56 protein-coding genes, 1 tRNA gene and 1 pseudogene (1 of these 58 running past the window's edge) are annotated in these 57,671 nt (G+C 49.0%); 26 read left to right on the forward strand and 32 right to left on the reverse strand.

All coding sequences use genetic code 11. The annotated features are described in order from the left end of the window. The first annotated feature begins 133 nt into the window (after positions 1-133). The 5 genes from mgtL (at position 134) to AACS05_RS02185 (ending at position 6,282) form a co-directional block, all read left to right on the forward strand. Positions 134-187, forward strand: a complete 54-nt coding sequence (gene mgtL / locus AACS05_RS24910) for a mgtA regulatory leader peptide MgtL (protein WP_223307022.1) — start codon at positions 134-136, stop codon at positions 185-187. 142 nt (positions 188-329) lie between these two features. Beyond that, positions 330-3,038, forward strand: a complete 2,709-nt coding sequence (gene mgtA / locus AACS05_RS02170; protein WP_045439174.1) for a magnesium-translocating P-type ATPase — start codon at positions 330-332, stop codon at positions 3,036-3,038. A gap of 377 nt (positions 3,039-3,415) precedes the next feature. Next, positions 3,416-4,393: a TRAP transporter substrate-binding protein gene (locus AACS05_RS02175; protein ID WP_045439178.1), complete on the forward strand. Its 978-nt coding sequence runs from the start codon at positions 3,416-3,418 to the stop codon at positions 4,391-4,393. A gap of 62 nt (positions 4,394-4,455) precedes the next feature. Next, positions 4,456-4,965 carry a TRAP transporter small permease gene (locus AACS05_RS02180; protein ID WP_045439181.1) on the forward strand — a complete coding sequence of 170 codons (510 nt, stop codon included), beginning with the start codon at positions 4,456-4,458 and terminating at the stop codon, positions 4,963-4,965. Positions 4,966-4,995: 30 nt separating this feature from the next. Next, on the forward strand, positions 4,996-6,282 hold the full coding sequence (locus AACS05_RS02185; RefSeq protein ID WP_045439183.1) for a TRAP transporter large permease: 1,287 nt from the start codon (positions 4,996-4,998) through the stop codon (positions 6,280-6,282). Between the two features lie 52 nt (positions 6,283-6,334). Here the strand turns inward: AACS05_RS02185 and ridA are convergent, their stop codons facing one another. From ridA to pyrL, 4 genes and pseudogenes are all read right to left on the reverse strand, one after another. Further along, complete coding sequence (gene ridA / locus AACS05_RS02190; protein WP_042321681.1) at positions 6,335-6,721, reverse strand: 2-iminobutanoate/2-iminopropanoate deaminase; 387 nt, start codon at positions 6,719-6,721, stop codon at positions 6,335-6,337. 76 nt (positions 6,722-6,797) lie between these two features. After that, a complete protein-coding gene (pyrI, locus tag AACS05_RS02195) occupies positions 6,798-7,259 on the reverse strand; it encodes an aspartate carbamoyltransferase regulatory subunit (RefSeq protein WP_003025816.1) in 462 nt (153 codons plus the stop codon). Between the two features lie 12 nt (positions 7,260-7,271). Continuing rightward, on the reverse strand, positions 7,272-8,207 hold the full coding sequence (gene pyrB, locus AACS05_RS02200) for an aspartate carbamoyltransferase (protein ID WP_045439188.1): 936 nt from the start codon (positions 8,205-8,207) through the stop codon (positions 7,272-7,274). A gap of 2 nt (positions 8,208-8,209) precedes the next feature. After that, positions 8,210-8,345 (reverse strand): annotated as a pseudogene (gene pyrL, locus AACS05_RS02205) (pyr operon leader peptide). Here pyrL and AACS05_RS02210 point away from each other — a divergent pair. Further along, a complete protein-coding gene (locus tag AACS05_RS02210) occupies positions 8,325-8,447 on the forward strand; it encodes a hypothetical protein (protein WP_136345326.1) in 123 nt (40 codons plus the stop codon). The pseudogene pyrL and the gene AACS05_RS02210 sit on opposite strands and share 21 nt — an antisense overlap. Here AACS05_RS02210 and AACS05_RS02215 read toward each other — a convergent pair. From AACS05_RS02215 to arcA, 5 genes are all read right to left on the reverse strand, one after another. After that, complete coding sequence (locus AACS05_RS02215; protein ID WP_045439191.1) at positions 8,444-8,923, reverse strand: arginine repressor; 480 nt, start codon at positions 8,921-8,923, stop codon at positions 8,444-8,446. The genes AACS05_RS02210 and AACS05_RS02215 overlap by 4 nt on opposite strands. 143 nt (positions 8,924-9,066) lie before the next feature. Then, positions 9,067-10,470 carry a YfcC family protein gene (locus tag AACS05_RS02220; protein WP_045439193.1) on the reverse strand — a complete coding sequence of 468 codons (1,404 nt, stop codon included), beginning with the start codon at positions 10,468-10,470 and terminating at the stop codon, positions 9,067-9,069. 55 nt (positions 10,471-10,525) lie between these two features. Beyond that, positions 10,526-11,530, reverse strand: a complete 1,005-nt coding sequence (gene argF / locus AACS05_RS02225) for an ornithine carbamoyltransferase (protein ID WP_045439195.1) — start codon at positions 11,528-11,530, stop codon at positions 10,526-10,528. 83 nt (positions 11,531-11,613) lie between these two features. After that, entirely contained in the window at positions 11,614-12,540 is a 927-nt protein-coding gene (gene arcC / locus AACS05_RS02230) for a carbamate kinase (RefSeq protein ID WP_045439198.1), read from the reverse strand. A gap of 9 nt (positions 12,541-12,549) precedes the next feature. Then, positions 12,550-13,770, reverse strand: a complete 1,221-nt coding sequence (gene arcA / locus AACS05_RS02235; RefSeq protein WP_045439201.1) for an arginine deiminase — start codon at positions 13,768-13,770, stop codon at positions 12,550-12,552. 663 nt (positions 13,771-14,433) lie between these two features. Between arcA and AACS05_RS02240 the strand changes: the two genes are divergently transcribed. Beyond that, positions 14,434-14,886: a YhcH/YjgK/YiaL family protein gene (locus AACS05_RS02240; RefSeq protein WP_045439205.1), complete on the forward strand. Its 453-nt coding sequence runs from the start codon at positions 14,434-14,436 to the stop codon at positions 14,884-14,886. Positions 14,887-14,941: 55 nt separating this feature from the next. Here AACS05_RS02240 and argF (AACS05_RS02245) read toward each other — a convergent pair whose 3' ends face one another. Together argF (AACS05_RS02245) and argL are read right to left on the reverse strand one after the other, a co-directional pair. Beyond that, positions 14,942-15,946 (reverse strand): ornithine carbamoyltransferase, encoded by a 1,005-nt coding sequence (argF, locus tag AACS05_RS02245; protein ID WP_045439209.1) that lies wholly within the window; start codon positions 15,944-15,946, stop codon positions 14,942-14,944. Next, positions 15,916-16,017, reverse strand: coding sequence for a putative translational regulatory protein ArgL (gene argL / locus AACS05_RS24915; RefSeq protein ID WP_404842351.1), 102 nt, complete (start codon positions 16,015-16,017; stop codon positions 15,916-15,918). Before argL ends, argF (AACS05_RS02245) begins: the two co-directional genes overlap by 31 nt. Before the next feature lie 92 nt (positions 16,018-16,109). On the opposite strand from argL, the gene rraB reads away from it, so the two are divergent. The 3 genes from rraB to AACS05_RS02260 all read left to right on the forward strand — a co-directional run bounded on the left by rraB (position 16,110) and on the right by AACS05_RS02260 (position 18,262). Continuing rightward, entirely contained in the window at positions 16,110-16,535 is a 426-nt protein-coding gene (rraB, locus tag AACS05_RS02250) for a ribonuclease E inhibitor RraB (RefSeq protein ID WP_045439213.1), read from the forward strand. A gap of 51 nt (positions 16,536-16,586) precedes the next feature. Continuing rightward, a complete protein-coding gene (gene miaE / locus AACS05_RS02255) occupies positions 16,587-17,360 on the forward strand; it encodes a tRNA isopentenyl-2-thiomethyl-A-37 hydroxylase MiaE (RefSeq protein ID WP_045439216.1) in 774 nt (257 codons plus the stop codon). Positions 17,361-17,431: 71 nt separating this feature from the next. Beyond that, positions 17,432-18,262: a hypothetical protein gene (locus AACS05_RS02260; RefSeq protein WP_045439217.1), complete on the forward strand. Its 831-nt coding sequence runs from the start codon at positions 17,432-17,434 to the stop codon at positions 18,260-18,262. 3 nt (positions 18,263-18,265) lie between these two features. On the opposite strand, the gene AACS05_RS02265 is transcribed toward AACS05_RS02260, so the two are convergent. The 4 genes from AACS05_RS02265 to pepA form a co-directional block, all read right to left on the reverse strand. After that, the gene (locus AACS05_RS02265) at positions 18,266-18,769 is read right to left on the reverse strand and encodes a GNAT family N-acetyltransferase (protein WP_045439219.1); all 504 of its coding nucleotides are present in this window, start codon (positions 18,767-18,769) and stop codon (positions 18,266-18,268) included. A 175-nt stretch (positions 18,770-18,944) separates the two neighbouring features. After that, entirely contained in the window at positions 18,945-21,800 is a 2,856-nt protein-coding gene (locus AACS05_RS02270) for a valine--tRNA ligase (RefSeq protein ID WP_045439222.1), read from the reverse strand. Beyond that, complete coding sequence (gene holC, locus AACS05_RS02275) at positions 21,800-22,243, reverse strand: DNA polymerase III subunit chi (protein WP_045439226.1); 444 nt, start codon at positions 22,241-22,243, stop codon at positions 21,800-21,802. Before holC ends, AACS05_RS02270 begins: the two co-directional genes overlap by 1 nt. A 92-nt stretch (positions 22,244-22,335) precedes the next feature. Next, entirely contained in the window at positions 22,336-23,847 is a 1,512-nt protein-coding gene (pepA, locus tag AACS05_RS02280; protein WP_045439229.1) for a leucyl aminopeptidase, read from the reverse strand. 153 nt (positions 23,848-24,000) lie between these two features. On the opposite strand from pepA, the gene AACS05_RS02285 reads away from it, so the two are divergent. The 3 genes from AACS05_RS02285 (at position 24,001) to lptG (ending at position 26,296) form a co-directional block, all read left to right on the forward strand. Continuing rightward, positions 24,001-24,051 carry a hypothetical protein gene (locus tag AACS05_RS02285; protein ID WP_223307023.1) on the forward strand — a complete coding sequence of 17 codons (51 nt, stop codon included), beginning with the start codon at positions 24,001-24,003 and terminating at the stop codon, positions 24,049-24,051. A 62-nt stretch (positions 24,052-24,113) separates the two neighbouring features. Continuing rightward, positions 24,114-25,214, forward strand: coding sequence for an LPS export ABC transporter permease LptF (gene lptF, locus AACS05_RS02290; protein WP_045439231.1), 1,101 nt, complete (start codon positions 24,114-24,116; stop codon positions 25,212-25,214). After that, complete coding sequence (lptG, locus tag AACS05_RS02295) at positions 25,214-26,296, forward strand: LPS export ABC transporter permease LptG (protein ID WP_045439235.1); 1,083 nt, start codon at positions 25,214-25,216, stop codon at positions 26,294-26,296. Before lptF ends, lptG begins: the two co-directional genes overlap by 1 nt. A gap of 39 nt (positions 26,297-26,335) precedes the next feature. Here lptG and AACS05_RS02300 read toward each other — a convergent pair whose 3' ends face one another. From AACS05_RS02300 to idnD, 5 genes are all read right to left on the reverse strand, one after another. After that, a complete protein-coding gene (locus AACS05_RS02300) occupies positions 26,336-27,838 on the reverse strand; it encodes a helicase HerA-like C-terminal domain-containing protein (RefSeq protein WP_045449409.1) in 1,503 nt (500 codons plus the stop codon). Between the two features lie 79 nt (positions 27,839-27,917). Next, positions 27,918-28,916, reverse strand: a complete 999-nt coding sequence (idnR, locus tag AACS05_RS02305) for a DNA-binding transcriptional regulator IdnR (RefSeq protein ID WP_045439240.1) — start codon at positions 28,914-28,916, stop codon at positions 27,918-27,920. A gap of 52 nt (positions 28,917-28,968) precedes the next feature. After that, positions 28,969-30,288: a gnt-II system L-idonate transporter gene (gene idnT / locus AACS05_RS02310; protein ID WP_045439243.1), complete on the reverse strand. Its 1,320-nt coding sequence runs from the start codon at positions 30,286-30,288 to the stop codon at positions 28,969-28,971. 71 nt (positions 30,289-30,359) lie between these two features. After that, positions 30,360-31,124, reverse strand: coding sequence for a gluconate 5-dehydrogenase (gene idnO, locus AACS05_RS02315; protein ID WP_045439250.1), 765 nt, complete (start codon positions 31,122-31,124; stop codon positions 30,360-30,362). 11 nt (positions 31,125-31,135) lie between these two features. Further along, on the reverse strand, positions 31,136-32,179 hold the full coding sequence (idnD, locus tag AACS05_RS02320) for an L-idonate 5-dehydrogenase (protein WP_045439253.1): 1,044 nt from the start codon (positions 32,177-32,179) through the stop codon (positions 31,136-31,138). Positions 32,180-32,397: 218 nt separating this feature from the next. On the opposite strand from idnD, the gene idnK reads away from it, so the two are divergent. Next, a complete protein-coding gene (gene idnK, locus AACS05_RS02325; RefSeq protein WP_045439256.1) occupies positions 32,398-32,919 on the forward strand; it encodes a gluconokinase in 522 nt (173 codons plus the stop codon). A gap of 31 nt (positions 32,920-32,950) precedes the next feature. Here idnK and ahr read toward each other — a convergent pair whose 3' ends face one another. Then, positions 32,951-33,970 (reverse strand): NADPH-dependent aldehyde reductase Ahr, encoded by a 1,020-nt coding sequence (gene ahr, locus AACS05_RS02330; protein WP_045439259.1) that lies wholly within the window; start codon positions 33,968-33,970, stop codon positions 32,951-32,953. 229 nt (positions 33,971-34,199) lie between these two features. Between ahr and AACS05_RS02335 the strand changes: the two genes are divergently transcribed. The 9 genes from AACS05_RS02335 to AACS05_RS02375 all read left to right on the forward strand — a co-directional run bounded on the left by AACS05_RS02335 (position 34,200) and on the right by AACS05_RS02375 (position 41,602). Beyond that, positions 34,200-34,284 (forward strand) — tRNA-Leu (locus AACS05_RS02335). A gap of 222 nt (positions 34,285-34,506) precedes the next feature. Beyond that, a complete protein-coding gene (locus tag AACS05_RS02340; RefSeq protein WP_071828885.1) occupies positions 34,507-36,183 on the forward strand; it encodes a tyrosine-type recombinase/integrase in 1,677 nt (558 codons plus the stop codon). A gap of 183 nt (positions 36,184-36,366) precedes the next feature. Then, positions 36,367-37,380: a type IV toxin-antitoxin system AbiEi family antitoxin gene (locus AACS05_RS02345; protein WP_223306971.1), complete on the forward strand. Its 1,014-nt coding sequence runs from the start codon at positions 36,367-36,369 to the stop codon at positions 37,378-37,380. After that, the gene (locus AACS05_RS02350) at positions 37,334-38,143 is read left to right on the forward strand and encodes a nucleotidyl transferase AbiEii/AbiGii toxin family protein (protein ID WP_045439267.1); all 810 of its coding nucleotides are present in this window, start codon (positions 37,334-37,336) and stop codon (positions 38,141-38,143) included. Before AACS05_RS02345 ends, AACS05_RS02350 begins: the two co-directional genes overlap by 47 nt. A gap of 335 nt (positions 38,144-38,478) precedes the next feature. Then, positions 38,479-38,967, forward strand: a complete 489-nt coding sequence (locus AACS05_RS02355) for a helix-turn-helix domain-containing protein (protein WP_045439270.1) — start codon at positions 38,479-38,481, stop codon at positions 38,965-38,967. A 410-nt stretch (positions 38,968-39,377) separates the two neighbouring features. Beyond that, entirely contained in the window at positions 39,378-39,506 is a 129-nt protein-coding gene (locus AACS05_RS02360) for a helix-turn-helix domain-containing protein (protein WP_223306972.1), read from the forward strand. Positions 39,507-39,838: 332 nt separating this feature from the next. Further along, complete coding sequence (locus AACS05_RS02365; RefSeq protein ID WP_045439277.1) at positions 39,839-40,105, forward strand: hypothetical protein; 267 nt, start codon at positions 39,839-39,841, stop codon at positions 40,103-40,105. A gap of 112 nt (positions 40,106-40,217) precedes the next feature. Next, the gene (locus AACS05_RS02370) at positions 40,218-40,871 is read left to right on the forward strand and encodes an HNH endonuclease (RefSeq protein WP_045439280.1); all 654 of its coding nucleotides are present in this window, start codon (positions 40,218-40,220) and stop codon (positions 40,869-40,871) included. A 53-nt stretch (positions 40,872-40,924) separates the two neighbouring features. Beyond that, positions 40,925-41,602: an HNH endonuclease gene (locus AACS05_RS02375; protein ID WP_071828886.1), complete on the forward strand. Its 678-nt coding sequence runs from the start codon at positions 40,925-40,927 to the stop codon at positions 41,600-41,602. A 23-nt stretch (positions 41,603-41,625) separates the two neighbouring features. On the opposite strand, the gene mobH is transcribed toward AACS05_RS02375, so the two are convergent. The 10 genes from mobH to AACS05_RS02425 all read right to left on the reverse strand — a co-directional run bounded on the left by mobH (position 41,626) and on the right by AACS05_RS02425 (position 52,570). Then, the gene (gene mobH, locus AACS05_RS02380) at positions 41,626-43,215 is read right to left on the reverse strand and encodes a MobH family relaxase (RefSeq protein ID WP_045439284.1); all 1,590 of its coding nucleotides are present in this window, start codon (positions 43,213-43,215) and stop codon (positions 41,626-41,628) included. Between the two features lie 176 nt (positions 43,216-43,391). Next, positions 43,392-43,763, reverse strand: coding sequence for a hypothetical protein (locus tag AACS05_RS02385; RefSeq protein WP_045439287.1), 372 nt, complete (start codon positions 43,761-43,763; stop codon positions 43,392-43,394). A gap of 65 nt (positions 43,764-43,828) precedes the next feature. After that, a complete protein-coding gene (locus AACS05_RS02390; protein ID WP_045439289.1) occupies positions 43,829-44,734 on the reverse strand; it encodes an ArdC family protein in 906 nt (301 codons plus the stop codon). Between the two features lie 64 nt (positions 44,735-44,798). After that, a complete protein-coding gene (locus AACS05_RS02395; protein ID WP_045439291.1) occupies positions 44,799-45,089 on the reverse strand; it encodes a hypothetical protein in 291 nt (96 codons plus the stop codon). Between the two features lie 291 nt (positions 45,090-45,380). Then, positions 45,381-46,664 (reverse strand): macro domain-containing protein, encoded by a 1,284-nt coding sequence (locus tag AACS05_RS02400; RefSeq protein WP_052369261.1) that lies wholly within the window; start codon positions 46,662-46,664, stop codon positions 45,381-45,383. A gap of 11 nt (positions 46,665-46,675) precedes the next feature. Beyond that, positions 46,676-47,992, reverse strand: a complete 1,317-nt coding sequence (darT, locus tag AACS05_RS02405) for a type II toxin-antitoxin system toxin DNA ADP-ribosyl transferase DarT (RefSeq protein WP_052369262.1) — start codon at positions 47,990-47,992, stop codon at positions 46,676-46,678. Positions 47,993-48,576: 584 nt separating this feature from the next. Further along, positions 48,577-49,449, reverse strand: coding sequence for a phosphorothioated DNA-binding restriction endonuclease (locus AACS05_RS02410; RefSeq protein ID WP_045439294.1), 873 nt, complete (start codon positions 49,447-49,449; stop codon positions 48,577-48,579). A 96-nt stretch (positions 49,450-49,545) separates the two neighbouring features. Continuing rightward, positions 49,546-51,330, reverse strand: a complete 1,785-nt coding sequence (locus AACS05_RS02415) for a ParB family protein (RefSeq protein WP_052369263.1) — start codon at positions 51,328-51,330, stop codon at positions 49,546-49,548. Positions 51,331-51,346: 16 nt separating this feature from the next. Then, positions 51,347-51,541: a helix-turn-helix transcriptional regulator gene (locus tag AACS05_RS02420; protein WP_045439297.1), complete on the reverse strand. Its 195-nt coding sequence runs from the start codon at positions 51,539-51,541 to the stop codon at positions 51,347-51,349. A gap of 138 nt (positions 51,542-51,679) precedes the next feature. Further along, positions 51,680-52,570 (reverse strand): hypothetical protein, encoded by an 891-nt coding sequence (locus AACS05_RS02425; protein WP_071828887.1) that lies wholly within the window; start codon positions 52,568-52,570, stop codon positions 51,680-51,682. A 215-nt stretch (positions 52,571-52,785) separates the two neighbouring features. Between AACS05_RS02425 and AACS05_RS02430 the strand changes: the two genes are divergently transcribed. The 3 genes from AACS05_RS02430 to AACS05_RS02440 are packed head-to-tail and all read left to right on the forward strand — an operon-like array spanning position 52,786 to position 56,784. Further along, complete coding sequence (locus tag AACS05_RS02430) at positions 52,786-54,732, forward strand: DUF262 domain-containing protein (RefSeq protein ID WP_045439303.1); 1,947 nt, start codon at positions 52,786-52,788, stop codon at positions 54,730-54,732. After that, a complete protein-coding gene (locus AACS05_RS02435) occupies positions 54,732-55,880 on the forward strand; it encodes a DUF3696 domain-containing protein (protein WP_045439306.1) in 1,149 nt (382 codons plus the stop codon). The genes AACS05_RS02430 and AACS05_RS02435 overlap by 1 nt, the downstream gene beginning before the upstream one ends. A 19-nt stretch (positions 55,881-55,899) precedes the next feature. After that, positions 55,900-56,784 (forward strand): hypothetical protein, encoded by an 885-nt coding sequence (locus AACS05_RS02440; protein ID WP_052369264.1) that lies wholly within the window; start codon positions 55,900-55,902, stop codon positions 56,782-56,784. A gap of 63 nt (positions 56,785-56,847) precedes the next feature. On the opposite strand, the gene AACS05_RS02445 is transcribed toward AACS05_RS02440, so the two are convergent. Next, on the reverse strand, positions 56,848-57,671 hold the 3' portion of the coding sequence (locus tag AACS05_RS02445) for a hypothetical protein (protein ID WP_024196156.1). The gene runs 250 nt beyond the window's last position; the window shows 824 of its 1,074 coding nt (coding positions 251-1,074); its start codon lies beyond the right edge, outside the window; it ends in the stop codon at positions 56,848-56,850.

The following is a 57,671-nucleotide window of genomic DNA, read 5'->3' on the forward strand; positions in this document are numbered from 1 at the left end:
TACTTTGTTATTCAGGCAATGTGTATACGTTTGGTTTAGTTACTGTGGTTTATCATACCGCCATAATTGCCACGAACCTTATGGTTTTCTGCGTATAATGCGCCGCGCAACTCACTCACTTACCGGAGGCTGTATGGATCCCGATCCCACCCCTCTCCCGAAACGGAGAAATAAACCTTTCCGGTAAGCCTGCTTTCACTGTCTTACCGGATATGTAAGACAGTGACGTTCTGACGTCCCTGTTGTGATTTTAGATTGCCATCAGGCAAGGCTTTGCTGTGCCTGATGTATTCACTGCGCCTGTGTTTACTGGCGCAGGGGGACTGCCTATGTTTAAAAATATTACCCGCCAGCTGTTTGCCCGGCTCAATCGTCATTTGCCTCATCGTCTGGTGCATCGCGATCCATTGCCCAATGCCCAGGCCGTTGCCAGCGCGCCGATCCCACCTTCCCTGAGCGAACATTGCCTGAAAATGGCGCTGATGGAAGAGGAAGCGCTGTGGAAAACGTTTGATGCGCACCCTGAAGGCTTGAACGCCGCTGAAGTGGAAAGTGCCCGTGAGAAACACGGTGAAAACCAGTTGCCGGCACAGAAACCGTTGCCGTGGTGGGTGCATCTGTGGGTCTGTTACCGTAACCCATTTAATATTTTGCTCACCATTCTGGGCGGCATTTCCTATGCCACTGAGGATCTGTTTGCTGCAGGCGTAATTGCCCTGATGGTTGCTATCTCTACGTTACTGAATTTTGTGCAGGAGGCGCGTTCAACCAAAGCGGCAGATGCGCTGAAAGCGATGGTCAGCAACACCGCCACGGTACTGCGGGTGATCAACGAGAAAGGAGAAAACGGCTGGGTAGAGTTGCCGATCGACCAGCTTGTTCCTGGCGACATCATCAAACTGGCGGCAGGCGATATGATCCCGGCTGACTTACGCATCGTTCAGGCGCGTGACCTGTTTGTGGCGCAAGCCTCGCTTACCGGAGAATCACTGCCGGTTGAGAAAGTGGCGAACAGCCGAGACCCGCAGCAAAGCAACCCGCTGGAGTGCGATACCCTGTGCTTTATGGGCACCAACGTGGTGAGCGGTACGGCGCAGGCTATCGTCATTTCTACCGGGGCGAATACCTGGTTTGGACAACTGGCGGGTCGGGTTACTGAGCAGGAAAGCGAGCAGAATGCGTTCCAGAAAGGGATCAGCCGCGTCAGCATGCTGTTGATCCGTTTTATGCTGGTGATGGCACCTGTTGTGCTTATCATCAACGGTTATACCAAAGGCGACTGGTGGGAAGCGGCGCTGTTTGCTCTTTCTGTGGCGGTGGGACTGACGCCGGAAATGCTGCCCATGATCGTCACTTCCACGCTGGCGCGTGGTGCGGTGAAACTGTCGAAGCAAAAAGTTATCGTTAAGCACCTTGATGCCATCCAGAACTTTGGCGCGATGGATATTCTGTGCACCGATAAAACCGGTACGCTAACCCAGGACAAAATCGTGCTGGAGAATCATACCGATATCTCCGGTAAGCCCAGTGAGCATGTGCTGCATTCCGCGTGGCTGAACAGCCATTACCAGACCGGGCTGAAAAACCTGCTGGATACCGCGGTGCTGGAAGGTGTCGATGAAGAATCGGCCCGCCTGCTCTCTACCCGCTGGCAGAAAATCGATGAGATCCCGTTTGATTTCGAGCGCCGCCGGATGTCGGTGGTAGTGGCGGAAGAAACTGATGTGCATCAGCTGGTGTGTAAAGGGGCACTACAGGAGATCCTCAGTGTCTGTACCCAGGTGCGTCACAATGGCGAGATTGTTCCGCTGGATGACAATATGCTGCGTCGGGTTAAACGCGTTACCGATACGCTTAACCGCCAGGGATTGCGCGTGGTGGCTGTGGCGACCAAATACCTGCCTGCACGTGAGGGAGATTATCAGCGTATTGATGAGTCCGACCTGATCCTCGAAGGATACATTGCGTTCCTCGATCCGCCGAAAGAGACCACCGCTCCGGCTCTGAAGGCGCTGAAGGCCAGCGGTATTACGGTGAAAATCCTCACCGGAGACAGCGAACTGGTGGCGGCAAAAGTCTGTCATGAAGTAGGTCTGGATGCGGGCGATGTGGTTATTGGTAGCAGCATTGAAGGGCTAAGCGATGACGAGCTGGCACAACTGGCCCAGAGCACGACGCTGTTTGCCCGTCTTACGCCGATGCACAAAGAGCGCATTGTCACGTTGCTGAAACGCGAAGGTCATGTGGTTGGATTTATGGGCGATGGCATTAACGATGCCCCGGCACTGCGTGCGGCGGATATTGGCATTTCCGTTGATGGTGCGGTAGATATTGCCCGTGAAGCGGCAGATATCATCCTGCTGGAAAAGAGCCTGATGGTACTGGAAGAAGGGGTCATCGAGGGGCGTCGTACCTTCTCGAATATGCTTAAGTATATCAAAATGACCGCCAGCTCTAACTTTGGTAACGTTTTTAGCGTGCTGGTGGCGAGCGCATTTCTGCCTTTCCTGCCAATGTTGCCGCTGCACTTACTGATTCAGAACCTGCTGTATGATGTATCCCAGGTTGCTATTCCTTTTGATAACGTTGATGAAGAGCAGATCAAAAAACCGCAGCGCTGGAATCCTGCCGAACTGGGCCGCTTTATGTTGTTCTTTGGGCCAATCAGCTCCATCTTCGATATTCTGACATTTTGTCTGATGTGGTTCGTCTTCCATGCCAATACGCCAGAACATCAGACGTTGTTCCAGTCTGGCTGGTTTGTGGTGGGTCTGCTGTCGCAAACGCTGATTGTGCATATGATCCGTACCCGCCGTGTACCGTTTATCCAGAGCCGTGCTGCATGGCCGTTAATGCTGATGACGCTGGTGGTCATGGTGGTGGGGATTGCGCTGCCATTCTCACCGTTGGCCAGCTACTTACAATTACAGGCTCTGCCGCTGAGCTACTTCCCGTGGCTGATTGCGATTCTGGCTGGTTACATGACATTGACCCAATTAGTGAAAGGTTTTTATAGCCGTCGTTACGGCTGGCAATAATCTTTTAGTTCTCTGCCGGATAGTGCTTGGGTCACTATCCGGCATTTTTTTATTTCATTCGAAGATATTACTCGACGATATTTCTGTTTTATTTTTATTGAAATACTAACAGGGCAAATTGGTAACAATCCCTTCCTCTCTCTTTGTTTTCTTATCAATAAAACGATCTGCGTTGCAAAAATGAAACACTGTGCTAAAAATTATTAGCGTTGACGTTTTTTTGTGAAGGCAGTCAGTGAAATAAATTGTTACACCAGTTAGTCTGCACAGGTAACGTCGTAAAGAAAGTTTCTCGCTGCCCATTTCTAATTCCGGCAGTCATTTGCTCTGCAAGCTATTCCTGTTAATGGATATTATGAACTTCTGGAGAAGGACAAATGAAACTGACAAAAAACCTGTTAAGTCTGTGCATTGGTGTATCAGTATTACTGACCAGTCATTCAACGTTGGCCCAAACTTTTCGCGCCGCAGATGTTCACCCGGCTGATTACCCGAACGTTGTGGCAGTGAAGCACATGGGAGAGAAGCTGAGTGCTGCAACGGATGGTCGTCTGGAGATTAAAACATTTCCGGGTGGCGTGTTGGGCGACGAAAAACAGATGATTGAGCAGGCACAATTAGGCGCTATCGATATTATTCGTGTCTCGATGACGCCAGTAGCAGCAATACTCCCTGAGATTAACGTGTTTACACTGCCGTATATTTTTCGCGATGAAAACCATATGCATCAGGTGCTTGACGGTATGATTGGCCAGGAAATTGGCGATCGCCTGACGGCAAACAGTAAATCACGTCTGGTGTTTCTCGGCTGGATGGATGCCGGAACACGTAACCTGATTACCAAAAACCCGGTGGTTAAACCGGAAGATTTGCACGGTATGAAAATCCGCGTTCAGGCGAGCCCGATCGCGCTGGATACTTTAAAAGCAATGGGCGCTAACTCCATTGTAATGGGCGTCAGCGAAGTGTTTAGCGGAATGCAGACTGGCGTCATTGACGGAACGGAAAATAACCCGCCAACGTTTGTTGCGCACAACTATTTGCCTGTCGTTAAAAACTATACCTGGAGTAAACATTTTATTATCCCGGAGCTATTTCTTTTCTCGAAGGCTAAATGGGATAAATTGAAAAAAGAGGACCAGGATCTCATCATTAAACTCGCTAAAGAAGCGCAAGTAGAACAGCGCAAGCTCTGGGCTGCCTATAATGAGAAGTCTCTGGAAACCATGAAAGCTAATGGCGTTCAGTTCCATGATATTGATACCGATTATTTCTTTAAAGCCACGCAATCGGTAAGGGATAATTACGGTAAAGAACACCAGGATTTGATCAAACGTATTCAGGATGTGAAGTAATTTATTGGGCGGGTGGGATTAACCATCCGTCTGAATCTTTTGATTAATTCGAGGTGATGATGATGGGTGAATGCTATTCATCAGTAATGGATTTTCTTTACCGGATCTCAATGTGGATTGCCGGAGTCGCATTATTGGTTATGGTCGCCATTATTCCTGTCGGGATATTTGCACGTTATGTTCTGAATAATGCACTGTCATGGCCTGAGCCAGTCGCCATTCTCTGTATGGTGACATTCACCTTTATTGGCGCGGCGGTAAGCTATCGCGCAGGTTCCCATATCGCGGTGAGTATGGTCACTGATCGCCTGGGAGATTCCGCCCGTCGCTACTGCTCGATTGTCGCCGATCTCATGCTGATTGCGATAAGCCTGTTCATTCTCTGGTACGGAACCACGCTGTGTCTTGAATTGTGGGATCAAGCCGTCGCGGAATTCCCGCTTCTCAGTGCCGGGCAAAACTATCTCCCGCTGCCCATTGGTTCTGCCATCACGCTGCTTTTTATTGCTGAAAAGATTTGTCGTGGTCCGCAGTATCAGCGTCCTGTTGTCATGCTGGGATCGACCAGCTAGTTACCGCCCCCATTTCATAAAGGAAAGCAGATGGATGCATTTATTCTCGTCTTTACGCTCGGCATTATGCTGGCGATTGGGGTACCGGTAGCGTACGCGGTTGGTATTAGCGCCATCATTGGGGCCTGGTATATTGATATCCCGCTGGAAGCGGTGATGATCCAACTGACCAGCGGCGTGAACAAGTTTTCATTGCTGGCTATCCCGTTCTTTATTCTGGCCGGAGCGATTATGGCCGAAGGCGGGATTGCTCGTCGGCTGGTGAATTTTGCCTATATTTTCGTTGGCTTCATTCGCGGTGGGCTGTCGCTGGTTAACATTGTGGCTTCCACCTTTTTTGGCGCGATTTCCGGATCGTCCGTGGCAGACACCGCCTCCATCGGTTCGGTGATGATCCCGGAGATGGACAAAAAAGGTTACCCACGTGACTTTGCTGCGGCGGTGACCGCCAGTGGATCGGTACAGGCGATCCTTACGCCACCCAGCCATAACTCCGTTATTTACTCGCTGGCGACCGGCGGTACGGTTTCGATTGCTGCGCTGTTCATCGCCGGGATCCTGCCTGGTTTGTTGTTAAGCTTTAGCCTGATGGTGATGTGCGTGGCGTTTGCGCACAAGCGTGGTTATCCGAAAGGCGAGCGCGTACCGTTTCGTCAGGCATTGAAGATTTTTGTTGATACGCTGTGGGGCCTGATGACGGTGGTTATCATCATGGGCGGCATCCTGTCAGGTATCTTTACCGCGACGGAGTCAGCGGCGATTGCCTGCCTGTGGGCCTTCTTTGTCACGATGTTTATCTATCGCGACTATAAGTGGTCTGAGCTACCGAAACTGATGTTCCGCACGGTGAAAACGGTCACTATCGTCATGATTTTGATTGGTTTTGCTGCCGCGTTCGGCGCGGTGATGACCTATATGCAGTTGCCGATGCGCATCACCGAAGCCTTTACCAGCATCTCGGATAACAAATACGTCATCCTGATGTGTATTAACATTATGCTGCTGCTGATCGGTACATTGATGGATATGGCACCGCTGATCCTGATCCTGACGCCGGTCCTGTTGCCTGTAACCAACGCGCTCGGTATTGATCCGGTCCATTTTGGTATGATCATGCTGGTTAACTTAGGGATTGGGCTAATTACGCCGCCGGTAGGGTCGGTGTTGTTTGTTGCCAGTGCGGTGAGTAAGCAGAAGATTGAACAAGTGGTGAAGGCGATGCTACCGTTCTACGCCGTACTTTTTCTGGTACTGATGTTAGTGACGTATATTCCGGCGATTTCGTTGTTCTTGCCGAAATTGTTTGGCGTGCTGTGATTGCCCTGCAGTGACAAAAATCCGGGCTTTCGCGCCCGGATTTCTTCATTATTTAGCGACGAACGGCGATCGCTTCAATCTCGATTTTCACGTCTTTCGGCAGACGGGCAACTTCCACGCAAGAGCGCGCAGGGAAGGTGGCGTTGTGCTCGGTGAAGAACGCTTCGTAGGTGGCGTTAACGGTGGCGAAATCGTTCAAGTCTTTAACGAACACGGTTGTTTTTACGATGTCGCCGACTTTCAGGCCTGCAGCTTCTACGATAGCCTTCACGTTTTCCAGCGACTGACGCGCCTGAGCGGACACGTCTTCCGATACGCTACCGGTTTTTGGATCGACCGGGATCTGACCGGAAGTGATGATCATGCTACCCAGGTCTACGCCCTGAACGTATGGGCCGATTGCTGCTGGTGCATTTTCCGTCGCGATAGTCTTGCTCATGATTTCTCCTGAATTACAGCGGTAATAGAATGTTCCCGGTCATTATAGGGAGCCGGGAATTCATTACCAACCCCAATTAGTTGGCCAGCACCACATAATGCGAAAACTCTTTTTCACAGTATTTGCATTTGAGTGCGATGTCATCGGCGCGCTTTTTCACTGCAAAACTGGATGAAACCGGCTCAGCATGGCTGATGCAGTTGCTGTTCGGGCATACCAGCACATTATCGATACGCTCCGGCAGGCTGGGACGTGATTTACCCACGACGTCATAGTCGTCAATGCGATTTACCGTCGCTTGTGGAGCGTACAGGGACAACTGGTTAACCTGCTCGTCGGTCAGGAAGGTATTTTCAATTTTAATCAGGTCCTTACGGCCCATCTCGCCAGACGGCAGGTTCAGACCGATAGTGATGCGCTGGTCGGTCTCTGTCAGTTTGAACAGCGTCAGCAGCTTGAAACCAACCTGTGCGGGAATATGGTCAATCACAGTGCCACGTTTGATGGCTTCTACTTGCAGTTTGTTATCGTGTGTCATCGTCATTTCCCCTTACAGTGCCAGATCGCGGTTCAGAACCAGTGCCAGTAACGCCTGGCGAGCGAATATCCCGTTGCCTGCCTGCTGGAAATACCAGGCATGTGGCGTCTTATCAACGTCGGTAGTGATCTCATCGATACGCGGCAGCGGATGCAGAACTTTCATATTCTCTCTCGCACCATTCAGATCGCTGGCGCGCAGAACAAACTGTGCTTTCACGTTGGCGTATTCAGACGGGTCCAGACGTTCTTTCTGTACGCGGGTCATATAGAGAATGTCCACTTCCGCCATCACCTCTTCGATAGTGCCATGCAGGCTCCAGGCGATACCTTTTTCATTCAGCATATCCAGAATGTATTGCGGCATTGCCAGCGCATCCGGGGCGATAAAGTAGAAGCGGTTGCCGTCAAATTTCGCCAGTGCCTGGGTCAGGGAGTGGACGGTACGACCATATTTCAGGTCGCCTACCATCGCTATCTGCAGATTGTCCAGGCGGCCCTGAGTTTCCTGAATGGTGAACAGATCCAGCAGGGTCTGCGTCGGATGCTGGTTGGAGCCGTCACCCGCATTCAGTACCGGCACATTGCCGGAGAATTCAGTTGCCAGACGCGCGGCGCCTTCCTGCGGATGACGCATCACAATGGCATCAACATAGGTGCTGATGACGGAAATGGTGTCGGCCAGCGTTTCACCTTTTTTGCCCAGGGATGTGTTGCTGCTGTCGGAGAACCCAACCACGCTGGCACCCAGACGGTGCATCGAGGTTTCAAATGATAAACGGGTACGGGTTGACGCCTCGAAGAAGCAACTGGCGATTACTTTATGTTTTAACAGTTCCGGTTGCGGGTTTGCTTTGAGTTTCGCCGCCGTCGCGAGGACCAGATTCAGATCATCGCGGCTGAGGTCGTTTATGGAAATGATGTGTTTTTGATAGAGCGGGTTAGCCATGTTTATCTCCTGACGCCTGGGCAAAAAAAAAGCCCCTCAATTGAGGGGCTTGGAATAGGTGATCAACGGGAAGAAAAACGGCAGGCCAGCGTCTTTTTTCAGACGCGGTAAGACAAAATGTCGTACACACTGAACCATACATCCTCCCGGCAAATTGTCCGCGATTATACTCAGCTACGTTATGGGATCAAGCAAATAATGCACAAATTATTCATCGCAAACGGTTCTTATGAATTTTAATTCATCTTTAGTAAATAATTAATTTGCTTGTGGACTAGCGCAGTTCGCTGAACTACCCGAGGTGCGACCCAGACAATACTGCTGCCAGCAACGACCCCCAGAACTTCCGGCAATGCGTGATAATCGAGGATTCTGGCAACGGCCCGGCCATATCCCGCTGCGGTGTGGATAAGGATAAATTCGCTATTGTGCTCTATGCTGACCACCATTTCAGCAATAGAGCGGGCGGCATCCGGCGCAGGGCGCAACTGGGGATTTGTAGAATAAATTTTTTGCCCTTTTGTATTTCTTATTTTTATAGCTCCGAGCAATTTCAGCAGGCGTGAGACAGTAGACTGGCTGATGCCGGCAAACCCCTGGTTTTGTAGTTCACAGCGGATGGCTTCCTGTGACAGGTAGCGTTTTTCTGTAATCAGGCGCTGACAAACCGCCAGCAGCAGTTGCTCTTTGGCAGAGTAATCATCGTATTCCTTCATAAAGACACCTTATATTTATTATTTATATCAATGCGATGGCGAAATTCACCATATTTTCCGTATCGATAACGGATCAAACGGGCGGTTGGGCAGAAAAACGAGAGAGCGCTCAAAAAAGCCGTCGATATCCGACGGCAAAAGGGCTACAGCATGGCGCCAATGCTTAAGACCGCCATGTTCAGCAGCGTGAGAATGAGCAGTAGTGGGGCGACCCATTTCAGGTATCGCACGTAAGGTACGCGAGCAATGGCCAGTCCCCCCATTACCACCGCAGAGGTAGGGGTAACCAGATTCACAATGCCGGAAGCGGACTGGTACGCAGTGACAACCAGATCTCTTTGCACATGGGCGAAGTCTGCCAGCGGAGCCATTATTGGCATGGTAAGTACTGCAAGCCCGGAGGAGGAAGGCACCAGGAAGGACAGCAAAACTTCCAGCCAGTAGGTAACATTGATGAAAATGGTGGTAGAAAGGCCAGAGACTAAATTCTCGGCGCTGTGCAGAATCGTGTGGGTAATCATGCCGTTATCCATCACCACGACGATGCCGCGGGCAATACCGATAATTAGCGCGACACCAAGCAGATCCCGCGCGCCGTCGATGAACGTGCTGGTAAATGCTTCTTCGCTCATTCTGGCTATCACGCCCACGATAATTGCAGCAGCCAGAAAGACGCCGGATATTTCCGCCATCCACCACCCGAGTACAGCGACCCCATAAATCATCACCGCAAAGGCGGCAGCGAAAATAAACAGGATTGCTTTACGCGTAGCCGTGAACTCAAGGTTGGTATCGGCGCGATTACCGAGAAAATGAGCGCGGTTTTCCTCCAGTTTGTCCGCTACGATAGACAGCTCTGGATGACTGCGAACTTTTCGGGCATAGCGCATCACCCACACGACGCAGATAACATACCCGACGAGCAGTAGCAGAATGCGCATCAACATCCCCTGGGTAAAAGGGATCCCGGCTGCGTTAGCAGCGATGACTGTCGCAAAGGGGTTAATCGTCGAACCGAGTGTGCCAATACCAGCGCCGAGCAGAACGGTAGCGGCGGCAACTAACGGATCGAAGCGGGCGGCCATCATTACCGGAACTAATAATGTGTAGAAAGGGAGTGACTCTTCTGCCATCCCGTAAATCGTTCCTCCGGCAGCAAAAAGTCCCATCAGGATGGGGATCATCCACTCCTCTTTACCGTTAAGTCTCACCGTCACGCGTTCAATTCCGGCGTCGATGGCACCTGTTTTATTCACAACCCCCAAAAAACCGCCGATGATCAGGACAAACAACGCCACATCAATTGCACCGGCGGTGTAGGTTTCATGGTTATAAAGACCGTCGATTGGTGCCAGTAATACCGCGGTAAAACCTTGTGGATGGGCCTCTGTGGGGGCGTAAGTGCCAGCAACCGGTACTTCTTTTCCCAGTGTGTCATTCATCGCCATCTGGTATTTCCCTGCCGGGACTATCCAGGTCATGACGGCGACAAGTGCAATGAGAATAAACAGAATGGTATATGCGCTGGGAAATTTGAATTTGCCCATGATGTTCTCCGGATAGCTCGGGCATACGTCGCCTGGCGACATATGCCCTGAGGGATTAGTCGCCGAGTGTCGCTACCATGACCGCTTTGATGGTATGCATCCGGTTCTCTGCTTCGTCGAAGACGATCGAGTGAACTGACTCGAATACTTCTTCTGTGACTTCCAGCCCTTTCAGGCCGTAAGCCGCTTCGATTTCACGTCCTACTTTGGTGTGCTCGTTATGGAAGGCCGGCAGGCAGTGCATAAATTTCACATTAGGGTTGCCGGTGGCCTTGATGACCTGTTGGTTAACCTGGTAGGGCGTCATCAGGCTGACGCGTTCCGCCCATGCTTCTTTTGGCTCGCCCATTGAGACCCAGACATCGGTGTAGAGGAAATCCACGTCGTAGACGCCTTCAGCGACATCGTCGGTGAGCGTAATGCGCGCACCAGTAACACTGGCGATTTCACGGCATTCGGCGACCAGAGCTTCATTTGGCCAGAAGGATTTTGGTGCGACCAGGCGAATATCCATGCCCATTTTTGCCGCGCCGACCATCAGCGAATTGCCCATGTTGTTACGGGCATCCCCGAGGTAAGCAAAACTCAGTTCAGGTAGAGTTCTACCCGGTGCGTGTTCCAGCATTGTCATCAGATCGGCGAGGATCTGCGTAGGGTGAAATTCATTCGTCAGCCCATTCCATACCGGAACACCGGCGTACTCACCCAGCTCCTCAACGATGTCCTGGCCATAGCCACGGTATTCGATGCCGTCATACATACGACCCAAAACGCGGGCGGTATCTTTCATCGACTCTTTATGACCAATCTGCGAGCCGCTTGGGCCGAGATAGGTCACTTGCGCACCCTGGTCGAAAGCGCCGACTTCAAAGGCGCAACGGGTGCGAGTAGAGGTTTTTTCAAAGATCAGCGCGATGTTCTTGCCGATTAGTGTTTGTCTTTCACGCCCGGCTTTTTTCGCGGTTTTTAGCTCGATAGCCAGATCGATGAGGTACTGGATCTCGGTGGGGGTGTAGTCGAGAAGTTTTAGAAAGTTGCGATTTTTCAGTGAAATAGCCATAAATAGGTCCTTAAGTCGTAGTAGGCAGGATGGCAACTTCGCCTTATCCGGCCTGCGGGTTCGTGCCATCAGGTAAAAGGGGTTTATGCGTCGACGGTTTCGCTGCGAATCAGCGTGCCTTTGTCTCCGCTGAGAATGGACGTGCCGTCAGCCAGCGAACCGATGCCCGCAATGCCGTGGCAGCGGCTGACAAACTCGGCGCAGGCCGTGACTTTGGGCCCCATTGAACCGGCGTCGAATTGCATTTCGCTGAGTAGCTCCGGAGTGACCTGAGCCAGCGGGCGTTGAATGGGTTTGCCCCAGTCGAGGTATACGGCGTCGGCATCTGTCAGGATCAGCAGCGCATTGGCATGGATTTGGCTGGCGAGGAGGGCTGCGGAGAGATCTTTGTCGATCACCGCTTCAATACCGTGGTAGCCATCGGCCTTCTCCACCACGGGCACACCACCGCCACCGTTGCAAATAACCAGATGATCGCGGGCGATCAGGGTACGAATCGCGTCGCTTTCAACAATGCGCTTGGGTTGTGGAGAGGGGACCACCCGGCGGAATGCTTTACCGTCGGCTTTGAAAACCCAGCCCTTTTCCGCCTGTAATGTCCTGGCCTGGATGTTGTCGTAAATCGGTCCGATATATTTGGTTGGGTTGCTGAATGCCGGATCGCTGGCATCGACTTCAACCTGCGTCAGCAGGACGCTAATTTCACGCTGCGGAAGCTGATTTTTCAGCGCCTGCTGTAGCATGTAGCCGATCATGCCCTGGCTCTCCGCGCCGAGAATGTCGAGCGGATAGGGGGTGACGCTGGCGTAGGCACTGTTTTGTAACGCCAGCAGTCCGACCTGCGGGCCGTTGCCATGCACCAGGATCACCCGCCACTGCTGCGTGAGCTGGGCGATGGTTTTTGCTGCCAGCTCAATATTTTTACGTTGAATATCTGCTTCCAGCGGCTCGCCACGTTTGAGCAGCGCGTTGCCACCGAGGGCGACAACCAGAGTAGGTTTGTTTTCCATGACGTCCCCTTAAATACCGTCGCGTTCCAGCGGGCAACTCATGCAGCGCGCACCGCCGCGACCTCGTCCAAGTTCGTCGCCTGGAATGGGTAAAACGGTGATTCCGGCTTTATCGTATTTTTCGTTGGTCCAGATGTTGCGCTCATAACCCACTACGACGCCGGGGCGCAGAGTGAGGACGTTGTTCGCATCATTCCACTGCTCACGTTCGGCTTCGAAAGCGTCACCACCGGTGGTGATTAAGCGAATTTGATCAAGGCCCAGGGCTTTTTCGAGGGCATGTACCAGGGTGTTTTCCTGAGTTCGTTTCAGGCCGCCGCGTCCATCTGGCGTCAGGGTCCAGCACTGAACGTCAGGGCGAACGACTTCCGGGTAGACGGAGAAGGTATCGATATCGATATGGGTCATAACGGTATCGAGATGCATACAGGAGCGATGTTTTGGCAGTTCTACGGCGATCACGCGTTCAGCCTGGCGATGCCTGAATAGCGACTGGGCAAGAAACTCGATTCCCTGTGGGGTTGTCCGTTCAGACATGCCGATCAGCACTGCGCCACGGCCAATGACCAGCACATCACCACCTTCTAACGTGGCATGGTCATAATTAATATTTTCATCACCGAAATATTTAATAAAATCACCATCGGCAAATTGCGGATGCCAGCGATAAATTGCCCGGAGATTATTGGTTTCCCGCTGACGAGCTGTTTTGGCCATCGGATTAATAGACACACCGTTATATATCCAGCATGAAGTGTCGCGAGTAAATAAGTGATTCGGTAATGGCTTCATAATAAAATCATTAATATCATGAGTGTCGACTACCATATTTTTGATTGAAGCGGGGATTTCTCCGTAGGTCAGACCGCCGCTTAAATGCCGGGCGAGTTCCCGGTGCGACATATCTGCCAGCCAGGCGCGAATATCGGTAGCGAAAGCGGGGCCAAGGCGGTAATCAGAAATTTGCGTATCCAGTAACCAGCTTTTTGCGTCAGGGATATCAAGAGTTTGTGTCAATAAATCAGTGAGTAACAGAACTTCAATTCCCTGCTGACGCAGTGTGTCGGCGAAAATGTCATGTTCTTCACCCGCACGTTCTACTGAAAGAACATCATCAAAAAGCAGCTCCTGACAGTTCGATGGCGTCAGCCTTTTTAAACTGAGATTAGGACGATGTAGCATCACGCTACGTAATTGACCGATTTCGGAACCGACATAATGCTTTTCCATCATTATCCCTTTAACGTGATTGTAAAAAATAAAGAGGAGGTGCCTGCAAATAATATTTTTGCAGTCATGGCTAATTGCGGGATCTATATTTAGACCTTATCTGACATAGAAATGTGATTTCTTTCACAGTAGAGCGGACGTTTTATTTTTCTTTTTTAATATATGACAGAGTTCTGAGAAATTAAAAAATAATAGTGTGTTGAATTGAATTAATACGCAGGAATATGTCTTGTTATTTGTTCGTGTTAATTGTTTGTGTGTTTTCTTAAATATAGTGAATTTAATAGTTTGTTGATTTTTAATGGTTTATTTTTCATCTTTGAATGGTTATGCGATTTTTTAATTTTATTATTTGTGGTTTAACTTTTATTTTCAAATAAATATGAGGATATACAGGCATTATGAAGGGAGAGTGAAATGTGATCTGTTGCGGGTTTTTCTAATAAAATTTTGTAAAACAGCAGGTTACATAACATCAGGGAAAGAGGGGATCATGAGTTATGCATAGTTTATGCATAACTCATCCTGGATATTAACAACTGACCAACATCATCAGCGATAAACATGCGTTGACGCAAAATATCAGTAACCAGGAGTTGTATGGCAGACGGTTTTTTCGTATAACAACCAAAATGAAACGTTGTTTTAGTTGAGGGTTTTGAAATGATTATTGGCAATATTCACCACCTGGAAGCATGGCTGCCAGAAGAGTTGCGACAGGCGATTGAGCACATTAAAGCGCATGTGACGGATGAAACTGAAAAAGGTAAGCATGACATCGATGGCAATCGCCTGTTTTATCTGATTGCAGAAGATATGACCGAGCCGTTCGAGCAGCGCCGTGCCGAGTACCATGCCCGTTATCTTGATATTCAGATCCTGCTCAAAGGCCAGGAAGGGATGACTTTCAGCACATTGCCTGCGGGTGCGCCGGAGACCGACTGGCTGGAGGATAAAGATATCGCCTTTTTACCGGAAGGGGCTGAGGAGAAAACGGTTGTACTGAATGAAGGTGACTTTGTGGTGTTCTATCCAGGAGAGGTTCATAAGCCGCTGTGTGCGGTGGGTAAGCCTGCGCTGGTACGCAAAGCTGTAGTGAAAATGCTGGTGGCGTAGAATATATTGTGATGCCGGATGAGACGCCATCCGGCACTTCCGTCATGTAATATAGTCACTTCGCTAACGTCGCGACCATCACCGCTTTGATTGTGTGCATGCGGTTTTCTGCCTGATCGAATACCACACTGGCGGGTGACTCGAAGACCTCGTCTGTCACTTCCATACCGCCATGCAGACCGTACTCTTCCGCCATTTTTTTGCCAAGCGTGGTCTGATCGTCATGAAATGCAGGCAAGCAGTGCAAGAATTTCACCTGCGGGTTGCCGGTCAGCTCCATCATGCTGCTGTTGACCTGATATTTACGCAGTAACGCAATACGCTCGGCCCATTTCTCTTTCGCTTCACCCATTGATACCCAAACGTCGGTATAGATGAAATCTGCACCTTTAACGCCTGTGGCAACATCTTCAGTCAGCGTTATATTACCGCCGTTTTTCTGTGCCAGGGCTTTGCATTCCGCAACCAGATTTTCTTCAGGCCAGCAGGCTTGTGGCGCAACCAGACGCAAATCCAGCCCCGTTAACGCTGCTGCTTCCAGCATCGAGTTCCCCATATTGTTGCGGGCATCGCCGGTATATACCAGCGTCATCTCATTAAACGCTTTACCCGGCAGATGTTCTTGCATAGTTAACAGATCGGCCAGTAACTGAGTGGGGTGAAATTCGTTAGTTAACCCATTCCATACCGGAACCCCGGCATACTCCGCCAGTGTCTCAACGACCTCCTGTCCGTGGCCCCGGTACTGAATACCGTCGTACATGCGACCGAGCACTCGGGCGGTATCTTTAATCGACTCTTTATGACCAATCTGACTGCCGCTTGGTCCGAGATACGTTACGCGAGCGCCCTGATCGTATGCGGCAACTTCGAAAGAGCAACGGGTACGGGTCGAGTCTTTTTCGAAGATGAGCGCGATGTTTTTGCCGGTCAGTTTGGCGATCTCTGTGCCGTTTTTCTTATCCACCTTTAGTTGTGCGGCGAGTTGTAGCAGTGATGCGAGTTCAGCAGAGGTGAAATCAAGCAGTTTCAAAAAATGCTTCTGATAAAGTGCAGACATGGTTCCCTCACATGGCTTAAGCCATTTATTGAATTAAAATTCAATTTATATGGATATTTATTCGTTTGCAACCTTGTTTAACAAATCTTTCCTGGAAAGGTGGAGGCAATGTCAGCGGTATGTGACAATAAGAGTATCGGCAGGACATTATGAGGAACGAGCCATGGCAAACCCGGAACACCTGGAAGAACAGCGTGAAGAAACACGCTTGATTATTGAAGAATTACTTGAAGATGGCAGCGATCCTGATGCGCTGTATACCATCGAGCATCACCTTTCCGCAGATGATTTTGAAACCCTGGAAAAAGCAGCAGTAGAAGCCTTCAAACTGGGTTATGAAGTGACCGAGCCGGAAGAGCTGGAAGTGGAAGAGGGCGACACGGTAATTTGCTGTGACATCCTCAGCGAATGTGCTCTGAACGCCGAGCTGATTGACTCCCAGGTTGAGCAACTGATGAACCTGGCTGAAAAATTTGATGTGGAGTACGACGGGTGGGGTACTTATTTTGAAGACCCTAACGGCGAAGAAGGTGAAGACGGCGACGATGAAGATTTCGTCGACGAAGATGATGATGGCGTGCGTCACTAAATCATCTGCTGACCTACGGCAGCGTTTGCTGTCGTAGGGCAAGGACAACGTATGGATTACCCGCAAATACTCTCCCCGATCCTGAACTTCCTGCACTGCAAAACACCCCAGGCATGGCTTGATAAAGCGCGAGACCCGGAACATCTACCTCTGTTACTGACCGACCACCTCATTTGTGAACTGAAAGCGGCGCAAACCGCGATGTTGCTGGTGCGTAAATATGTCGCTGATAAGCAGGGAGCGCAGGCGCTGCTGGAGTGGCTGAAACCCTATGAGGCCTTTGCCTTCCGGGAAGGGGAAGAACCTGATTTCATCTCGCTGAATAAGCAGATCGGCAAAAGTGTGATGCCGCAAACTGACGACCCATGGGGACGACAGCTTATCGACAGCATGGTTTTGTTGATCAAAGAAGAGTTACACCACTTCTGGCAGGTGCGGGAGGCGATGATGAGTCGCAATATTCCGTATATCAAAATTACTGCCAGTCGTTATGCCAAAGGCATGCTCAAAGAGGTGCGAACCCATGAGCCGTTAACGCTGATTGATAAGCTCATTTGCGGCGCGTATATCGAGGCGCGTTCCTGCGAACGTTTCGCTGCTCTGGCACCGTATCTGGATGACGAGTTACAGGCATTTTATCTGTCGTTGCTCCGTTCAGAGGCGCGCCATTATCAGGATTATCTGGCGCTGGCACAGCAGGTTTCTGCACACGATATCAGTGAAAGAGTACGATTTTTTGGTGAAGTAGAAGCTTCGCTGATCTTATCCCCGGACGATGAGTTCCGTTTTCACAGTGGCGTACCGGTCATCTCTAAAATTCGGTAGTTTTTGCTGTTGCCCAGTGACAGGATGTCTGCAGACGTTAAGAATGTCTCTTTTTGGGACAAGGATTACCAATGAACTGGACACATGTATTACTCGCTGCTTACGTAGGCGTGGTTATCGCCATCGTGGTGGGCATCTTTCGCAAAAAAGGCTGGGTGGGGAAAATCTCCGGCGCGGTTTTCATGGTGATAGCGATCATTGCGTGGAACGTTTTTGACGTGCATTACCTGATCCCCCGGGAAAATGCAGCCTCAGGTCAGACCGAAGAACAAAAATTTGATGCCGCGATGGCAACCCTGCCAACGATGATCGTGCTAAAAGAGCAGGAACCCGCATTATGGCAGCGTATTCGCATGCAGGCCCTGCAGATGCGAAAAGAGGGTAAAAGCGAGCAGGAGATGATTGATGCGGTACAACCGCAGATATTGCAGATTCAGATGGCACGCTTACAGAATGCACCGGACGAGAACGTCACGGCCTATATGAAAATCAACCTTGAACAGATTGCGGCAGTGCAAAAGAAAGGGGATGACGAGTGCTTCCGTTTTCTGTTTCCGGCGGTGAAAGGTGGAATTAACCCGGTCCATTTGATTGCGAAGGATATTATTCAGCGGCGGATGGAGAGCGATGCTGCAATGATGCGTGCTGCCTATGGGCCAAACCGACACACGGTTACGGAAACTGAACGTCAGCAGGCAACACAGGATGTGCAGACAGTCGTGCCACCGTTAGTGCAGCGTTATGGCCATGATATTGAAATCATGGCTGATCCGCAGAAAGGCGTTGGTAAAGAGAAGATTGCCTGCGATCTGGTGCAGGACTTCTGGTCGCAGGTACTGAAACTGCCTGCGGCAAATGCGGCCGGCGTTATTCGCCTGTCGGTCGCACCTGACATGCAGTAAAACTCAAAGGGGTTTGAGCATCCGCACTTCACAATCAACGTGCCCGGTACAGCCCAATGGTTCGCTGATGTGCTCAAACCCTAAATGTTCATACAGGCCAATCGCCTCACGCAAAAAGGCAGTGGTTTCCAGATAACAGCGCTTAAAGCCCTGTTCACGGGCATGGTCCAGCGCCATCAACGCCAGTTTCTTTGCCATTCCCTGTCCACGTATCGTGGGTAAAAAATACATTTTTTGCAGTTCACAAATATCAGGTTCGCTACAGGAAAGTGGTGCGATGCCGCCACCGCCCACAACCTTTCCGTTCTGCTCGACAACCCAATATGCATATCCTGGCTGATTGTAGAGCTGATATAGCTCATCGAGATTAGGGTCGGCGACGGTATAGCCTTTATCGGCGGTCAGGCCGTATTCAGCGGAAACCTGACGGATCACGCTGGCAACGGCTGAATTATCGTCAGCGGTGATAAGGCGCAGGGTGGCCGCGACCGGTGAAATAACATTCATAGCAAAACTCGTGACATGTAGTGGCGGATATACGCAGTTAATAACACTGTGGGACGGGGATGTGCAAGAGAGGAAAATTCAGGAACAGATGTATTGCGCGCCTCAGGAAGCGCGCAATACATTGATATTAAAGATATAACAGGCCGGGTAAGCGATATGCCTCCCGGCTTTCAGATTACAGCGCGCTAATAACCGCCTGCTGCTCAATCAGTTTAGCTTTCGCTTCTGCATAACCGTCCAGCTTCTCGCGCTCTTTGGCGATCACCGCTTCTGGTGCACGCGCCACAAAGCCTTCGTTAGACAGTTTATTTTCGATGCGGCTGATTTCACCTTCGATTTTCGCCACTTCTTTCGCCAGACGTGTCAGTTCATCTTCTTTATTGATGAGGCCAGCCATCGGGATCAGCAGCTCAGCACCGTCGATGATTTTGGTCACGGATACCGGACCTTTATCGTCGGCAGGCAGCACGGTGATGCTTTCCAGACGCGCCAGATTCAGCAGGAAGCTACGGTTGTTGTTGACGCGACGAATCGCGGCTTCACTGCAACCACGCAGCAGCAATTCCAGTGGTTTGCCTGGGGCAATGTTCATTTCCGCACGGATGTTACGCACGGCAACGATCGCCTGCTTCAGCCATTCGGTATCAGACAGTGCCGCTTCATCAACCTGAGCCGCATCGTATTCCGGGAACGGTTGCAGCATGATGGTGTCTGCGGTGATACCGCAAATCACTTTCACACGCTGCCAGATGGTTTCGGTGATGAATGGAATAATCGGGTGCGCCAGGCGCAGCAGACCTTCCAGAACCGTCACCAGCGTGTGGCGGGTACCGCGCAGTTCAGACTCTGAACCACCGTTCATTACCGGCTTGGTCAGCTCCAGATACCAATCGCAGAACTGGTTCCAGGTGAATTCGTACAGGATGCCTGCGGCGATATCGAAGCGGAAGTTATCCAGTGCTTCGCGGTACGCTTTCACGGTCTGGTTGAATTCTGCGAGGATCCAGCGGTCCGCCAGCGACAGCGTCATTTCGCCGCCGTTAAAGCCGCAATCCTGGTCTTCGGTATTCATCAGCACAAAGCGGCTGGCGTTCCACAGCTTGTTACAGAAGTTACGGTAACCTTCCAGACGCTTCATATCCCAGTTGATATCGCGACCGGTAGACGCGAGCGCGGCCAGGGTGAAGCGCAGAGCGTCGGTACCGTGCGGCTCGATGCCGTTCGGGAACTGCTTCTCGGTGCGTTTGGCGATTTTCTCTGCCAGCTGCGGCTGCATCATATTGCCGGTACGTTTTTCCAGCAACTCAGGCAGGGAGATTCCGTCAACCATATCCAGCGGGTCGATAACGTTCCCCTTGGATTTGGACATCTTCTGGCCTTCGTCGTCACGGATCAGGCCGGTCATGTAGACGGTCTTGAACGGAACCTGCGGCTTGCCGTTTTCATCTTTGATGAAATGCATGGTCATCATGATCATGCGGGCAATCCAGAAGAAGATGATGTCGAAGCCGGAAACCATCACGCTGGTCGGGTGGAACTGACGCAGAGCGTCGGTGTTTTCCGGCCAGCCGAGGGTGGAGAAGGTCCACAGTGCGGAGGAGAACCAGGTATCGAGAACGTCTTCGTCCTGACGCAGGGCAACGTCGGCGCCCAGGTTGTTTTCCTGACGTACTTCGTCTTCGTTACGGCCAACGTAGACGTTACCGTCATTGTCGTACCATGCCGGAATACGGTGACCCCACCACAGTTGACGGGAGATACACCAGTCCTGAATATCGCGCATCCAGGAGAAGTACATGTTTTCGTATTGTTTCGGTACAAACTGAATGTCGCCATTCTCAACCGCTTCAACGGCCGGTTTTGCCAGCACATCGGCACGAACGTACCACTGGTCGGTCAGCATCGGTTCAATAACCACGCCGCCACGGTCGCCGTAAGGAACAGTCAGATCGTGCGGTTTAATCTCTTCCAGCAGGCCCAGTGCGTCGACAGCGGCAACCACGGCTTTACGTGCGGCAAAACGCTCCAGCTTCTGGAATTCAGCCGGGATCTCATTGGAGTAAACGTCGGACTCTTCACCTTTGGTGTCGTACACTTCTGCACTTTCACGGATATCGCCGTCAAAGGTCAGAATGTTGATCATCGGCAGGCCGTGACGTTTACCCACTTCATAGTCATTGAAGTCGTGGGCCGGGGTGATTTTCACGCAACCGGTGCCTTTTTCCATATCGGCGTGTTCATCGCCAACAATTGGAATGCGGCGGTTAACCAGCGGCAGGATCACGAATTTGCCGATCAGGTCTTTATAGCGCGGATCTTCCGGGTTAACGGCCACGCCGGTATCACCTAGTACGGTTTCCGGACGGGTTGTCGCAACGACCAGGTAATCTTTACCGTCGGCGGTTTTTGCACCATCGGCGAGCGGATAGCGGATGTGCCACATCGAGCCTTTGGACTCGCGGTTTTCCACTTCCAGATCAGAAATAGCAGTACGCAGTTTTGGATCCCAGTTTACCAGGCGTTTGCCACGGTAAATCAGGTCTTCTTTGTACAAGCGAACAAAGACTTCTTTCACGGCATTGGAAAGGCCTTCATCCATGGTAAAGCGCTCGCGCTCCCAGTCCACAGAGTTGCCCAGACGGCGCATCTGACGGGTAATCGTACCGCCGGACTCCGCTTTCCACTGCCAGATTTTATCGATAAAAGCATCGCGACCATAGTCGTGACGGGTTTTACCTTCTTCGGCAGCAATCTTACGTTCAACCACCATCTGGGTTGCGATACCCGCATGGTCAGTACCTGCCTGCCACAGGGTGTTTTTACCCTGCATGCGCTGGTAACGGATCATGGTGTCCATGATGGTCTGCTGGAAAGCATGACCCATATGCAAACTGCCGGTAACGTTCGGCGGCGGGATCATGATGCAGAAGGACTCTTTGCTTTCATCGCCGTTAGGTTTGAAATAGCCCTGCTTTTCCCAGTGCTCGTAAAGCGGCTGTTCGATATCTTGTGGGTTGTATGTCTTTTCCATTATTTCCAGGTTGCCGTATTCAGGTTAAAACCAGCCACGCGATATGCTTTGTAGCGCTCGCGTGCCGATTGTTTCAAAGAATCTTCGTAAGGGACAAAGTCTATCACTTCTGTGAAAGCGGTGGCAAAATCTACAAAGCCAACGCGCAAACTGATCAGCAGATCGCGTGGGCTACTATTGCGCTTTTCCGGCCAGGCAATTTCAACTGGTGCACCGCCGCGCGGGCCTTCACCCGCCAGATTATGCGGCACAAAGCTTTCTGCCGGTCTCGCCCACAGCGCTTCATCCAGCCGAATAGCTTGTCTTTCATCTTCACAGGCAATCAGTACACGCTTGCCCGCGCGCCAACGTTCTGCGGCAATTTCACACACCAGTTGCTCGACGGCGCTTAAGCCATCAATGACGGTGTCATTGTCCAGAAGGTAGAACGTTGCATTCTTCATATATGGGGCTTCTTGTGGTGGATTTAAATGCGTTGCCATGATGCACACCGTAGGCCGGATGGCGCTATCTGGCCTACGGGACAATCTCAAACTTACTCTTCGCCGTTAAAACCAGCACGATTGAGCAGGAACTGCGACAGCAGCGCGACCGGACGACCGGTTGCTCCTTTGGCTTTTCCTGAACGCCATGCGGTACCGGCGATGTCCAGATGCGCCCAGTTGTACTTACGGGTAAAGCGTGACAGGAAGCAGCCCGCAGTAATTGCCCCGCCAGGACGTCCGCCAATATTGGCCATATCCGCAAAGTTGGATTCCAGTTGTTCCTGGAATTCATCGCCCAGCGGTAAACGCCACGCGCGATCGCCTGCTTGTTCAGAAGCACCAATCAGCTCGTGCGCCAGCGGGTTATGGTTCGACATCAGGCCGGTGATGTGATGGCCCAGCGCAATGACGCACGCACCGGTTAACGTCGCCACATCAATGACTGCTTCTGGTTCAAAACGCTCAACGTAGGTTAACACGTCACACAGCACCAGGCGGCCTTCGGCATCAGTATTGAGCACTTCAACAGTCTGGCCGGACATGGTAGTCAGCACATCACCCGGACGATACGCGCGACCACCTGGCATGTTTTCACAACCAGCCAGCACACCGACGACGTTAATCGGCAATTGCAGCTCCGCCACCATACGCATCACGCCATACACTGCCGCTGCGCCGCACATGTCGTATTTCATCTCGTCCATGCCTTCGGCAGGCTTGATGGAAATACCACCGGAGTCAAAGGTTAGTCCTTTGCCGACCAGAACAATCGGACGGACATCTTCTGACGGATTGCCTTTGTACTCGATAACGGACATCAGCGACTCGTTCTGCGACCCGTGGCCAACGGCGAGGTAAGAGTGCATGCCCAGCTCTTTCATCTGTTGCTCGCCAATCACGCGCGTCACCACATTTTTGCTGTAGCTGTCAGCCAACTGACGTGCCTGAGACGCCAGGTACGCCGCATTACAGATGTTCGGCGGCATGTTGCCGAGATCTTTCGCGGCTTTAATACCGGCGGCAATAGCCAGACCGTGCTGAATAGCACGTTCACCGCTGGTCAGCTCACGGCGGGTAGGTACGTTGAAGACCATTTTACGCAGCGGGCGACGCGGCTCGCTTTTGTTGGTCTTTAGCTGATCAAAGCTGTACAGCGTTTCCTGCGCGGTCTCTACAGCCTGACGCACTTTCCAGTAGTTGTTACGGCCTTTCACATGTAGCTCAGTCAGAAAGCAGACTGCTTCCATCGAGCCAGTGTCATTCAGGGTGTTGATGGTTTTCTGAATAACTTGCTTGTACTGGCGTTCATCAAGCTCACGCTCTTTGCCACAACCAATGAGGAGAATTCGCTCAGACAGAACGTTAGGAACATGGTGCAGCAACAGGGTTTGACCCGGTTTGCCTTCCAGTTCACCACGACGCAGCAGTGCGCTGATGTACCCGTCGCTGATCTTGTCGAGCTGCTCTGCAATCGGAGAGAGGCGGCGTGGTTCAAAGACGCCCACGACGATGCAGGCACTCCGCTGTTTCTCCGGGCTACCGCTTTTTACACTGAACTCCATGCACTACGCTCCTGAATCTTAAAGACAACGGCGGTGGCTACGGATAGAATTGCAAGCTTTCGTAACTCATACCCGCTGTTGCGGTGACTTCGTGTTAATCTTAACGTTATTACGGCATTGGCACGTCAGAACAATTTCTGAGAGGTGAATCCGTTGAGTATAATAGTCTTAGCGACGATTTCGACGACTCAAGAGAATAAATGACGTATAAGCCATGAAACAAGCTAAATTCCGGCAAAAGACGAGTTTTTACGGGCGTATTTAAAGTGATAATCATAAGATATCTGGTACGGGAAACGCTCAAAAGCCAACTTGCGATCCTTTTCATTCTACTTTTGATCTTCTTTTGTCAAAAGCTAGTCAGGATCCTCGGTGCGGCGGTTGACGGTGATATCCCGGCAAATCTGGTGCTCTCGCTTCTGGGGCTGGGCGTGCCAGAAATGGCGCAACTTATCTTGCCATTAAGCCTGTTCCTCGGGCTGCTAATGACGCTGGGTAAACTGTATACCGAAAGTGAAATTACGGTCATGCACGCCTGCGGTCTGAGCAAAGCGGTGCTGGTGAAAGCGGCGATGGTGCTGGCGTTATTTACCAGTATTATTGCGGCGGTGAACGTCATGTGGGCTGGACCCTGGTCCTCAAAACATCAGGATGAAGTGCTGGCGGAAGCGAAAGCGAATCCAGGCATGGCTGCACTCGCGCAGGGGCAATTCCAGCAGGCCACCAACGGCAGTTCGGTACTGTTTATCGAAAGCGTCGATGGTAACAACTTCAAAGATGTCTTCCTCGCGCAAATCCGCCCGAAAGGTAACGCCCGTCCTTCGGTGGTGGTGGCTGATTCAGGACATTTGACCCAGTTGCGCGATGGCTCTCAGGTGGTGGTGCTGAACAAAGGTACGCGCTTTGAAGGTACTGCACTGTTACGCGATTTCCGTATTACCGACTTCCAGGATTATCAGGGAATTATCGGTCATCAGGCTGTGGCGCTGGATCCCAACGATACCGACCAGATGGATATGCGCACATTGTGGACGACCGATACCGATCGTGCCCGTGCGGAACTGCACTGGCGTATCACATTGGTATTCACCGTATTTATGATGGCGCTGATGGTTGTGCCGCTGAGCGTGGTTAACCCGCGTCAGGGGCGTGTGCTTTCCATGCTGCCAGCAATGCTATTGTATCTGATGTTCTTCCTGATCCAGACTTCCCTGAAGTCGAACGGTGGCAAAGGTAAGCTTGATCCAGCGCTCTGGATGTGGACGGTTAACCTGCTTTATCTGGCACTGGCGATTGCGCTTAACCTGTGGGATACGTTGCCAGTGCGCCGCTTGCGTGCCCGTTTTCTGCGTAAAGGAGCGGTATAATGCAGCCCTTTGGTGTACTTGACCGCTATATCGGTAAAACGATTTTCACCACCATCATGATGACGTTGTTCATGCTGGTGTCGCTCTCCGGCATCATCAAGTTTGTAGACCAGCTCAAAAAAGCCGGGCAGGGGAGCTACGATGCGATGGGCGCAGGGCTGTATACCCTGCTCAGCGCACCGAAAGATATTCAGATCTTCTTCCCTATGGCCGCGCTGCTCGGCGCGTTGTTGGGGCTGGGCATGCTGGCCCAGCGCAGTGAACTGGTAGTGATGCAGGCTTCTGGTTTTACCCGTATGCAGGTCGCATTGTCGGTGATGAAAACCGCTATTCCGCTGGTGCTGTTGACGATGGCTATCGGTGAATGGGTTGCGCCTCAGGGCGAACAGATGGCGCGTAACTACCGTGCGCAGCAGATGTATGGCGGCTCGCTGCTTTCAACCCAGCAGGGGCTGTGGGCGAAAGATGGTGACAGCTTTGTCTACATTGAGCGGGTGAAAGGTGACGAAGAGCTGGGTGGTATCAGTATTTACACCTTTAACGATCAGCGTCGCCTGTTGTCTGTGCGTTACGCCGCAAATGCAAAATTCGATGCCGATAATAAAGTTTGGCGCCTGTCGCAGGTTGATGAATCTAACCTGCAGGATCCGAAACAAATCACCGGTTCGCAAACTGTGAGCGGAACCTGGAAAACCAACCTTACGCCAGACAAACTTGGTGTGGTGGCATTGGATCCAGATGCGCTCTCCATCAGCGGTCTGCATAACTACGTGAAGTACCTGAAGTCGAGCGGCCAGGATGCCGGACGCTACCAGCTCAATATGTGGAGCAAAGTCTTCCAGCCGTTATCGGTAGCGGTAATGATGCTGATGGCGCTGTCGTTTATCTTTGGCCCGCTGCGTAGCGTGCCGATGGGTGTGCGCGTGGTGACAGGGATTAGCTTTGGTTTCGTGTTCTACGTGCTGGACCAGATCTTTGGCCCACTGACGCTGGTGTACGGTATTCCACCGATTATCGGCGCGTTGCTGCCAAGCGCATCGTTCTTCCTGATCAGCCTCTGGCTGATGCTGCGTAAGTCATAACATCTGCCCCTCTCGTTGTTCGGGAGGGGCGTCTTCCTGCTAGCGTTTTCTGCCGCCCATTAAACTTCCCAACATGCCACGGATTATCTGGTTAGTGACCTGACGCGCCGCGCTTTTCGCCACGCTTTGTACCACACCATCGCGCTTGCCACCGCGTGGTCCGGTGCTGCCAAACAGGATATCCTTTAGCCCGCCAAGAATACCGTCGTCCACCTCGACCGCTTTGCCGTTGGCTGGGGGGGTATTTTGCTGTTCGGTACTGGCCTGAACCCCTTTCTGTAAGCGTTCATAGGCGGATTCACGATCGACCTCTTCTTCATATTTGCCGTACAGAGAAGAGTGATTAATTAACCCGTTACGTTCATCGTCCGTCACCGGGCCCATCCGCGAACACGGTGCAATCACCATTGCCCGTTCAACCACTGAGGGACTGCCTTTGGCGTCGAGAAATGAAACCAGCGCTTCGCCGGTGCCCAACTCCTGAATGGCTTTTTCGGTATCAAATGCCGGATTGGCGCGCATGGTTTGCGCTGCCGCTTTCACCGCTTTCTGATCTTTGGGCGTGAACGCGCGCAGGGCGTGCTGCACACGGTTGCCCAATTGGCCGAGTACGTTGTCAGGAATATCAGACGGGTTTTGCGAAACAAACCACACGCCGACACCTTTCGAGCGGATCAGACGAATCACCTGCTCGATTTTATCCAATAGCACCTGCGGAGCGTCATTGAACAACAGATGGGCCTCGTCGAAGAAGAATACCAGCTTCGGTTTCTCCAGATCGCCCGCTTCCGGTAATTGTTCGTACAGCTCGGAGAGCATCCATAGCAGGCTGGCAGCATACAGTTTGGGCATCTGGTAGAGCTTTTCGGCGCTGAGGATGTTGATCATCCCTTTACCACTGGTGTCGGTGCGCATCCAGTCTTTAATCTCCAGCATCGGCTCGCCAAAGAAATGCGCTGCGCCCTGTTGCTCCAGCGACAGTAATCCGCGCTGGATAGCCCCCACCGAGGCGCTGCTGATGTTGCCATACTGATTCTGGAAGGATTTGGCGTTATCGCCGATGTACTGGGTAATCGCCCGCAGATCTTTGAAATCGAGCAGGAGCAGCCCCTGATCATCAGCAATGCGGAAGATAATATCTAATACGCCAGACTGTACGTCGTTCAGGTTCAGCAGCCGGGCAAGAAGCAGTGGCCCGAGATCAGAAACAGTGGCGCGAACGGGGTGACCTTTCTCGCCAAAGATATCCCATACCGTTACCGGATTGGCATGTGGCTGCCAGTCGGTAATACCGATATTTTTCAGGCGAGCGAGCAGTTTTTCTGACGCTTGTCCTTCCTGTGCCACACCGGTTAAGTCACCTTTCACATCAGCCATAAATACCGGCACACCAATCTCAGACAGCGATTCGGCAAGCTTTTGTAACGTGACGGTTTTGCCGGTCCCGGTTGCGCCGGTAATCAGCCCGTGACGGTTGGCCATGCCTGGCAGTAAAAACAGTTCGGTGTCCGGTGTGCGGGCAATTAACAGGGGTGTGCTCATTAAGATTTCCTCCATTTATCCTGCCTGGAGTATAGGCAATGTGAATGAAAGAAAGTATGCGACAGGGAGAGAAAATGACTTAAAGCGTATTGCCGTGATAAATCTGATACCCCAAATCAACCGTGTTGTGGTTATGGTCGTTGTTCTTGATTTTGCTCAGTAACATTTGCGCCGCCATGCGCCCAATGTCAAAACGCGGAGTAATGACGCTGGCGAGGCTTGGGATCATCTGCCTGCCCATTTCCAGTCCGTGGAACCCGGCAATGGAGATCTGCTCCGGTACGGCAAGGTTGTGTTCGCGACACAACAGCAACGCACCCATCGCAATATCGTCATTGGTACAAAAAACGCCGTCTACGTCAGGGTGTGCCGTGAGGGCATCACGCATCATTTGTGTTCCCAGGTGGATGGATGAAATCGCGCGCGGATTGACGCGCAGCGGCTCCAGTCCACGACGCGTCATGGCATCGCAGTAACCGCGGTAGCGCTGCTCATCGCGGATATCATCTTTCGACCCCAGATAGAGAATTTTGTGGCGCTGGCGTTTATCCAGCATGGTGCTGACCATATCAAACGCCGCCTGACGGTTATCAAAGCCCACTTCCATATCCAGGCGATCGCCCTGAATATCCATCAGCTCAACCACCGGAATGGTGGCTGATCGCAGAAACTTCACGGTGCGCAGAGTGTGATATTTCTCGGAAAGAATAATACCGTCGATATTGTACGAGAGCAGGTTAATCACTGACTCTTCTTCGGATTCCCGGTCATAATTGTAGTTAGCGATCAACGTCTGATAGTTATGGTCCGAGGTCACCGATTCAATACCTGCAAGGATGTCGGCGAACAGTTGGTTTTGAAAAGAGGGGATCAGCACACCGAGCGTATAGCTTTGCGCATTCAATAGCATTGCGGGCGCACGGTTAGGGATGTAATTAATCTCCTCCATAATCTGCGCGATACGTTCACCGGTTTCCTTTGCGACCTTTTTCGGCGAACGGATGTAGCGGCTCACCGTCATTTTGGTCACACCCGCCAGGGTGGCGATGTCTTGCAAAGAAATTCTGTGGTTCCTCATTTTCTCTCCAGTGCCGGGGAGCACTGACTTTCGCTCCCCGGTAAATACCGTATTAATGCAGGATGGCGTTCAGCGCCAGAACCCCCAACAGTCCCATAATGGAAATCAGCGTTTCCATTACCGTCCAGGTACGTAACGTTTCCCCGACGCTGAGATTAAAATAGCCTTTAAACAACCAGAATCCCGGATCGTTAACGTGTGAGGCAATCACGCTGCCCGCGCCGGTTGCCAGCACCATCAGCGCCGGGTCAGCATGGGTGACGTTAATAATCGGCAGCACCACACCCGCAGTGGTAATAGCGGCAACGGTCGCTGAACCGAGCGCGATGCGCAGCAAGGCGGCTACCGTCCAGCACATCAGTAGCGGAGAGAGCGAGGTGCCGGTCATCAGGTGTGAGATATACTGCCCCACGCCGCTGTCCACCAGAACCTGCTTAAACGCACCACCACCGGCGATGATAAACACAATCATCGCAATCGCGCCGATAGAGTCGCCAATGATATCCATAATTTGCTCAATCGTACGTCCGTTACGTCGACCAAGGGTAAAAATAGCGAGCACGATGGCGATAAACAACGCGACCGCAGGGTTACCGATAAATTCAAAAAACACCCGCACGCTGTTGGTTTTTGGCAGCGTAATTTCGCATACCGCCGCTACTGCCATCAGTATTACCGGGATAACCGCCGCAAAGATACTGTTCCAGAATGATGGCATCTCTTCTTCGGTGAACAAATGTGGGTTGAATAAACCTTCCGGTGGCGCTTTCTCAAAACGGGTCAGCAGCTTGGAAAACAGCGGTCCGGCGACAATCACCGTCGGGATAGTAATGATAAATCCGTACAGCAGCGTGGTCCCCAGGTTCGCCTCGAAAATCGTGGCGATCGCCGTTGGTCCCGGATGCGGCGGCAGAAAACAGTGAGTAACAGAAAGGGCGGCAACCATTGGCACGCCGACATACAGCAGCGGCAGGCCAGATGAGGCAACCACTGTAAATACCAGCGGTAGCAGCAGAACAAAACCGACTTCGAAGAACATCGCCAGACCGACGACCAGCCCGGTGATTACCAGCGCCCACTGCACGCGCTTTTTCCCGAACGTTCTAATCAGCGTGGTGGCGATGCGTTGGGCCGCACCAGTATCGGAAATTAGCTTCCCGAGCATTGCGCCGAAACCCAGGATCATCGCCAGTCCGCCAAGCGTCCCGCCGATGCCGTTTTGTATTGAGTGCAGAACGGCCTGTGCATCCATCCCTTCGGCAAAACCGACGACAGCCGCAACCAGTACAAGGGCAATAAAGCCGTTAACTTTAAAGCCAATCATCAGGACCAGAAGCAGCGCGACGCCTGCCGCAATTATTATTAATGGCATAATCGTTTCTCTTACTTATAAGTGCCAAAAATGCAGCGCCTGGGCGCTGCGTGATGTTGCGTTGTGTTGTATCAGACGGCGACCAGCATGCCGCCATCGACAAACAACAGGTGTCCGTTAACAAAATCCGATGCTTTGGAAGAAAGGAATACCGCTGCGCCAATCAGCTCCTGCGGATCGCCCCAGCGTGCGGCTGGCGTACGTTTGCACAGCCAGGAGGTGAAGGCTTCGTCCTCGACCAACGCTTTGGTCATTTCGGTTTTGAAGTAGCCAGGCGCGATACCGTTCACCTGAATATTGTGGCGCGCCAGCTCAACGCACATCCCGCGGGTGAGCATTTTCACCGCGCCTTTCGAGGCGGCATACGGCGTAATGGTGTCGCGCCCCAGTTCGCTCTGCATGGAGCAGATATTGATGACTTTCCCGGCCTGGCGTTCAACCATGCGACGGGTCACCGCTTGTGATACCAGGAATACCGCCGTCTGGTTAACGGCAATGACGTCGTTCCAGTCCTGCTCCGGGAACTCGGTGAACGGATGGCGGCGCTGGATACCGGCGTTATTTACCAGCACGTCGATCGGACCAATATCTTTTTCGATATGTTCGATGGCGGCATCAATATCCTGTTTATGCGTAACATTAAAAGGTGCAGCAACGGCGCGAATACCTTCCTGCTGCAGTTTCGTAACAGCTGCTTCTGCGCGTTCTGGCGTAATATCATTGACGATAATCTGCGAGCCATATTTACCGAGCCCAGTCGCCAGTAAATAACCAATTCCCTGAGCCGAACCGGTGATCAGAATATTTTTGCCGTCCAGTGAAAAAAGATCGTTCATCATGCTATTCCTTATTGTCTGTCTTCGAATACGAGCTGGACTTTTGCCGCCTGGGTTTTATCCCCGGCGAAAATCAGCGCCTGTTCGAGATCGGTAAACGGATATTCGGCGCTCAGTAATGGCAGCGGATCGATAACGTTATTCGCCAGCCACGACACCGCCGTGTTGAATTCAGTGGTAAAGCGGAAGGAGCCTTTGAGAGAGATTTCTTTGCCGATCAGCATCATCATTGGGAACTCCGGCACGGCGCCGCCCATGCCAACCTGTACCATCACACCTTTCGCGCGGGTGACTTCCAGGCAGGTGGTAATCGAGGAGGGATGCCCGGAGACTTCGAAACTGACGTCGAAATAGCCTTTCTCTTTTTTCCATTCGTCGAGAGAGTCCTGCTGCGGATTAATGAGCGTATCCGCTCCCATCTGCTGTGCCAGCGTGAGTGAACGCGGACTAATGTCAGCACAAACAATCTCTGCCGCGCCAAGCGTTTTCACCGCGCTGACGATCAGACAGCCGATAGGGCCAACACCGGAAATAAATACGCGCTTGCCCTGCAGATCGCCCGCTTCATGTGCGGCGTGGATCGCCACAGCCAGCGGTTCGGCAAAGGCCATGACTTTTTCATCTGCCTGCTGCGGATAGGGAATACATTGCGCAGTATCGACGGTTTTAAACTGAGTAAAGCCGCCGTCAACGTGGGGAAAATACATGGCGCTGCCAAAAAAGCGCATTTCCGTGCACTGGTTTTCTTCATGCTGCAAACAGTATTTACAGTGACCACAAGGCTTAGACGGATTAATAGCAATCGACTGACCTTCATGTAATTCTTTTGAATCACTATGGACAACTTTACCAATGACTTCATGGCCTAAAATCATCGGCGCTTTTACGGTAAAGTTACCAACTTTACCTTCCTGATAATAATGTAAATCGGAACCGCAAATACCACCTCGGGTAATTTGTACCAATGTTCCTTTATTATTCCATTCAATATTTTGGTCTGTAATGGCAACAGTTTTCTTACCCGCGACAACGCAGGATTGTGTTTTGACTTGCATAAATGCCTCACTGGTCAGGTAGTAACCTCGGCAGCATTTAAACGGTTTTATTTGTTATTATTTGTGACATAGATCACGCTGGAAAATTGTTACACTACAATGTTACGCATAACGTGATACGCCTTGTAATTCTCAGCAGCAGCGCTAAAAAAGCGTGAAATTCCTAATGTGGGAAGCGTAGTATCGCGGCATGGAAACAGGAATCTGGAGTTTTTTTGATGGCCGGGGAAAGTTATATTTTGATGGGCGTTTCGGGTAGCGGTAAATCATTAATTGGCAGTAAGATTGCCGCTGTATTATCGGCTAAATTCATTGATGGTGATGATCTCCATCCAGCTAAAAATATTGATAAAATGTCTGAAGGTATTCCGCTAACCGATGAAGACCGACTCCCCTGGTTAGCGCGATTAAATGACGCCTCATACAGCCTGTATAAAAAAAATGAGACCGGCTTTATTGTCTGCTCGTCATTAAAAAAACAGTATCGCGATATATTGCGCCAGGGTAGTCCTAATGTGCATTTCCTGTGGCTGGACGGCGATTACGAGACCATTCTGGCGCGCATGCAGCGTCGGGCAGGACATTTTATGCCAGTGGGTTTGCTGAAAAGTCAGTTTGATGCGCTGGAATGCCCGCAGGATGATGAACGCGATATTGCCCGTATTGACGTGAACCACGACATCGAACATGTGACGGAACAGTGCCGCCAGGCGGTACTCGCGTTTCGTAACGGGCAATAAGCTCAGCCCCGGATGGGACTGAGCCACTGCATCAGAAGTCGGCTTTCAGCACTACGCGATAGCGGGCTTTGCCGTCACGCACGTGCTGGATAGCTTCATTAATTTGCGACATCGGGTACAGCTCGGTGGTTGGAGATACTTTACTGCGCCCGGCAAACTTCATCAGCTTGCGCAGCTCAAAAGGTGTGCCGGTCGCTGAACCGGAGATACTGCGATCGCCGGCAATTAAAGTGAACGCCGGAACCGGCAGCGGCTTCAGCACGGCACCGACGGTATGGAAGTTACCGCCGTAAGCCAGCGCTTCAAAATAGGGTTGCCAGTCGAGATCGACGTTAACCGTATTGATAATCAGATCGAACTGGCCCGCCAGCGCTTTTAATGCCTGCGGGTCACGGCTGTTGACCACTTTATCCGCTCCCATCGCCAGCACTTCCTGCTCTTTCGCCGGGTTTGAACTGAACGCCGTCACTTCACAACCCATCGCGTGCAGCAACTTAATAGCGATATGCCCCAGACCGCCGATACCGATCACCCCGACGCGGCTGGTGGCTGTAATGTGATGCATCAGCAGCGGTTTGAATACCGTGATGCCGCCGCACAACAGAGGTCCCGCCGCCGCAATATCGATGCTCTCCGGCAGCGGGATCACCCATTGCCAGTCGGCACGCAGCTTCTCGGCAAAGCCACCGCGATTGAGAATGGTGGGAACAGAACCTTCCAGACAGTTAATCTGATTGCCGCTGATACAGGCATCGCAGTGCCCGCAGCTACGTGCCGTCCAGCCAATACCAACGCGTTGACCGATCTTCAGCCCTTTATCCTGCGCCGCACTGCCGAGCGCGACCACGCGACCAATGACCTCATGTCCGGCAACCAGCGGATACTGAGAGAATCCCCATTCGTTGTCGATCATCGACAAATCGGAATGGCAGATACCGCAATAGTCGACATGCACTTCGACATCTTCTGGCTTTAACTCACCCGCATCATATTCGTAGAGTTCGAGTTCGCTGCCCGCCGCTTTTGCGGCGTAGCTTTTTATCATCGACATCATGTTCCCCTCATGTGGTGTTGAACTGGAAGTGTAGAGCATGGGGTAACGGGGCGCTTCGCAGAAGGGGGGATTAAGGTGGTTGTTGCGGGGGATAAACTGTGATGGTGATTGCAGGCGCGTAACGTAATGCTGAAATTTTCAACACTTAGCGCGCCAGGTACACGCTGGCGCTTGCATGGTGGCGCATGACAGGTATAATCCACAACGTTTTCCGCATCCCTTCCGTGCCGGAGTGGCGAAATCGGTAGACGCAGTTGATTCAAAATCAACCGTAGAAATACGTGCCGGTTCGAGTCCGGCCTTCGGCACCAAGTAATGCAATAATTAGCTACCTAAGGGTGGCTTTTTTTGTGTCCATTTTCGTCCAAATTCGTCCATATCCGTCTGTAATTAAAAGATAATTTACTTTTCGTTAATAGCCATATTTATTTTGTGTCTTTTCCGTGTTGGTCGTTTTTTATCCATTGACATCCAGGCGATTTGGGGGCCAAATTGGGGGCTTAGACGTAGTTCGATAATAGTGAGGCCCCCAAATGGCACTAACAGATCGCGCTATAGTCCACGCCAAGCCTTGTGGCAAGCCGTATAAGCTCAGTGACTCGCATGGACTTTACCTGCTGGTTAACCCTAACGGTTCAAAACGCTGGTACATCAAGTACCGCTTTGTAAACAAAGAGAAAAAGCTCGCTTTAGGACCTTATCCGCTTTTGACGCTTGCACAGGCAAGACGCATGCGTGAAGAGGCACAATTATTGCTGATTTCCGGCATCGATCCGAGTGCACACCGAAAGGCTGAACGTCTTGCTATAACGCCGGAACATACGTTTGATTCTGTGGCACGCGAATGGGTCACCAGTAACGTGAACTGGTCGGCGGAACATAAGAAGCGGGTGCTGCGTTACTTCGAGCTTTATGTGTTCCCTACAAACGGTCATTGCGACATCACCAAAATGAAGGTTAAAGACCTGCTGGTACCCATCAAAGAGGTGGAGAAAGCGGGCAAACTGGATGTTGCTTCCCGGCTTCAGCAGCGCACTGCCTGCGTGATGCGCTACGCTGTCCAGAACGGCATTATCGATCATAACCCTGCATCAGATTTAACCGGCGCGGTCTCGACTCCCAAAGTACGCCACCACCCGGCGCTGGATCTGAATCTTATCCCTGATTTTCTGGAAAGAATCGATGATTACAAAGGCCGTCAACTGACTCAACTGGCAGTAAAGTTGGCGCTGCTACTGTTCATCCGCTCCAGCGAACTGCGCTTTGCCCGCTGGGATGAAATTGACTTGCATAACGCCATGTGGACCATCCCCGCTGAGCGCGAGCCGATCCCCGGCGTTAAATATTCAGCTCGTGGGGCGAAGATGCACTCCCCACACTTGGTCCCATTGTCGCGTCAGGCCATCGAACTGCTGCATGAGGTGCAGCAGCATTGCCGACCGGGAACTGAACTGGTATTCCCCGGCGATCATAACTACCGCAAACCGATGAGCGAAAACACCATCAACAAAGCGCTGCGGGTGATGGGCTACGACACCCAGAAAGACGTCTGCGGCCACGGTTTTCGCACTATGGCCTGTAGCGCGCTGGTGGAGTCGGGCCTGTGGTCAAGCGATGCGGTAGAGCGCCAGATGAGCCATCAGGAGCGCAAGCGCGTGCGGGCGGCGTATATCCATAAGGCGCAGCACCTTGAAGAACGCCGGGAGATGATGCAGTGGTGGGCGGATTACCTGGATGCCAATCGGTTCAGGCATGTGGTGCCGTATGGCTTCAAAAAATCGCCGGGAGGCGCACTCGACCATATGAGCTTCCAGGAGCGCAATGACCGGCAACTGGAGGAACTGAAAGCCAGAATACTGGCCGACTCAGAATGGCTGACAGCGTCTGAGTTATCGGCAAAAGCGGGTTTCCGTTCTGCCGATCCTGAGGCAGGCCCGAAAGGCTGGAAAGCCGCCGGGAAGATATTCTCGCTGAAGGTCGATGGTGAGGATTTGTACCCGGACTATGTTCTGGATGAGAAAATGCGGCCTCTCAAGGTTGTCAGGTTGATTCTCTCATTGTTTAAGGAGCGTAAAACGCCGTGGGGGTTGGCTATCTGGTTTGGTTCGGCAAACCGCAGGTTGCGCGGTGGGAAGCCGAAAGATCTGCTGATTTCAAAGTCAGAGTTGGTACTGATGGCGGTGCAGGATGAGGTGGAGTCGGGGGAGTAGGGATGGTTACTCAACCCCGAAAGAATGCGTCCAACTACTCTTTATCCTCCTTTCTTTAATTGAAAATGACGTTTGGAAGGTTGAATAAGACATCGCGTTTCTGGCGGTCTTTTTTTGAACATTTACGTTGCTTCCCTCTTGGTTTGTTCATAATATTTCTTTGTTCATGATTCATGAACAGTTATGGAGTATGAACAAATGAAAGAAGAACAGCTTTTGTCTGATGTGATAGAGAGCCTGCCAAAAGGATTTCATTTGCAGTATGAATATAGTGGCAGACATGGAAAACACGATGCCTGGGGTAAGCTAACAGGGCCGGATGGTGAGCCCGTGACATTTGTTCTGGAAGTAAAATTTATCCATCGTAAAGAGTCACTGATGGCTGTTCGCGAACAAATGGTTCGTTTTCCTGCGGACTTTCCTGTTCTGCTGGTGTGTAACCGCCTGACGTCCGCACTGGCGGAATATTGCGCCGATAGCCAGATTAACTTTATTGATACGGCGGGGAATGCCCGTATCCAGGTTCCGGGGTTGTATGTGTGGATCGAAGGCCGCTATGAAAAGAAACCCATTTCCGCCAGCAGCCGTTTTGCTGAAGGGGTGATGAAGCTTCTTTTTGTTTTACTGTCTAGCCCGGAGATCCTGAACGAGACTTACCGCAGTCTGGCCGGAAAGGCAGGTATCTCTCTGGGGATGGTCAGCAAGGCTTTTGATTATCTCGAAGCGCAACGCTATTTCCGCAAATCGAAGAAGGGGCGTCGCTTAATCAATGAAGGCGAGTTACAGGTTTTGTGGCTGAAAGATTATGCTACCGCTTTGCGCCCAAAGCTGGATTTGCTTTCTTTATCCGCGCCTGTTTCATGGGATGAGTTGACGCTTGCGTCCGGGGAATACTGGAGCGGAGAGATTGCGGCGACAGAGCTGAGCGGAGGATACCTGATACCTGAAAATGGCGTAATTTTTACACCCCATCCGTTGCTACAAAGGCGAAAGGAACTGGGACTAAAACCTGTTCCGGGGGGAAAACTACAGCTGATCGCTGGTTTTTGGGGGAATTTTACACTGAACCACAAAGCCGAGGTGATGCTATGCGTGGCTGAATTGCTGGCAAGCGGCGATGACAGGAACTGGGAAACGGCAAGGATAATCAATGACAAATATCTTCACCTTAATGAATCCGATCTCTTCAGCTACTGAAAAGTTACTGAGCCAGATCAACCGTATTTGCATCGCGCAGGGGATCCCGTTTTTTATTGCAGGTGCAACGGCTCGTGAAATTCTGCTCCATCATGTACACGGCAGAAGTATTGGTCGCCGAACCCGTGATATTGATATTGCCGTTTTTGTGGATAGCTGGCCGAGATTTGATGCGCTTAAAAATGCTTTCCTTGCTGAAGGCGCAGAGGCTGTCCGTGATAACGCCCATCGTATGATTGTCGAAGGGATCGAACTGGATATTATTCCTTTCGGTGGTGTTGCTGAAGGGAATCAAATTGCCTGGCCGCCAGAGCGCGAGATCATCATGGCTGTGGACGGATTTGCCGAGGTATTTTCTCATACTGTAACCGTACAACTGGATAATGGTGAAAATCTTCCGTTTTGTTCCTTACCAGGACTGGCGCTGTTAAAACTTTTTGCCTGGCGCGACCGTGGGCATGGAAGCACCAAAGACGCGACCGATCTCTTTAAGATTATCCGTGAATATGGTGCTATTGAGGATGAACGCATCTATGAGTCGCCCGTAGAAGGGGAACGCCTGGACTGGGATCCCATACGTATGGGGGCTTTTCTGTTGGGAAGCGATATCGCGACAATTAGTGAACACTCATCCTTGCAGGATTTACTCCATCTTGATAAAGAACGCCTGATCGATGTGATAGTACGACAGCATGACGTGGGTGATGCCGGGATTGAGCAGATCATTAATGATTTCTGGGATGGTATGGCAAGTGATGGTTGAGGATGTAGTTTTAGATGAAATGTTCACAGCAGAGTTTTGTTCATGAATCATGAACGGTATTATTGTGAACAATGGCAGGGCGTAATGCCAACTGCCCTATAAAGATGCGCTTATGTTATCAATAATGCCAGCCCAGAGTCAGTCGCGACATCATCAAACTGAAGGTCAAAGACCTGCTGGTTCCCATCAAAGATAGTGGAGAACGCAGGTAAATTTGATGTTCCACCTTCCACCTTCCACCTTCCACCTTCCACCTTCCACGGCGCAACGCACCTTCGGCATAATGCGCTAATATTATGGCTATATAGGTATTGAAAAGATAAAATATTATCACTATGGCTAAAAAAACGGCTCCCTTAGTTCCCGGTACTAATCAGTTGCTTGCTGAGTTTGGCGAACGGCTTAAGCTGGCGCGACTGCGACGTAAGCTCACAGCAAAGCGGGTTGCTGAGCGAGCCGGGATGTCGCCAATGACCTTGCGTTCTCTTGAATCAGGCGGGACGGGCGTGACAATCGGCGCTTATTTGTCAGTTATGCAGATTTTGGGTCTTGAAAAGGATCTGAACAAACTTGTCGCTGAGGATGAACAGGGACGCCAGCTTCAAGATTCCCGGCTAATAAATAAAACGCGTGTTTCTCGTCCTGCTGCCATCTCTCACACAAACAGGCATACCGGAAACGTGATAAAAAACGATGTCTTCGACAAGCAATTCTCGACATCACAAGAAAAATCAATCGATTCTGAAGTAAAAACGGAAGTCGTGACATCGGCATCTCTTGCTGCACTGCTAAAACCAATAAAGAAACCCAGAAAAGGTAGCTGATACGCTGGAATTTTTGTATTGAAACGAGGGACTGTAGATTTCGATAGCTAAAAATAATGCCTGCTGATGATATGTTTAAAAAATGCCAAAAAATGTACATATGGCGTTGATATGTCGATGCTGTAAACATGTTTGGGCGTTATGTCGATAAAACTGGTTTTTTTAAACATATCGTCATGCTTAATCCAACCGCTCAATCAGTCTTATATCTGTTACGGAAAATGCCTGTAAAATGGCGCATTCTGCCATCTGGCAATGTTCATATTTACTGGCTCGAGGAATATCGTACCCCCTTAATTTCCATGAAAAGTAATTTTAATTCATTTAGTTATTAATCTTTTCTCCGCTGAGAATATGAATTTTTATCCCCTATAGGGGATATACTCAAAATATCTATCCTAGGGGATAAAATGAACGTAACCTCACCCAAAATGCTGGCTCAGGCAATCAGGGATGCACGCAAGCAACGTAACCTGACCCAGCGTGAAACTGCAGCAAGTATGGGCATGAAACAGTCAACGGCTTCAGAGTTATCCTGAGGGGACCCGCCTGGATACGCTCTTTAAGCTGCTTGCCGCTCTGGACCTTAAGCTTCAGGTCGTAAGCCGGAGGGGTAAAAACAATTCTTCTGATGGCTGGGACCAGGAGTGGTGATCTGTGGAAAGATGAACAAAAAGGCCATGGCACTATCCGGACGGAACCACCATTTTCACTGGCGTACCATCTGGATTTCCAGAGCACATAAGAGAAGCTATTTTTGCATCAGTCAGCGCGTATTCCGTAGCCATCTCGGCAGTAGTTGAAACAGTAAAAAATGCCCCTATTTCATGGCTAATTAACCGCTAAATTCTAGCCATGGAGGAAACTACCGATGTTACCCCGGACACACCGCCAGCTCGTAAGCGTTGAAGTGATGTGGTCTGCTCAGACGCTACCGCTTCCTCTGCAACAGGTAGTCGAAGCATTGAATCAGGGCGAAACGCCCGATCAGATTATTATCCGCATGAATCAACAGGGTCTGCTGGCGTGGCGTGAGGATGCATCAGTGCAGGATACACATGATATCTTTCAGATACGGCTAGACAACCAGAATGAGGCGCGGTTTCTCTGCCGCTACGTTACGCTGCCGCTGCACTGATGCCCGTATCCCGGTAATGCGAAATTGAAGAGTGCTGTTTATTACCGGCATAAATTAATATGCTATAAAATAAAGAGTTAGCATATGTCGTTTCAGGGATGATGAGTTGTAAATGAAGAAGAAACTGCCAGACCAGCTTTCCAGGGAATGCATTATTGCGGCTATGCGCGCCTATGATGAAGGTGTACGCCACCAGTTCAGCGAGTCCCGGCTGTATGATGTAGTCTTTGAAGGGCGCGGTTATCCACCTAAAGCTATAGTCGGTATTGCTGCTTCAAATATCACAGGCGTTGAGTTTTCCCCTGAAGATTTTAGTGGTGGTATCAAGTCGAAATGCGTCAAGTTGCTTACCGATCAAGGGTTCCAGATCGTTGAGAAAAATTTGGGTAACGAGCAGCCCGCCATCAGTATTTTTCCTGATGAACTGCCACCGCAGAGCGTATTTACTGAAGGTGCAGCTACGCAGGTAACGGTTAACCGCTATGAACGCGACCGTAAGGCCCGACAGGACGCATTAGCCTGGCATGGTTGTCTGTGCAAAGTATGTGGTATTGATATGATGAAGGTGTATGGCGAGATAGCGAAAGGTTTTATCCATATACATCACCTGATTCCGCTATCAGACATCAAAGAGAATTACTCTCTGGATCCCAAAAAAGATCTTATTCCCGTCTGCCCTAATTGCCATGCCATGTTACATCGACGGAGCCCGCCATTTTCTCCAGAGGAGTTGGCAACAATCATGCAAAAATATATGATCTCATAGACTCTATAACGGCTCTCATTTAAATTAATATGTTATTTGTGGAGGAATAAAGATTGAATGATGTATATGCCTTTGATCTAAAATTGGTCTGCGGTGGGTACGCTTATTTCTCGACAGATACTTTAGGTTCTGCTCCTGATGATCAAGGCCTGGAGTTCCGTACTCCATCGCCTGTAATACGTGAGCGATTTTCTCGTGCATTGGAAGAGCTAGGCCAAACTTACACAATAATTAATGATACAAAGTCTCTTTATGTGTGGACCTGTTTTCAGGGCTGGGCTCTTGTCGATATTTCTTTTGCTTATGAGCATATGCCTCATTGGTTGAGAAAAAAGAAATGCTTAATATCTCCTTTTGGTTCGTTTACAGATATTGCGTTGGCATCAGATTCCGTTAGGAAACGAACATTCCGAGGCAAATTTAAAAAAAGAATTCTTGATAGAGATAATAATCAATGTGTGATTTGTTCAAGCACAGAAAACCTTACTCTTCAACATGTTGTTCCTTATTCAAAAGGCGGGGAAACAAGCTACAGAAATTTAGTTACCTTATGTGAACCCTGTAATCAAAAACTTGGATCTGATTGTTATCGAGAGTTGTTCAGATTGGCGGGTTTAAGGGGCGATTACGAACCTTCACTTGTAAACAAAGCTATGCCGGATGATAAAGCACTTATTCGTGCAGTTCAATTCTCGAGTAATATTATGCATACACGTTGCGATCTTTATTGACCGATTAGCAATTAATCAAACTATTAAATCGGTAATAACTTCAGCCACGGGTTATTCACCGGTATTTTCTCTCCAAGCACCAGCCCAGGATCCTCCATCAGAAACCCTTTCAACTGACTATTTTTCTTTTGTGGTGCGCAAACCTCGCAGGTCCAGATAAAACTGTCATCATTACAGCGCAGGGCCAGCCCTGACTCCTGAAACATTCGCTGTGCCAGCTTCCAGCCGTCGCCGGTGTCTCCAGTGGTTTCTGATGCGTATGTCTTAAAGATCCCCGGCGAAATCAAGAAAAGATGGTTTTCCACCACATGTACCTTGCCGTTCCGGGTATTCACCGTGGCTGAAGGGCTGGTGTGGTTCTTCAGCCACTGCAGGAAATTATTATTGTCACCAAGCCTCAGGTCGTCTGCTATCTCCGGCAGCGGTTGAGTGGGAACGCTAAGTTCAGGGACGGGTTCAGCTTCGCTTACCGGCGTCACATCACCGGCAAAACAGGCGGGCCGTTGTTCGCCTGGCTCCCATATTGCAGATGGTGTCAGGCGCAGCAGCGTCAGCGGTTCAACGGGCGACCAGCCTTTATCCGATCGGATAATGCAGCGCCAGATCGCTTTATCCTCATTGGCAACGATAAGCTGATGCGTCAGCAGTTCGTCAAACAGGCGGTTATTGTTTTCCGGCACGCTAGATACGCCATGCTGGAGCAGCCAGGCGCGAACCCGGTCGGCGGTGGTTTTGCTGATAAGCCACAGCGCATCCTCCGTCAGCCAGCCATCGGATCCGCATTCGGGATTATTGAGTCGGTACTCGTTCTGTACTAGTGACCGTAAGGCTGTAAGAAGCTGCTGGGGAAAGGAAGAGGGGTTTTGCGCCAGTGCGGTTTTGATATTGCCGCCGAGGTATCGGGCGACAGAGGCTTTATCGGCCTGCTGCACCAGTTCAGCCAGTGCGCCAGCCCGTTCGTAGTGTCCGGTGAGCTGATAAATCAGGGACGCAAAAGCCGCCGGGTATCCGGCCAGCCAGTTCAGTAATGGCGAGGGTATCAACTGATTAATCAGCATTGCGCCAGCCGCCGGATGCAGATGATAGTCGCGACCGTAGCTCTGGTACTGCCAGCGATAAGGCTGTGCCAGATTACCCTGCCACGGATGCCAGCGGGTGCCATCACGTTGATGGATCTCCATATCCACGGCGATTTTTCCTGTGTCGTGCAGCAATGCCGCGCAGACCACCGTGAGCGTCCATGCGCTGGCCTGCCGGGCCTGTTCTTCCGCGCCCGCTTCCGGTGGCAGCAGATAACCCTGGCGCAGTCGGATGGCGTTGCAGGCAACTTCCAGCGAATGATCCAGTAGCCCGCCGGGAATGGAGTGGTGATGACTTTGGGAGGCGGGTAGCAGTTGCACCAGTGCGGCGAAGCGGTGAATCGCCGTGAGGATCCAGCTATTGAACAGGGTATCCGGCAGCGGGGTCAGTTGCCGTAATTGATGCATACAGGACTGGCGTAACGGCGTCGCCAGCAACCGTTCTGCGGATTGTGGCGCATACCAACCCGTCGGCAGCACAACGTCTGGCGCAGGTAGCTGGCTCTGGGATGGTCTTTGTAGCCACTTCAGCATATTTTCCCCTTTCCGGGCAGGCCCCTTTGCCCTTGTTACCCTTCCTTTGCAGTTTCTCCCTTTAGGCCTTTTATATTTTATTAGTAAAAAAATTGTATGCTCTGATGTGCATATCTAGCGCTATATTTCTGGCCGACGAGTGAAAAGTGACCGACGTATTGTCGGCCACTTTAAAACTACCACCAGGCATAAAACATCAGCCTGTCTCGCTCAAAATCAAACGTCTCCAGCGTCTCTTTCACCCAGTGGGTGACGGCGCGGACATCTTTCCAGTAGTGTTCTCCATAATCGGTATAACCATAGAAAAAGCCGTCAATCGTGGGATAAACCGCGCCGCAGTTATCCGGCGTCAGGCTCTGCAGGTCATTCAGAAGCGCCTGCAAATGTGCTTTGGTGACTTCTAACAGCACCTGGTTGCGCACCAGCCCAACGTGTTTATCCACCCATTTGAGTAACGGGTTCACCTTGCGGAAATAACCCACTCTGGCGTACTGGCTTTCATCGGGCGCGTTTTTTGCCCGTTCGAAAAAGAAGAGATCGAGTCCCATACATTGATCCTCAGAAAAAGGGGAGCAACTTCCCGGCGGGGAAGACTCCCCGTGCGGGTGGGCTGTCAGGCGCTAAGCTGACAGGGTTGTGGTACAGCGTTGAGCAGCCATTCACTGGCGTGGCGCGCCATACCGCTGGCGCGGATCACTGCCCGCTTGTCCTGGCGCAGGATATCCAGCCAGTAGCCGATATAGCTGGCGTGCTGGAGCCTGCCCTGAATGCCGCAATGGGCACACAGGAAGGCGCTACCCATCTCCGCCACTAACTCTTCAGCGGCGTAGAGCGCTTTGGTGTGTTCCGCTCCGGCAATACCAGTGCGGTTCAGGCGTGAAACGTGTCCAGTGGCGTGCGTCAGTTCATGCAGCAGCGTGGCGTAGTACGCCTCGCTGCTTTCAAACTGTTGCGGGTGCGGCATCATCACCAGGTCGGTCGCGGGTTTGTAATACGCTTTCGACTGGCGGCGATGGCGCAGCGTCACGCCGCTATTCTTCGCAATGGTTTCGGCCATCTCTACAGGCTCTGTGGGTCGGGTAAACGGCTCGAACAGCGACTGCGGCAGGCCGTCGCACTGCGACAGGTTAAACAGCCGAAATTCACGAATAATCCCGAAATGCCGCACCTTCGGCTCGCCGTCTTTATCCAGCAACGGCTGGCCGAGTGCATCGGTCTCTTCCTGTGTGCGCGGCAGATACAACACCGCCAGAGAGGATTTCTCCCCCCGGCGCACTTGCCCGCCGAGCGCGCTGACCTGATGGAACGTCAGCCAGCGGTCGCTGGCGAAGCTCTGGTTGTCGGCGCTGTTCCACAGCAGCGGCACGTTGATGCCGTGATACGGTCGACCGGATAACGCATTGATCGGGAACGGCGGCTCGCCATCGCGCCACGGGCGGATCCACGGCACATTGCCGTTTTCCAGCTCAGCAATAATCTGGTCGGTGACTTTCTGGTAGATATCGTTGCTTCTGTCCATTGTGCGATCCTCATGGAAGAAGCCGGAGCTGCCTCCATCCGGAAGCGACTCCGGCGGGGAGAGGTTATGCCTGTTCAGCCATCGAGACCTGCACATAGTGGCCGTGATAGTTGAGTGATAGCGGTAATGCGACAGGGACTTTCATATAGCCCTGCGGCGGCTGGCAGTAGATCGTAAAGGTGACTTTCTTGCGGGACGTCCCGGCGGTGCGCAGGGTCAGCAGTACGGCGAGCAACAGATTGCCCAGCCGTTCTTCCATCTGCTGCGGGTCGGCGGGAAATTCCACAGCGGATTGCCAGACATCAGGGGCGATAACCACCGGCATTAACGATGGTTTTTTATCGAAAAGCGACATGGTGTTTCTCCTGTAAATGAGCAGGGAACACCCTTCGCAGGGCATTTCCCTGCGGGATGGAATGGTACGGGTATCCTGCGCATCTGCGCCGTTCGCACCTTCCGGATACATGGCGAACTTACTTTTTCTGTCAGATTATTTTTTCAATCACGGATATTTCAAATGACAATTGATCAAAGTAATTGAAGGTTTTAAATGCTGGTACAGTATAAGAAAGGAATAGTGAGGTTAACATTTTGTTATTTATACATATTAGCCCTAGGGTAATCCATAGTGCTAATATGTATTGAATTATTTTGTTTTTAGAATGTTTTTTATTATATCTTTAGATATTTGATGGTCGCTTTTGAATTTTAACAAGTATTCAAATTCATCTTCAATTCCAGATTGCTCCAATGCATAAATAACTTTCTTTAGTTCATGGAAGTTGAGTGAGAATAAATTATTGTCGTGTTGCGTTCTTTCACGATATAAAGGTTTTAAGTTTACATCACCAGTTTTACTTTGTTTTCCCAACAAATTAGCTTTTTCGATACCAATCGCACTTAAATAGGATAATGTATCATTATATTTTATTAAATAAATGTTATTGATGTTTTTTGTGTTATTGTAAAGATCTTTTATCCATAGCGGAGGATCATCAGAAGAAATTATATTAAAATTACTAGTGGATAAAGATACTAGCATGTTGATGAATTTATTTTCTGACCATTCCTCGTGTAAACAATATGGGGATATAAAAAGTATGTTACTTTCGGTTTTTAATTCCTGCACTATATTGTTATTGTAAGCGAACATACCGAAAGGTAAAATTATTATAATTGACTGCTTCTGCTCAAGTATTTTTTTTATTATATGGTCATCCTTGTTAGAGCGATAGATTATTGCACTTACATCGCCTTGAGAGTTAATATTCATGAAGGATTTTATTAACGCAGAAGTTGCTTTAGATGTATTATCTTTCTTATGGTCTAAAATAAAAATATTTTTGGGGTTTTGTTTTAATAAATCCGTATTGCCTTGTATATATTGTTTCTCCTGAAAGAAGATTGATGTTTGCAATTGTGATATATTAAGTTGTTCTAAATCCAAATGCTTAATGCTTTCTGTTTTTTTTGTTTTTGTAATATTGCGAGAGTCATTAGGCTCAAACACCATAATGTCTAAATTGATTTCAGAAAGATGATCTTTAATCATTTTTGATACAATATTCCAGTCTAAACCTCCATGACCACAACCCAATGCTGGTAATGCAACACGACCTTTATTTTTAGTTTTTAAAAAATGATTTAGTGCAACTAATCCTGATTCTATATCTTTATAAAGAGATTTATTTCGCCAATGTCTTTTAGTTGGAAAATTGACTATTATTTTATCATTGGTATGCCATACGTGTAATTCACCTGGCTTGATTAAACCTTTATTGCATAATTCTTTATATTCAATGTACATTGAAGGATATCTTTCTTTAAATGCTAATGCAACACCGGCACCCATAACTCCAACACAGTTAACAGTATTAATTAATATATCTGCATTTACAGAAAACATGTCTCCATTAGTGAACCTGATCATGTTTATACTCCTTAAATATTGGCTAGTGCTCTTTGGTATATTGCATCAGCTTCACCCTCCCTCCACCAGTAGGGATTTAAAGATCTGACATCAGCCTCAGACAAGCAAAATAACATATTTAATTCATTTTCTGATTTAACTAAATCTAATAATTGTTTCTCGTCACGTCCTTGGCCAAGTATATCACCAATCAGGTCATGATAACAAACTAACTTCAAAAGATGTTCTATTTCACTATTATCGATATATTTAATTCTATTTATAATTAAATCTTCAAGCATTGGCATTGCAAGTAGTGGATGACGAGCATCAACTTTTTGCGTACCATCAGGCCAGCGACTTTTGGGACCTTTTCCTATATCATGTAAAAATGCTGCTAATTCGACAATTATTTTTGAACGATTGTTTAAGCGCAAATAATATTTGTTTTTAGCACAATTCGAAATAACAGTTAAAGTGTGTTCTGCTACGGTTTCTCTATGGAGAGCATTTTCAGAATGCAACCCAACTAACTCATTTGTATAATTAATATTGCTAATATTTGTTCTAAGTGTTGTTATTAATTCATCCAGCGAATTAAATTCGTAAGAGATTTTTTGAGTTCTCGAGTGTATCTTTGTTAAAGCGTTTTTGAAGGCTTGGTTAGTTTCTTTGGGCCCGGGCGAGCATGATTTTCTGCCATTATTCATGAAGTTTATGTAATAATGCCATCTGGGACCCTCTTCAAATGAAATTGTGGGTATTGTTACATTTAGCGATGCTGCAATTTTTTTTACTCTTTCCTTAATTCCTTCATTCCAAACCACTATATTCTCAATGTCAGATATTGAGACTCTATTGTATACAAGAAATTCCGCCATTTTTTGTTGCTTTTTATTTGCGGGAGGAGCCCATTTCAATGAGTCGATTAAGTCCCATTCTAGATTATCTAAGTGTGCTAAATTATCATAAAAATTGGGGGGAGTGAAAGCATTTGCAGAAGAATCTGTAAATACGAAATTATAATTTATTAACTTGGATAATTTAAACTCTAAATAAATAATATCAAGCTGATCGATATTTCTTTTATTTACAACACCTAACAACATCGGACTACGAGTACAGAAATAAAAAGGCACATAATCATGCACCACGCCACCAGGACCGCAAGTAACTTGCATTGTAGCTCTTCTTGCTTGGATGTCGGGTTCTGCAATGCTAAGTGTGGGAGTGGTTCTACGCATGAGCTCATTATTTGAAAGCATATTATTTGAAAATAAACTTTCAAGATTATCTATATGTGTGAAATGATAAACATATCTTTGAGAGTGGTTAGCTGGTAGAGTCATATTATTCCTTCAATTATAAATTAAATGTATTTAGTTTTTATAATTAGAAACATATATTGTTTATTATATTTCAAGTATGCTTTGCTATAATAACGATGTATCTTAAAAATACATCAGCCAATCCTAAAAAGTGTTGTTTTATAAACTAACTTTAATAGTTACTAAGTAAAAATTATGCTTTGCAATATAGCATGACTGGATTCTTTTGCCAACAAGCTGCAACCTTATGTATCATAAAAACTTTCCTAATTTGTGATGTGTCTGTATATCTCTACAAGAAAGTCACGAGCACCGTGATGCACATCACAGTGCTCTTGACCTTCTTAAGATCTGTAGAAATAAAAACTCGTGGTTCTTAATTCAATTTTGTGCAGTAATTATTAACCAGAGACATAATCACATTAAGAACGAAAAGGGATGTAATTAGTCGAATTAGAAAAAGAGGTGTTAAAAGAAATAGTATTATACTTTATGAGTGAAGTTGTTGCAAAAGGGCATTGATAAAGATTGAAACATGATTTATTTAATTTTACTGGATCGACTTAGTACTGCTTATTTGTCCATATTGTCTAAGGTTTCTATTTTCAGGCTTTGAAAATCTGTTTACGGTGCCAGCCGACATACTGTTCAGCAGGCCACTGCGTTTTGTCATAAGGGAGGAATAACTGCTGGCCGTCCCGGTGCCAGAAAAGATGGTCTACCACCGGACTACGACTGACGCCACCGGAGATGTGGATGGTCATACTCTCATCCAGCCCGAACGCGCCCATATCAAACGCATCGTGATGCAACGTACAGAGCGCCAGGCCATTGTTTACCACGCACGGGCCACCGTACGCTTTCCAGTGAATATGCGCCGCTTCAATACCAACCAGCGCGCCATCAAGTCTGAGATCGTAACCACAGAACGCGCACCGTGAGTGGTAAGCGCGAAGAACGATCCCCCTGAAGCGTGGATCGCGGCTCTTTGAACGATCGATAAAATCGAAGCCCAGTTGGTTGGCCAGGATCCGCTGAATACTTTCCGGGAAGCGATCGGTGAGGATCTTCTGGGCCAACTGGTCGATCATCTCAGGGTGTGCCAGCAATTGTTGGTAAGCCGCCTCATCGAAGCCGCCCGCCACCTGGTTATCAATCAGTTCTTTCTTTGTCGGCTGAGTATTGCCCCTGCGCGGTTTGCAGCCTTCCGCGTGAGCGATCTCCCAGAAGCCGTCTGTTCGCAGCCGCCAGAACGGCATATTGGGATAGTCGGTGCGTCGCTTGGGACCAAATTCTTTCAGCAGACGAGTAAGCGGTTCGTGGATCTCCAGACCGTAGTTAAACAGGCGTGGATGGCCTGCTTTGTACTGCGACAGTACATACAACAGCAGCAGCGGTTTATGCGGCGCGCATACGTCACCCTGACGCCAGACAGAGACGTTGGAGATGGCGGATTGCAGCATTTCTGGAGAGATCATAAGAATGAACCGGGTAACAGGCTGATGTTATTGCGATCATGCTCGCAAAATGCCGATGACTCAAGCCCCGTTCATCACACCGTCAGTACGAAATCTTCAGGGAATGCGTGTTTTACTGACGATCATCTTCCCGACTTGTTCGCCAGCGCTGCGGATATCGCCGACCGCGCTGCCCATCACCCCGGCGATGGCCGCGCCGATCCTGACGCCCGCCCACGTCAGCGCCCCCAGCCAGAATGCGGGTAACACCAGGAACATCACGCCCATAATGATATTCACAATCAGATCGTCGGAGGTGTTTTGCAGGCCCCAGAGATTGAAGTACGAGTGGGTGTCGCTGTCGTACATCATCTGCATCAGCCTGTTATCCAGCCAGCGGGCCAGTTCCCACCAGAAGGTGAGAAAGAACAGGGCGAACTGCACAAAGCTCAGCGTGATGACTGTTTTAAGATCCCATGCAGAGAACAGCAGGATCACCGGAATACAAATCACCAGCGCCATTTCGAGGAATGCCTGCACCATTGGCAACGCCTGACGGACATTATCAAACGCCGGAAAAAGAGCGTAGCTGGAAAGCCCCGCGCCGATGATACCGCCGACGCGGCTGAGCAACTGCGTCTGGCTGAGATTATCCCCCGCACTCCCGCCAAACCCGTTGTACACCAGCCCGCCCTGCGACACCTGCATACTGCGCGGGCTCACCAGCGAGCGCAGTACCGCTTCTTCGTACTCGTCTTTCGACTGCTCCAGTTTTTGCAGTTGCTGCCAGAGCGTGGTATCGACCTGCTTCAGTAGCCGATTTTTCAGCCCCGCATCACCATCGGACCACCACTCTTTACACGCTGGATAGCCACCACCACCCGTGTCGCTCAGGCCATCATCGCGGCTGGCGTCATAAGGCCAGGCGGCGCGGGGCGAGCGAGAATGATCGTGGTCGTAATAGCCCGGCGTGGCGAGGTAAAAAAACGATCCCACCCAGTCCACTTCCCGGCTCTGTTCCTCGCTGATATCGCTGCCGAGTCGCTTGAGACGTACCCGCGACGGTCCATAGCAGTCGTTAACGAAATCCTGTAGCTCCTGCGCCAGCGCCGGATCGGCGATCCGGGTGTGCTGCACTTCAAAGCGCAACTGGCGCAAATCCGGCTTGCAGGGCAATACGGCGACGGCGGCGCTGAACAGGTCGGCAAATTCGGGCTGGCGTTCCAGTGGCATCAGCTTTGCCCAGACCTGTTCCGCTGCGCTGCGTAGCGCCAGCAGGCGATCAATAACCTTTCGGGTCAGGCCGCCGTATAGCGCGTTAGGGATGCAGGGCAGCAGCCAGTCTACGGTCTGCAACATCCGGCTGATTTGCGACTGGCTGACGGGATAGCCGTCGCGGGTGAGTTGTTCCGCCAGCGCCAGCTGCGTCGGGCATTCAATGCCTGCCTCGTGGTAAAGATTGCGCAGGTGCAGGACCCCTTCCGCCCGTTCGATAAACATCAATCCGTTATGCAGGTCGCTTTCGGCCAGATGGCCGATCAGGCACTGTACTTCGCCCTGCTGAGGTGACAGCGTTTCCGGCCACGGTCTGAACGGCCAGCAGACGCGGTGGTAACGCTCATCCTGCGTCTCCTGCCACAGTTCATTGAGGATGGCGAGGCGCGTATTCCCGCCGCTGGCGAGCATATATTTTTCATCACCGGGGCGACGGGTCAACACCGGCGGGTTATCCAGCCCGCGGGCAAGAATTGACGCTTTCAGTACGTCATAGCCGGGGTTGCGGGTGACGCGGGGATTGAGGGAGAACGGCTGGATTTGCTCCAGATTGACCTGGACCATCTCCTGTTCTCCGGTAGTGCTGGCACCGTGAAGCCAGCGGTTGAGCAGGTGTGAAGCGCACATAATCTTCCTCCGGCACTCAGACATCGCGGGTAAGTCGGATGCGCTGGTGGATCCAGGCATCCACCTCGCTTTCCAGCCAGGCTACGTGGCGGCCATTGAGTCGGATGGACGGCGGAAACTGTTGCAGCTGGATTTGCCGGTAAATCCACGATTTACCGAAGCCGATTTTGTCTTCCACCTGGCGTAAGCGTAAAAATCTGTCGCTATTCATAACCATTCCTCCTGTGTCCAGAGTCGTTCACATCAGCACGATGGGCGTGGTTATCAAAGCAGCAGCGTCCCTGCCAGGCAGTAAAAATCCTTATCTGGGTTAGTGAGAGTTGTTAGTTGAAAGGGTTAGTTGATCGCGTTACGGCGGTGCGCCGCGCTGGAGTGCGGTTTTCAACGTCTCGGGGCTCAGCGGCAGGTGCATACCTTCCTCGCGCGCCCAGCATTCGAAAATGTTCAGCAGTTTGTAGGGATGCTCCAGCATTTCATCGTCTAATTGCGGGTTGTGCTTGCAGGCCAGCCACAGCAAACGGGAAAGCGCGGAGCTTATCCGCTCCTTTGATTCCGGCTGATGACGGGTCAGGAAGGCTTCAAGATGAGTGCGGTGGATGACGAACAGTGCGTCAGGAGGCAGCGTGTCTTGCAAGTAGCAGACGGACAGACTGAGCCGGGATTTAAGGTCATTGCGACCATTGCCATACAGCTGGCCAATCAGCAGATGCAACTCTTCCTGGAGGTTGTTTTGCGTGGCGAGCAGTTCAAGCAAAAGCTCCCGCAACGATTTGCGGCAACAGAGCTGGTAGTAGCTGTCGTTCTCATCGCAGACCACAATGCCAATCTGGTTGCAGCAATGGGTATCATTGGGGCAGGGACGGTTGAGTGTTTTCGCCAGTTGCTGGTGGAGCAGCAGGCGCTCAAGGCCAAGCAAGGGGAGATTCCAGAGGTGGTTGGAAGTCAGTTGTAGCGTGGGGTCGCGCCTGCATGGCGGCGAGTTCGCCATGATTTTTCGGTTGCCGGGTTTGTTGCATTGCGAGGGTGGGAAGGGGTTTTCACCGGTGCGGCAGGCGAAATTGCAGGGCGGTTTGAGCGGTCTCAGAAGTACGGGCGAAGGGAAGTAGACTGAGAGTGGCAAATCGCCATGCAGGGCATGACGGATCAAATCGGCGGGCAGCAACGTGATGTTGTGCTGCCGGATGACTTCTGCGGCCTCGTCCAGCGTCAGCCACTCCTGGCGGATTTTGTGTGGGGGCATGGGGGACTCCTATTAGCTACACATTATCAGTACTATTTAAAAAAGCCAACTAAAGCGAGGTATGGTGGGTTCTTTTAACTGTTTGTTTTGTATGTGATTTATTGGTATTTTTTTTAGGGAGATAACTGTTTTATCTAGGAAATCAATGATTACGAATAGGCATAAATATGGTATGATAGCTATTAGTATAATATCAATGGATAAAGGCTTCTGTTATGAATTTTGAAGAGCTTATAAATGATATTGAAAGACTCTTAATTGGTAAAGAGTTGCAGTCTATAAATCCTAACACTCCCCCATTATTCCTTTTAAAAATAGACAGGGATATTGGTAAGTATTACGTGTCTGCTTCTTTAAATGCTAAACCTACGGCAAGGTCAATTTCTGAATTTGAATATATATTTAATGACTTACTACGTAAAGGGTTTTGTAATGTAGATCAGTCATTATATGGTAGCTCTTCAAGCCGTAATCATCCGGAAACAATATTTGCAAACTTGCCTTATATTCAATTCTTTAAATTCAAGAAAAAGAAACATATTTTATTACGTAATAAAAATGTGCACGAAGCAGGTCAACTTTCTGAATTACAAGGGGCTGAGTCTCGAGCTATAAGGAAGCAAATAGAAAATTATTTAGGGCTAAATTTAAGTGAAATTGCAGAACAGCAGTTAAAATCATTAGAAAAAATGTTCGATGCGTATGATGCTATTTTAAAAAAATATCCAGGGGATATTCCTGTTATAATGGCTGAGCAAGGTTTGCTGGGATTAAAAAACATTAGCGAAGTTCTGATTAATTCTTATGTTTCTTTAGATTTTGACAGTACTGGCGATAAAATAAATAAGTTAAATAAATTTAAACAGGTAGAGTTATTTAAAGAAGATTTATCTTTAGAGGATTTAATTGAATCCCCTGAGATAAGTGGAGTTGACTCAGGTGATAAGAATATTGAGGAACAATTGGAATCAGAATTAGCACCTGAGCAAAAACGGACAGGCATTGCAAAAATGCTTATGACTACACCAGTCTTAACATTAATTTTTGATCGTGTAAGGTATGATGAAATTGAGTTACAGCCTGATTTCCAGAGAAAAGACCGAATCTGGCCCGAAGATAAAAAATCAAAACTTATAGAGTCAATATTAATGAAGCTTCCATTGCCCGGGTTTTATTTCGGTGAAAAGCCCAACGGTAACTGGGTAGTTATTGACGGTCTGCAAAGAACAACTACTATTTGTGATTTTATGAGCGGTCGTTTCCCATTAAAAGGGCTTTCTATTTTAGAACATTTGAATGGAAAAACTTTTAAAGACCTTACGCGAACTGAACAACGGGATATTAGAGAGTATCAGATTACTGCTTATCAAATAGAATTGAATGATGATAGTTCAGAATTGGTTGTTGAACTATTCCATAGAATAAATACTTATGGTGTGAAGTTAAGTAGTCAAGAAATAAGATCTGCACTTAATAAAGGCAATAGCGTAACTTTTTTACGTTATTTAGCGTCGTTGGAGATTTTTAAAAAAGCAACCCAATACAAAGTAAAACCGGACAGACAAAAAGATATGGAGCTCTGTTTGTCCGCTCTTGCTTTTATGGTGCTTGGTTATAACAACTATAGCCAACATTCATATGATAAATTCCTATGCAGTGCAATGCAGAAGTTAAATAAATATCCATTAGATATTATTCATGAAGAAGAGATTGATGCTGGAACCGCGCTTATTTCTCCTTCAAGTGAAGCTTTTCTAACCTTGTATTCAAAATATTGTCAGGCTTTAGTCTTAGCAAATGAAGTTTTTGGTGAAATAGCTTTTTCAAAAGATCCAGAAAATAAGAAATCACCAATTAATAAACAACTCTTTGAGTTAATCGTTACTGTTTTCTCTGTTTTTGACTCACATCAAAAGGAGATGATGTTAGCTAAGGGTGATAAATTTATTGATAGCTTATACCTAGCTATTGAGGAGAATAGCAGTCGATACGCTAAGTGGGAGTCTGATGTATATGAAAGGGACGATAGAGGATTTAGAGACTCAATATCAACTTCTACAGGTAAAAGAATATCTGTTGTATATCGATTTGATGCTTTTTTAAGTATCCTTGAAAAAAGTACAGGAATAACTATTGATAGTAAATTATTACAGGGGGAATAATGAAAAAAATTACGTCTTTAACGTTAAAAAACTTCAAAGCCTATAAAGAACAGAGTTTTGATTTTAGTAATTTAACTGTATTTTGCGGTAATAATTCTGTTGGTAAAAGTACTGCTATTCAAGCTATCGGTATGTTTCTTCAATCAGATATGAATGGTAGCGGTAATCTAAAAATAAATGGCGATTTAGTTCATGTCGGAGACTTCGACGATATTCATAATTTCAGTATGCGCGAGGATGATGTTTTATATTTAAAATATACATTTGAAGACGATACGGTTTCCTGGGGATATGGTATAGAAGAGGGGGATGCTAGAGAAGAGCTTTCTAAGAAAAATGAATTACCTTTCATTGGGGGTGATAATCAATTAAGAAATATAACAAACTCACTTAAAGATAACTCTTCATTCCAATATTTGGAAGCTGAGAGATTTGGTCCAAGAGATAACATTCCATTATCACAGCACAATTATCATGAAGGTTGGCTTGGGAAAAATGGTGAGCATACAATTGAAGTTCTTGAGAGTTTGGTTTCAAGGAAGCGTTTGAATTTTTCCGCTCAAGAGGATCCTCGGAAACATGAAGGAGTTATTAGTAATAATGTTTTCAATCATATTGAAGCATGGATGTCTGAGATTTCACCTGGCCATCGTATCTCACCTAGAATTGAGGCTAGGGCGAATGTTGCATTTAATGTCATAATCCCTTCACCTGGACAACTAACGAAACCTATTAACATAGGATTTGGATTTAGTTATGCTCTCAGTATTGTCACTGCTTTAATGCTGGCATCAAAAAATGAGTTAGTTATTATTGAAAATCCTGAGGCTCATCTACATCCAAGAGGTCAAAGCTATTTAGGACGACTTATTTCTTTATCAGCAAAAGCAGGAGTCCAGGTTATTATTGAGACTCATAGTGATCATCTTCTTAATGGCATAAGAGTAATTGCACGCACAGACCCAACTTTTGATGCTTCTCTTTTTACTCTTTACTATATTTCACGAGAAAATGATGAAACATCTGTCGCCAAAATAAACATTAATAATGAAGGGAAACTTTCAGAATGGCCAAGGGGGTTCTTTGACCAACAGTCACAGGATATGTATACGATAATGACAGGCTCTTTTGACCTTCCCAATATTTAATATTGTAGGGACATATCATATGAAAGTTGGTGTCTTTTTTATTCCTGAATGTTTTGATTTTAACACGGATATTGAATCTTTAAGTTCAGACCTTGATCTGGCTTCAGAATTAATAGTAAATGCTCGTTCTGAATTTATTCACTTTATGAAGTCTAGGGAGTTCGACTCGAAGATTGCAGGATTATTATATTCTCCATCGTCCGATAATGCTGGAATGATGTCAAGATTTTACGATCAGCATCTATCAAAAGTGATAAAAACAGAGATTAATGACGATGATGTTATTGATATTATAAATAGCGAGAAACCTGAGTATTCTAACCGTTGGTTATCAATTTTCAATACGGGAAAAAAAGATTTCAATATCAAATATATTAATAGATTGATTGATTCAGAAATTAAGCTGAATGATTATTGTACTGATATATTATTGAATTACCCAAGAAATGACGAACAATATTGTGAGGATATACAGCAGGTTTATAGAAATTTGATTTTCTTACATTATCCAGAGGCTAAAGAGTTCAAGACATTTAATAGTCTCAAGAGAATGACCGGTGGTTATGATAATTTCTTGAAGGCAATAACCAATTTTTTAAGTTATATGAATAAATTCGAATTCAAAACAAAAAATATGATGGATACATTGAAAATGATGGAAAGTGATTTGGGATCTCCAGTAACTCCGGAAGGAGGGGGGAAGAAAAACCGATCTTTGAAAAGAGATTTTTTAATTCATGGAAAGCTATATACAAATGTAAACTGCGAATTCCATTTGAAATTAGAAAATGTTGATGATGCTAAGGGAAACAGAAAACACCATAAGAATAGAATTTATTTTGGATTTATTATGATAAGTGATAAAAACAGAGTGGCAATAGCTCATATTGGGGAACACATTTGAAATCATTTTAAACCTACTGATAGTATATATATCAGTAGGTTCATGTTAATTTGATGTTCTTAGCTATATAACACAATCTTCCATAAAAGAATCTAGAAATAAATCATTTATTCCTTTAGGCTTTCTTCGGTCGCATAGAGAGTATAATTCTTCAACTGAAGAGTAAGGGAAGAATTTAGCTTTTAATTCAATGAATTGAGGCATGTTTGCAAATTCAATCACCTTTGCTCGATATTCATCAGGAGCAACGATAGTCCAACGGATATCTTGTAATCTCGGTGCATGATCATAGAATTGTTTCATGCGAGTCAGACCACTTTTTATACCAGTACTGTGTTCAATCTCCATTACTGCTGGCATCATGCGGCCTTCCCTAAACCAAATGCAGTCTATAAGACGAGCATCTTTAATCGCATCATTATACGATTGGAGTACTTGCTCATCAGATAATGAACTTATTACACCGTCCATTTGCGCTATAGCTTTACCATTATATTGTAAGCTACGATCATTGGCTGCTACCCAAGTATCTAAACCTAAACAATAACCTATTTTTACTAAAGCAATTTGTATCTGAGCATGACGTCTTTTTTCTTCAATAGTCATGCCTTTAGTCGGCTTAATTGTCTCAATATCAACGCTTTGGTGAACAACATCGAAGCTCATTTCAGAGACGACAATATTAGTCTGGTGCTCAATTAACAAACCATTAGTATGTGGCATATCTGGCAGAAAAATCAGATGCTTATGTCCTGGTTTTATAGACTTTTGTGCATTCATGATTTCCAGTCTGGCTGGCCTACACCAATAGAACTCTGGAGTATGTGCGAGCAAGCTCTCCAATACCGAGCGGGTGTTGTAACTGGCACCGAAAACCCTTTCAACGT

This window comes from Citrobacter sp. S-77 (genome assembly GCF_963864895.1).
Taxonomy (GTDB): Bacteria; Pseudomonadota; Gammaproteobacteria; order Enterobacterales; family Enterobacteriaceae; genus Citrobacter; species Citrobacter murliniae.

What these genes read in the sequence shown, in the direction of transcription:
- mgtA (WP_045439174.1), top strand. Translation starts at nt 330, where the DNA reads ATGTTTAAAAATATTACCCGCCAGCTGTTTGCCCGGCTCAATCGTCAT.
- AACS05_RS02175 (WP_045439178.1), top strand. Translation starts at nt 3,416, where the DNA reads ATGAAACTGACAAAAAACCTGTTAAGTCTGTGCATTGGTGTATCAGTA.
- AACS05_RS02180 (WP_045439181.1), top strand. Translation starts at nt 4,456, where the DNA reads ATGGGTGAATGCTATTCATCAGTAATGGATTTTCTTTACCGGATCTCA.
- AACS05_RS02185 (WP_045439183.1), top strand. Translation starts at nt 4,996, where the DNA reads ATGGATGCATTTATTCTCGTCTTTACGCTCGGCATTATGCTGGCGATT.
- ridA (WP_042321681.1), bottom strand. Translation starts at nt 6,721, where the DNA reads ATGAGCAAGACTATCGCGACGGAAAATGCACCAGCAGCAATCGGCCCA.
- pyrI (WP_003025816.1), bottom strand. Translation starts at nt 7,259, where the DNA reads ATGACACACGATAACAAACTGCAAGTAGAAGCCATCAAACGTGGCACT.
- pyrB (WP_045439188.1), bottom strand. Translation starts at nt 8,207, where the DNA reads ATGGCTAACCCGCTCTATCAAAAACACATCATTTCCATAAACGACCTC.
- AACS05_RS02210 (WP_136345326.1), top strand. Translation starts at nt 8,325, where the DNA reads ATGTCGTACACACTGAACCATACATCCTCCCGGCAAATTGTCCGCGAT.
- AACS05_RS02215 (WP_045439191.1), bottom strand. Translation starts at nt 8,923, where the DNA reads ATGAAGGAATACGATGATTACTCTGCCAAAGAGCAACTGCTGCTGGCG.
- AACS05_RS02220 (WP_045439193.1), bottom strand. Translation starts at nt 10,470, where the DNA reads ATGGGCAAATTCAAATTTCCCAGCGCATATACCATTCTGTTTATTCTC.
- argF (WP_045439195.1), bottom strand. Translation starts at nt 11,530, where the DNA reads ATGGCTATTTCACTGAAAAATCGCAACTTTCTAAAACTTCTCGACTAC.
- arcC (WP_045439198.1), bottom strand. Translation starts at nt 12,540, where the DNA reads ATGGAAAACAAACCTACTCTGGTTGTCGCCCTCGGTGGCAACGCGCTG.
- arcA (WP_045439201.1), bottom strand. Translation starts at nt 13,770, where the DNA reads ATGGAAAAGCATTATGTCGGTTCCGAAATCGGTCAATTACGTAGCGTG.
- AACS05_RS02240 (WP_045439205.1), top strand. Translation starts at nt 14,434, where the DNA reads ATGATTATTGGCAATATTCACCACCTGGAAGCATGGCTGCCAGAAGAG.
- argF (WP_045439209.1), bottom strand. Translation starts at nt 15,946, where the DNA reads ATGTCTGCACTTTATCAGAAGCATTTTTTGAAACTGCTTGATTTCACC.
- rraB (WP_045439213.1), top strand. Translation starts at nt 16,110, where the DNA reads ATGGCAAACCCGGAACACCTGGAAGAACAGCGTGAAGAAACACGCTTG.
- miaE (WP_045439216.1), top strand. Translation starts at nt 16,587, where the DNA reads ATGGATTACCCGCAAATACTCTCCCCGATCCTGAACTTCCTGCACTGC.
- AACS05_RS02260 (WP_045439217.1), top strand. Translation starts at nt 17,432, where the DNA reads ATGAACTGGACACATGTATTACTCGCTGCTTACGTAGGCGTGGTTATC.
- AACS05_RS02265 (WP_045439219.1), bottom strand. Translation starts at nt 18,769, where the DNA reads ATGAATGTTATTTCACCGGTCGCGGCCACCCTGCGCCTTATCACCGCT.
- AACS05_RS02270 (WP_045439222.1), bottom strand. Translation starts at nt 21,800, where the DNA reads ATGGAAAAGACATACAACCCACAAGATATCGAACAGCCGCTTTACGAG.
- holC (WP_045439226.1), bottom strand. Translation starts at nt 22,243, where the DNA reads ATGAAGAATGCAACGTTCTACCTTCTGGACAATGACACCGTCATTGAT.
- pepA (WP_045439229.1), bottom strand. Translation starts at nt 23,847, where the DNA reads ATGGAGTTCAGTGTAAAAAGCGGTAGCCCGGAGAAACAGCGGAGTGCC.
- lptG (WP_045439235.1), top strand. Translation starts at nt 25,214, where the DNA reads ATGCAGCCCTTTGGTGTACTTGACCGCTATATCGGTAAAACGATTTTC.
- AACS05_RS02300 (WP_045449409.1), bottom strand. Translation starts at nt 27,838, where the DNA reads ATGAGCACACCCCTGTTAATTGCCCGCACACCGGACACCGAACTGTTT.
- idnR (WP_045439240.1), bottom strand. Translation starts at nt 28,916, where the DNA reads ATGAGGAACCACAGAATTTCTTTGCAAGACATCGCCACCCTGGCGGGT.
- idnT (WP_045439243.1), bottom strand. Translation starts at nt 30,288, where the DNA reads ATGCCATTAATAATAATTGCGGCAGGCGTCGCGCTGCTTCTGGTCCTG.
- idnO (WP_045439250.1), bottom strand. Translation starts at nt 31,124, where the DNA reads ATGAACGATCTTTTTTCACTGGACGGCAAAAATATTCTGATCACCGGT.
- idnD (WP_045439253.1), bottom strand. Translation starts at nt 32,179, where the DNA reads ATGCAAGTCAAAACACAATCCTGCGTTGTCGCGGGTAAGAAAACTGTT.
- idnK (WP_045439256.1), top strand. Translation starts at nt 32,398, where the DNA reads ATGGCCGGGGAAAGTTATATTTTGATGGGCGTTTCGGGTAGCGGTAAA.
- ahr (WP_045439259.1), bottom strand. Translation starts at nt 33,970, where the DNA reads ATGTCGATGATAAAAAGCTACGCCGCAAAAGCGGCGGGCAGCGAACTC.
- AACS05_RS02340 (WP_071828885.1), top strand. Translation starts at nt 34,507, where the DNA reads ATGGCACTAACAGATCGCGCTATAGTCCACGCCAAGCCTTGTGGCAAG.
- AACS05_RS02345 (WP_223306971.1), top strand. Translation starts at nt 36,367, where the DNA reads ATGGAGTATGAACAAATGAAAGAAGAACAGCTTTTGTCTGATGTGATA.
- AACS05_RS02350 (WP_045439267.1), top strand. Translation starts at nt 37,334, where the DNA reads ATGACAAATATCTTCACCTTAATGAATCCGATCTCTTCAGCTACTGAA.
- AACS05_RS02355 (WP_045439270.1), top strand. Translation starts at nt 38,479, where the DNA reads ATGGCTAAAAAAACGGCTCCCTTAGTTCCCGGTACTAATCAGTTGCTT.
- AACS05_RS02360 (WP_223306972.1), top strand. Translation starts at nt 39,378, where the DNA reads ATGAACGTAACCTCACCCAAAATGCTGGCTCAGGCAATCAGGGATGCA.
- AACS05_RS02365 (WP_045439277.1), top strand. Translation starts at nt 39,839, where the DNA reads ATGTTACCCCGGACACACCGCCAGCTCGTAAGCGTTGAAGTGATGTGG.
- AACS05_RS02370 (WP_045439280.1), top strand. Translation starts at nt 40,218, where the DNA reads ATGAAGAAGAAACTGCCAGACCAGCTTTCCAGGGAATGCATTATTGCG.
- mobH (WP_045439284.1), bottom strand. Translation starts at nt 43,215, where the DNA reads ATGCTGAAGTGGCTACAAAGACCATCCCAGAGCCAGCTACCTGCGCCA.
- AACS05_RS02385 (WP_045439287.1), bottom strand. Translation starts at nt 43,763, where the DNA reads ATGGGACTCGATCTCTTCTTTTTCGAACGGGCAAAAAACGCGCCCGAT.
- AACS05_RS02390 (WP_045439289.1), bottom strand. Translation starts at nt 44,734, where the DNA reads ATGGACAGAAGCAACGATATCTACCAGAAAGTCACCGACCAGATTATT.
- AACS05_RS02395 (WP_045439291.1), bottom strand. Translation starts at nt 45,089, where the DNA reads ATGTCGCTTTTCGATAAAAAACCATCGTTAATGCCGGTGGTTATCGCC.
- AACS05_RS02400 (WP_052369261.1), bottom strand. Translation starts at nt 46,664, where the DNA reads ATGATCAGGTTCACTAATGGAGACATGTTTTCTGTAAATGCAGATATA.
- darT (WP_052369262.1), bottom strand. Translation starts at nt 47,992, where the DNA reads ATGACTCTACCAGCTAACCACTCTCAAAGATATGTTTATCATTTCACA.
- AACS05_RS02410 (WP_045439294.1), bottom strand. Translation starts at nt 49,449, where the DNA reads ATGATCTCTCCAGAAATGCTGCAATCCGCCATCTCCAACGTCTCTGTC.
- AACS05_RS02415 (WP_052369263.1), bottom strand. Translation starts at nt 51,330, where the DNA reads ATGTGCGCTTCACACCTGCTCAACCGCTGGCTTCACGGTGCCAGCACT.
- AACS05_RS02420 (WP_045439297.1), bottom strand. Translation starts at nt 51,541, where the DNA reads ATGAATAGCGACAGATTTTTACGCTTACGCCAGGTGGAAGACAAAATC.
- AACS05_RS02425 (WP_071828887.1), bottom strand. Translation starts at nt 52,570, where the DNA reads ATGCCCCCACACAAAATCCGCCAGGAGTGGCTGACGCTGGACGAGGCC.
- AACS05_RS02430 (WP_045439303.1), top strand. Translation starts at nt 52,786, where the DNA reads ATGAATTTTGAAGAGCTTATAAATGATATTGAAAGACTCTTAATTGGT.
- AACS05_RS02435 (WP_045439306.1), top strand. Translation starts at nt 54,732, where the DNA reads ATGAAAAAAATTACGTCTTTAACGTTAAAAAACTTCAAAGCCTATAAA.
- AACS05_RS02440 (WP_052369264.1), top strand. Translation starts at nt 55,900, where the DNA reads ATGAAAGTTGGTGTCTTTTTTATTCCTGAATGTTTTGATTTTAACACG.